The sequence below is a fragment of the Bradyrhizobium sp. McL0616 genome (genome assembly GCF_049993385.1).
Lineage (GTDB): Bacteria > Pseudomonadota > Alphaproteobacteria > Rhizobiales > Xanthobacteraceae > Bradyrhizobium.
Genome location: NZ_CP188255.1, coordinates 8,127,058 through 8,184,198 on the forward strand (window position 1 = coordinate 8,127,058; position 57,141 = coordinate 8,184,198).

General features: G+C 62.8%; 52 protein-coding genes, 1 tRNA gene and 2 pseudogenes (1 of these 55 only partly in view). 25 read left to right on the top strand and 30 right to left on the bottom strand.

Annotated elements, in window-relative coordinates:
- Positions 1-27: 27 nt before the first annotated feature.
- Together ACPPVR_RS39250 and ACPPVR_RS39255 are read right to left on the bottom strand one after the other, a co-directional pair.
- Complete coding sequence (locus ACPPVR_RS39250) at positions 28-1,248, bottom strand: OpgC domain-containing protein (protein ID WP_426611830.1); 1,221 nt, start codon at positions 1,246-1,248, stop codon at positions 28-30.
- A 284-nt stretch (positions 1,249-1,532) separates the two neighbouring features.
- Positions 1,533-4,589 carry an ATP-binding protein gene (locus ACPPVR_RS39255; protein ID WP_426611831.1) on the bottom strand — a complete coding sequence of 1,019 codons (3,057 nt, stop codon included), beginning with the start codon at positions 4,587-4,589 and terminating at the stop codon, positions 1,533-1,535.
- Between the two features lie 284 nt (positions 4,590-4,873).
- Between ACPPVR_RS39255 and ACPPVR_RS39260 the strand changes: the two genes are divergently transcribed.
- Positions 4,874-5,374 carry a hypothetical protein gene (locus ACPPVR_RS39260; RefSeq protein ID WP_426611832.1) on the top strand — a complete coding sequence of 167 codons (501 nt, stop codon included), beginning with the start codon at positions 4,874-4,876 and terminating at the stop codon, positions 5,372-5,374.
- Between the two features lie 351 nt (positions 5,375-5,725).
- Here the strand turns inward: ACPPVR_RS39260 and ACPPVR_RS39265 are convergent.
- From ACPPVR_RS39265 to ACPPVR_RS39285, 5 genes and pseudogenes are all read right to left on the bottom strand, one after another.
- Positions 5,726-6,025 (bottom strand): annotated as a pseudogene (locus ACPPVR_RS39265) (SDR family oxidoreductase); the annotation flags it as partial.
- Between the two features lie 51 nt (positions 6,026-6,076).
- Positions 6,077-6,451, bottom strand: a complete 375-nt coding sequence (locus ACPPVR_RS39270) for a hypothetical protein (protein ID WP_426611833.1) — start codon at positions 6,449-6,451, stop codon at positions 6,077-6,079.
- A gap of 697 nt (positions 6,452-7,148) precedes the next feature.
- On the bottom strand, positions 7,149-7,856 hold the full coding sequence (locus ACPPVR_RS39275; RefSeq protein ID WP_426611834.1) for a hypothetical protein: 708 nt from the start codon (positions 7,854-7,856) through the stop codon (positions 7,149-7,151).
- Positions 7,857-7,964: 108 nt separating this feature from the next.
- The gene (locus ACPPVR_RS39280) at positions 7,965-9,056 is read right to left on the bottom strand and encodes a DUF429 domain-containing protein (RefSeq protein WP_426611835.1); all 1,092 of its coding nucleotides are present in this window, start codon (positions 9,054-9,056) and stop codon (positions 7,965-7,967) included.
- Between the two features lie 23 nt (positions 9,057-9,079).
- Positions 9,080-9,322, bottom strand: coding sequence for a hypothetical protein (locus ACPPVR_RS39285; protein WP_426611836.1), 243 nt, complete (start codon positions 9,320-9,322; stop codon positions 9,080-9,082).
- A gap of 150 nt (positions 9,323-9,472) precedes the next feature.
- Here ACPPVR_RS39285 and ACPPVR_RS39290 point away from each other — a divergent pair, with 150 nt between their 5' ends.
- Entirely contained in the window at positions 9,473-10,456 is a 984-nt protein-coding gene (locus tag ACPPVR_RS39290) for a hypothetical protein (RefSeq protein WP_426611837.1), read from the top strand.
- Between the two features lie 889 nt (positions 10,457-11,345).
- On the opposite strand, the gene ACPPVR_RS39295 is transcribed toward ACPPVR_RS39290, so the two are convergent.
- A tRNA-Met gene (locus ACPPVR_RS39295) sits at positions 11,346-11,422 on the bottom strand.
- A gap of 322 nt (positions 11,423-11,744) precedes the next feature.
- Here ACPPVR_RS39295 and ACPPVR_RS39300 point away from each other — a divergent pair.
- The 5 genes from ACPPVR_RS39300 to ACPPVR_RS39320 all read left to right on the top strand — a co-directional run bounded on the left by ACPPVR_RS39300 (position 11,745) and on the right by ACPPVR_RS39320 (position 17,637).
- Complete coding sequence (locus ACPPVR_RS39300; RefSeq protein ID WP_426611838.1) at positions 11,745-13,178, top strand: coniferyl aldehyde dehydrogenase; 1,434 nt, start codon at positions 11,745-11,747, stop codon at positions 13,176-13,178.
- A gap of 119 nt (positions 13,179-13,297) precedes the next feature.
- Positions 13,298-14,890, top strand: coding sequence for a GMC family oxidoreductase (locus tag ACPPVR_RS39305; protein WP_426611839.1), 1,593 nt, complete (start codon positions 13,298-13,300; stop codon positions 14,888-14,890).
- Positions 14,891-15,229: 339 nt separating this feature from the next.
- Positions 15,230-15,742 carry a CvpA family protein gene (locus tag ACPPVR_RS39310; protein ID WP_426611840.1) on the top strand — a complete coding sequence of 171 codons (513 nt, stop codon included), beginning with the start codon at positions 15,230-15,232 and terminating at the stop codon, positions 15,740-15,742.
- Between the two features lie 126 nt (positions 15,743-15,868).
- Positions 15,869-16,651: an SDR family oxidoreductase gene (locus ACPPVR_RS39315; RefSeq protein WP_426611841.1), complete on the top strand. Its 783-nt coding sequence runs from the start codon at positions 15,869-15,871 to the stop codon at positions 16,649-16,651.
- Positions 16,648-17,637: an NADPH:quinone reductase gene (locus ACPPVR_RS39320; RefSeq protein WP_426611842.1), complete on the top strand. Its 990-nt coding sequence runs from the start codon at positions 16,648-16,650 to the stop codon at positions 17,635-17,637. Before ACPPVR_RS39315 ends, ACPPVR_RS39320 begins: the two co-directional genes overlap by 4 nt.
- Before the next feature lie 4 nt (positions 17,638-17,641).
- Here ACPPVR_RS39320 and ACPPVR_RS39325 read toward each other — a convergent pair whose 3' ends face one another.
- The gene (locus ACPPVR_RS39325; protein ID WP_426611843.1) at positions 17,642-18,073 is read right to left on the bottom strand and encodes a DUF3775 domain-containing protein; all 432 of its coding nucleotides are present in this window, start codon (positions 18,071-18,073) and stop codon (positions 17,642-17,644) included.
- 122 nt (positions 18,074-18,195) lie between these two features.
- Here ACPPVR_RS39325 and ACPPVR_RS39330 point away from each other — a divergent pair, with 122 nt between their 5' ends.
- The 6 genes from ACPPVR_RS39330 to ACPPVR_RS39355 all read left to right on the top strand — a co-directional run bounded on the left by ACPPVR_RS39330 (position 18,196) and on the right by ACPPVR_RS39355 (position 23,516).
- Entirely contained in the window at positions 18,196-19,047 is an 852-nt protein-coding gene (locus ACPPVR_RS39330) for an MBL fold metallo-hydrolase (RefSeq protein WP_426611844.1), read from the top strand.
- Positions 19,048-19,230: 183 nt separating this feature from the next.
- On the top strand, positions 19,231-20,073 hold the full coding sequence (locus ACPPVR_RS39335; protein WP_426611845.1) for a fumarylacetoacetate hydrolase family protein: 843 nt from the start codon (positions 19,231-19,233) through the stop codon (positions 20,071-20,073).
- A 147-nt stretch (positions 20,074-20,220) separates the two neighbouring features.
- Positions 20,221-20,832, top strand: coding sequence for a glutathione S-transferase family protein (locus ACPPVR_RS39340; RefSeq protein WP_426611846.1), 612 nt, complete (start codon positions 20,221-20,223; stop codon positions 20,830-20,832).
- 63 nt (positions 20,833-20,895) lie between these two features.
- Positions 20,896-21,765, top strand: a complete 870-nt coding sequence (locus ACPPVR_RS39345) for an MBL fold metallo-hydrolase (protein WP_426611847.1) — start codon at positions 20,896-20,898, stop codon at positions 21,763-21,765.
- Positions 21,766-21,881: 116 nt separating this feature from the next.
- The gene (locus ACPPVR_RS39350; protein ID WP_426611848.1) at positions 21,882-23,039 is read left to right on the top strand and encodes an alpha/beta hydrolase; all 1,158 of its coding nucleotides are present in this window, start codon (positions 21,882-21,884) and stop codon (positions 23,037-23,039) included.
- 111 nt (positions 23,040-23,150) lie between these two features.
- Complete coding sequence (locus tag ACPPVR_RS39355; protein WP_426611849.1) at positions 23,151-23,516, top strand: hypothetical protein; 366 nt, start codon at positions 23,151-23,153, stop codon at positions 23,514-23,516.
- Positions 23,517-23,695: 179 nt separating this feature from the next.
- Here ACPPVR_RS39355 and ACPPVR_RS39360 read toward each other — a convergent pair whose 3' ends face one another.
- Positions 23,696-24,418 (bottom strand): hypothetical protein, encoded by a 723-nt coding sequence (locus ACPPVR_RS39360; RefSeq protein ID WP_426616278.1) that lies wholly within the window; start codon positions 24,416-24,418, stop codon positions 23,696-23,698.
- 184 nt (positions 24,419-24,602) lie between these two features.
- On the opposite strand from ACPPVR_RS39360, the gene mbfA reads away from it, so the two are divergent.
- From mbfA to ACPPVR_RS39385, 5 genes are all read left to right on the top strand, one after another.
- Positions 24,603-25,574 carry an iron exporter MbfA gene (mbfA, locus tag ACPPVR_RS39365; protein ID WP_426611850.1) on the top strand — a complete coding sequence of 324 codons (972 nt, stop codon included), beginning with the start codon at positions 24,603-24,605 and terminating at the stop codon, positions 25,572-25,574.
- Positions 25,575-25,583: 9 nt separating this feature from the next.
- Positions 25,584-26,450, top strand: a complete 867-nt coding sequence (locus tag ACPPVR_RS39370; RefSeq protein WP_426611851.1) for a hypothetical protein — start codon at positions 25,584-25,586, stop codon at positions 26,448-26,450.
- Positions 26,451-26,480: 30 nt separating this feature from the next.
- Positions 26,481-27,011: a cytochrome b gene (locus ACPPVR_RS39375; protein WP_426611852.1), complete on the top strand. Its 531-nt coding sequence runs from the start codon at positions 26,481-26,483 to the stop codon at positions 27,009-27,011.
- Between the two features lie 87 nt (positions 27,012-27,098).
- Positions 27,099-28,571 (top strand): amidase, encoded by a 1,473-nt coding sequence (locus ACPPVR_RS39380; protein ID WP_426611853.1) that lies wholly within the window; start codon positions 27,099-27,101, stop codon positions 28,569-28,571.
- A 125-nt stretch (positions 28,572-28,696) separates the two neighbouring features.
- Positions 28,697-29,050 carry a nuclear transport factor 2 family protein gene (locus tag ACPPVR_RS39385; protein ID WP_426611854.1) on the top strand — a complete coding sequence of 118 codons (354 nt, stop codon included), beginning with the start codon at positions 28,697-28,699 and terminating at the stop codon, positions 29,048-29,050.
- Positions 29,051-29,116: 66 nt separating this feature from the next.
- On the opposite strand, the pseudogene ACPPVR_RS39390 reads toward ACPPVR_RS39385, so the two are convergent.
- Positions 29,117-30,205 (bottom strand): annotated as a pseudogene (locus tag ACPPVR_RS39390) (Zn-dependent alcohol dehydrogenase).
- 44 nt (positions 30,206-30,249) lie between these two features.
- Positions 30,250-32,034: an acyl-CoA dehydrogenase family protein gene (locus ACPPVR_RS39395; protein ID WP_426611855.1), complete on the bottom strand. Its 1,785-nt coding sequence runs from the start codon at positions 32,032-32,034 to the stop codon at positions 30,250-30,252.
- A gap of 231 nt (positions 32,035-32,265) precedes the next feature.
- Between ACPPVR_RS39395 and ACPPVR_RS39400 the strand changes: the two genes are divergently transcribed.
- The 3 genes from ACPPVR_RS39400 to ACPPVR_RS39410 all read left to right on the top strand — a co-directional run bounded on the left by ACPPVR_RS39400 (position 32,266) and on the right by ACPPVR_RS39410 (position 34,587).
- A complete protein-coding gene (locus ACPPVR_RS39400) occupies positions 32,266-32,967 on the top strand; it encodes an SDR family oxidoreductase (RefSeq protein WP_426611856.1) in 702 nt (233 codons plus the stop codon).
- Between the two features lie 123 nt (positions 32,968-33,090).
- Positions 33,091-33,921, top strand: coding sequence for an enoyl-CoA hydratase (locus ACPPVR_RS39405; protein ID WP_426611857.1), 831 nt, complete (start codon positions 33,091-33,093; stop codon positions 33,919-33,921).
- A gap of 45 nt (positions 33,922-33,966) precedes the next feature.
- Positions 33,967-34,587 carry a cupin domain-containing protein gene (locus ACPPVR_RS39410; RefSeq protein WP_426611858.1) on the top strand — a complete coding sequence of 207 codons (621 nt, stop codon included), beginning with the start codon at positions 33,967-33,969 and terminating at the stop codon, positions 34,585-34,587.
- Between the two features lie 70 nt (positions 34,588-34,657).
- On the opposite strand, the gene ACPPVR_RS39415 is transcribed toward ACPPVR_RS39410, so the two are convergent.
- Together ACPPVR_RS39415 and ACPPVR_RS39420 are read right to left on the bottom strand one after the other, a co-directional pair.
- Positions 34,658-35,281 (bottom strand): N-acetyltransferase family protein, encoded by a 624-nt coding sequence (locus ACPPVR_RS39415; RefSeq protein ID WP_426611859.1) that lies wholly within the window; start codon positions 35,279-35,281, stop codon positions 34,658-34,660.
- 69 nt (positions 35,282-35,350) lie between these two features.
- The gene (locus ACPPVR_RS39420) at positions 35,351-35,554 is read right to left on the bottom strand and encodes a DUF1127 domain-containing protein (protein ID WP_426611860.1); all 204 of its coding nucleotides are present in this window, start codon (positions 35,552-35,554) and stop codon (positions 35,351-35,353) included.
- A 110-nt stretch (positions 35,555-35,664) separates the two neighbouring features.
- Between ACPPVR_RS39420 and ACPPVR_RS39425 the strand changes: the two genes are divergently transcribed.
- Complete coding sequence (locus ACPPVR_RS39425) at positions 35,665-36,564, top strand: transcriptional regulator GcvA (RefSeq protein WP_426611861.1); 900 nt, start codon at positions 35,665-35,667, stop codon at positions 36,562-36,564.
- Positions 36,565-36,707: 143 nt separating this feature from the next.
- On the top strand, positions 36,708-38,039 hold the full coding sequence (locus ACPPVR_RS39430) for an MFS transporter (RefSeq protein WP_426611862.1): 1,332 nt from the start codon (positions 36,708-36,710) through the stop codon (positions 38,037-38,039).
- A 129-nt stretch (positions 38,040-38,168) separates the two neighbouring features.
- Here ACPPVR_RS39430 and ACPPVR_RS39435 read toward each other — a convergent pair whose 3' ends face one another.
- Genes ACPPVR_RS39435 through ACPPVR_RS39445 form a run of 3 tightly spaced genes read right to left on the bottom strand, consistent with a single transcriptional unit; the run spans position 38,169 to position 40,773 of the window.
- Positions 38,169-38,582 (bottom strand): Rieske (2Fe-2S) protein, encoded by a 414-nt coding sequence (locus tag ACPPVR_RS39435; RefSeq protein ID WP_426611863.1) that lies wholly within the window; start codon positions 38,580-38,582, stop codon positions 38,169-38,171.
- Entirely contained in the window at positions 38,582-39,691 is a 1,110-nt protein-coding gene (locus tag ACPPVR_RS39440) for an amidohydrolase family protein (RefSeq protein ID WP_426611864.1), read from the bottom strand. Before ACPPVR_RS39440 ends, ACPPVR_RS39435 begins: the two co-directional genes overlap by 1 nt.
- 23 nt (positions 39,692-39,714) lie before the next feature.
- Entirely contained in the window at positions 39,715-40,773 is a 1,059-nt protein-coding gene (locus ACPPVR_RS39445) for an amidohydrolase family protein (protein ID WP_426611865.1), read from the bottom strand.
- 165 nt (positions 40,774-40,938) lie between these two features.
- Between ACPPVR_RS39445 and ACPPVR_RS39450 the strand changes: the two genes are divergently transcribed.
- On the top strand, positions 40,939-41,421 hold the full coding sequence (locus ACPPVR_RS39450) for a CinA family protein (RefSeq protein WP_426611866.1): 483 nt from the start codon (positions 40,939-40,941) through the stop codon (positions 41,419-41,421).
- 158 nt (positions 41,422-41,579) lie between these two features.
- Here ACPPVR_RS39450 and ACPPVR_RS39455 read toward each other — a convergent pair whose 3' ends face one another.
- From ACPPVR_RS39455 to ACPPVR_RS39515, 13 genes are all read right to left on the bottom strand, one after another.
- On the bottom strand, positions 41,580-41,855 hold the full coding sequence (locus tag ACPPVR_RS39455) for a DUF1488 family protein (protein WP_426611867.1): 276 nt from the start codon (positions 41,853-41,855) through the stop codon (positions 41,580-41,582).
- Between the two features lie 86 nt (positions 41,856-41,941).
- A complete protein-coding gene (locus tag ACPPVR_RS39460) occupies positions 41,942-42,562 on the bottom strand; it encodes a tetratricopeptide repeat protein (protein WP_426611868.1) in 621 nt (206 codons plus the stop codon).
- A 134-nt stretch (positions 42,563-42,696) separates the two neighbouring features.
- On the bottom strand, positions 42,697-44,175 hold the full coding sequence (locus tag ACPPVR_RS39465; protein WP_426611869.1) for an AMP nucleosidase: 1,479 nt from the start codon (positions 44,173-44,175) through the stop codon (positions 42,697-42,699).
- Between the two features lie 181 nt (positions 44,176-44,356).
- Positions 44,357-45,691 (bottom strand): HlyD family type I secretion periplasmic adaptor subunit, encoded by a 1,335-nt coding sequence (locus ACPPVR_RS39470; RefSeq protein WP_426611870.1) that lies wholly within the window; start codon positions 45,689-45,691, stop codon positions 44,357-44,359.
- Positions 45,688-47,436, bottom strand: a complete 1,749-nt coding sequence (locus tag ACPPVR_RS39475; protein WP_426611871.1) for a type I secretion system permease/ATPase — start codon at positions 47,434-47,436, stop codon at positions 45,688-45,690. Before ACPPVR_RS39475 ends, ACPPVR_RS39470 begins: the two co-directional genes overlap by 4 nt.
- Before the next feature lie 265 nt (positions 47,437-47,701).
- Positions 47,702-47,971 carry a GlsB/YeaQ/YmgE family stress response membrane protein gene (locus tag ACPPVR_RS39480; protein ID WP_426611872.1) on the bottom strand — a complete coding sequence of 90 codons (270 nt, stop codon included), beginning with the start codon at positions 47,969-47,971 and terminating at the stop codon, positions 47,702-47,704.
- Positions 47,972-48,184: 213 nt separating this feature from the next.
- Positions 48,185-49,159, bottom strand: a complete 975-nt coding sequence (locus ACPPVR_RS39485; RefSeq protein ID WP_426611873.1) for an ABC transporter ATP-binding protein — start codon at positions 49,157-49,159, stop codon at positions 48,185-48,187.
- Positions 49,156-50,571: an amidase gene (locus ACPPVR_RS39490; RefSeq protein ID WP_426611874.1), complete on the bottom strand. Its 1,416-nt coding sequence runs from the start codon at positions 50,569-50,571 to the stop codon at positions 49,156-49,158. The genes ACPPVR_RS39485 and ACPPVR_RS39490 overlap by 4 nt, the downstream gene beginning before the upstream one ends.
- Positions 50,568-50,765 (bottom strand): hypothetical protein, encoded by a 198-nt coding sequence (locus ACPPVR_RS39495; RefSeq protein ID WP_426611875.1) that lies wholly within the window; start codon positions 50,763-50,765, stop codon positions 50,568-50,570. The genes ACPPVR_RS39490 and ACPPVR_RS39495 overlap by 4 nt, the downstream gene beginning before the upstream one ends.
- Positions 50,762-51,823, bottom strand: a complete 1,062-nt coding sequence (locus tag ACPPVR_RS39500; protein WP_426611876.1) for an ABC transporter ATP-binding protein — start codon at positions 51,821-51,823, stop codon at positions 50,762-50,764. Before ACPPVR_RS39500 ends, ACPPVR_RS39495 begins: the two co-directional genes overlap by 4 nt.
- 2 nt (positions 51,824-51,825) lie before the next feature.
- Positions 51,826-52,728 (bottom strand): ABC transporter permease, encoded by a 903-nt coding sequence (locus tag ACPPVR_RS39505; RefSeq protein WP_426611877.1) that lies wholly within the window; start codon positions 52,726-52,728, stop codon positions 51,826-51,828.
- 3 nt (positions 52,729-52,731) lie between these two features.
- The gene (locus ACPPVR_RS39510; protein ID WP_426611878.1) at positions 52,732-53,685 is read right to left on the bottom strand and encodes an ABC transporter permease; all 954 of its coding nucleotides are present in this window, start codon (positions 53,683-53,685) and stop codon (positions 52,732-52,734) included.
- A gap of 198 nt (positions 53,686-53,883) precedes the next feature.
- Entirely contained in the window at positions 53,884-55,542 is a 1,659-nt protein-coding gene (locus tag ACPPVR_RS39515) for an ABC transporter substrate-binding protein (RefSeq protein WP_426611879.1), read from the bottom strand.
- A gap of 213 nt (positions 55,543-55,755) precedes the next feature.
- Between ACPPVR_RS39515 and ACPPVR_RS39520 the strand changes: the two genes are divergently transcribed.
- Positions 55,756-57,141: the 5' portion of an ABC transporter substrate-binding protein gene (locus ACPPVR_RS39520; protein ID WP_426611880.1), read on the top strand. 210 nt of this gene lie beyond the right edge of the window; the window shows 1,386 of its 1,596 coding nt (coding positions 1-1,386); the start codon lies at positions 55,756-55,758; the stop codon falls past the right edge of the window.

Sequence of the window (57,141 nt, forward strand, 5' to 3'; positions counted from 1 at the left end):
AAATCGTCCACGTGACGCGATGGGTTCTCAGTGGCTCGCGGGAGCCGCGGCGATGATCTTTACCGGGGCGCCTTCGGCGCCGGGTTCCGGCTCGTCGTCGACGTCGGTCACCTTGACGAAGAGGCTGGGCACCCGCTCGGCGCGGTCGAGCAGCCACGCCGCCCCGAACATGATGACGAAGCCGGCGAACGACACCGCGAGTTGCTCCCAGACGCCCCTGGTGTATTGCATCAGGATCCAATGCGCCGAGAACGACAGGAACACGCTGAGGCAAAAGATCGGCAGCGAGTGCTGGCCGCACAGGATCACCGGATGCAGCCATTTGGAATGCAGCGCCTTCCAGTGGCGCGGGACGAAATAGGTCATCCAGAGCGCCAGCGCCAGGAAGTGCGTGAAGCGCAGCATGTCGAGGTCAGTCTTGTCGATCGGGTAGATCGCCTTGATCATCCATTTCGGGATCAAGGCCTCGAGCGCGTGAACGTGCCATGTCATCACGATCAGGAAGGCGAACGCAATCCATGCCGCCGCGATTGTCATCACCGGCGCCGACCAGACCCATTTGGCGATCTTGTCGATCTGGCCGATGCCGCACCAGGCGGCGAACACGAACATCAGCTGCCAGCAGAACGGATTGAAATACCAGGTCGTGCCCGGCGGATAGGACGCGATGTTCCAGTCGAACCAGCGCGACAGGACATAGAGCACCACAGAGCACAGCAGCGTGAGGTTCGGCCGTCGCACCAGGCCCCATATGATGAAGGGCGCAGCGAGCACCAGCGTGATGTAGAGCGGCAGCACGTCGAGGTTGACCGGCTTGTAGCGCAGCGTGAGCGCCTGCCCGATCAGAATATCCGGATGGTCAAGAAAATTGTGAACGTTGAACTCGTCCGCATACATCGGGTTGTCGAATCTCCTGATGGTGCGGGCGATCTGCGCCGTGAACAGCAGGAACAGCATGATGTGGGCGACATACATTTCCCCCGCGCGCCGCCACAGCCGCTTCAGCGCGGCGAGGAACCAGCCGCCGGCGACGATCGGCCCGTAGATCCAGCCGACCAGATAGCCGGAGATGAAGACGAAGAACTCGGCGGCATCGCTGAAGCCGTAATTGCGCAGCGTCAGCCAGGCCACGACATCGTGCGGGATGTGATCGAGGAAGATCATCCACAGCCCGATGCCGCGGAACAGATCGAGGCGCAAATCGCGCTCGACCGGAGCCAGGAGAGCTTGCTGGTCCCGTGTGGTCATGGCCCCGCCTCGTACGGTGGTCGTCGCGCCGTCGCGGCGCCGGCAAAATCGGATACTAAAAAATCTGGATCGAAACGTCACCTGCCCCAACAGCTGGCCTATCGACGGTCGCCGACCTCGACACCGGCGCAAGGGACCTGGGTCATCGGCAAAAACAGCGAAAACAACCCCATGCACAGTAGACGCATGCCGCCAAGACATTGCGTTGACAGCGAAATCCAGACGACCCGTCGGGCAAAAAACGCCCCGAACAAACGGTAAAATAATACGGATGACGCCAAGCCTCAGGTGAACTCATCGCCTTGCGCGAGCATATCGCTCAGCATCGCCTCGGCCTTCCGCCTGAGTGGCAGCGCGCCGCTCTCGGAGACGATCGCGATCGTGCCGCGCAGGGCGGCGAGGATGGCCGCCTTGTTCGCCTCGCTCGAGGCCGGAGTCACGACGGCCTCGCCGAACATGGCCTCGGCCTCGAGGCCGGAAAATCCTTGCTGGCGCGCGGTGTTGCGCGCTTCGCGCAGCATGTTCCGCGCGGCCTGGACGTCGCCGAGGCGATAGGTGGCCAGCGCAAGGTAGATCGAAGAGCGTAGCACCGCCGAGGTATAGCCGACCGCCTTCGCCTCCTCGCGCGCCTCGGCCAGCATGCCGCGTGCCCGGTCGAACAGCCCCTGCTCCAGATAGGCGATGCCGAGATGGCAGGCGAGCACCGGCACGAACAGCCGGATGCCGTGCTTCTGCGCCAGCACAAAACCGCCTTCGAGAATGGATGCGGCCGCTGCCGGCTCGTTGCCGCCGAGCTTCAGCCAGCCGCCGCTATAGGCGGCGGCAACGCGATCGTACGGACGGCCGGTCTCCTCCGCGATCGCCGCGGCTTCGCGCTGGAGCTGCTCGGCGGCGTCGAGCTCGCCCATGACGGTATGGGTGAAGCTTTTCATCATGCAGCAAAGGAGGAGTGTGTATTTCGGCGGCGTGCCGAACGGCGCACTCGCTTCTTGTCCCATGAGATGTGCACGGGCCCGTGCGAATGTCTGCTCAGCCTCGCGATAGCGCCCCGCAAGAAAATATGCCTGTCCGAGATTGTATTGCGCAAGGTTGCGCCACCCCGAATTGCCCGACTCCTCGGCAAGACCGACGACTTCCTCGCCAAGAATGACGGCCTCGGTCGGCGTCCCATAGAAGTTCTGCCCACCCGCCATGACCGTCATGGCAGCGACCTTTCTGCCGACATCATCGATCTGGCTGGCCCGTTGGTCGGCCTCCTTTCCGAGATCGATCCACTCGGCGACGCGACCGGACCAGATGAATGCCATGCGCGCCTCCATCCGGAGATCGATGGCGTTGGTCTCCCGCGGGCGCGTCAACGGCGTCTTGTCGAGCGAATTCATCGCGATCCGGAAGTAGTCGACCGCCTCGGCATAGGCCGAGCGCACGAGGCATTTCTGTGCGGCGCTTCTCCCGTAGTTGAATGCCTTCGCCCAGTCCTTGGCGCGCATGGCATGGTAACAGAGGGTGTCGGGATCATCTCGCGATGTTTCGTCGCTCTCGAAAGCCGCGAGCACGCGCGCATGAACGCTCTCGCGCACCTTTTCGACCATCGACTCATAGGTCACCTGGCGGACCATCTCGTGCCTGAACTCGAGCGAGTTCTCGAGGTCGCTATCGATCCTGACGAGCAGCTCGGCCCGGTCGAGCGACGCAAGACAGTCCTGAAGGATGTCTTCAGGCAACTGCGAGACTCTCCGCACGACGGCTTCGCTCGATCGCGGCCCCAATGCGGCCGCGACTTGCAACACCAGGCGCTGCTGCCTCGACACGCGATCGAGGCGCGCCGCAATCACGCCCTGGATGCTCGAGGGGATGCCGAGTTCCTCGATCGGACGCACCAGAGCGAGGTCACCCCATTCGCCGCGCAACGAGCCGCTGTCCTTCAACCCGCGGCAGACCTCCTCGATGAACAGCGGCACATTGGCCGTATGGGAGATGATCCGGCTCTTCAGATCGGCATTGGTCTCGGAGGATCCGAGCATGTCTGACAGCATTTCCAGCCCCGAATCGTCGTCGAGCGGCCGCATCGCGACGACTTCGGCGTGGCAGCGCGCGATCCAGACCGGCATGCCGTTCGGGCGGGAGGTGAGCAGCACGAGGAGACCGGGCACCGCGAGCGAGGCAATCGCGGCGACGACGGCGTCGCTGGCCCGGTCGATCCAGTGCAAATCCTCCAAAAGGAGGACCGTCGGCTGCCGGCTGGCCAGGTTCTGGATGACGGCGCAGCTTGCGTCGGAGATCACGCGTCCGCGGGCATGCGGCTCGAGCTCGTCCCATTGCGGGTTCGAGATCGGCACATCGAGCACCGCTTCGAGGGCGCTCTGCTGGATCGTGGACAGGTCCGCCCGGGGATCGCCGGGATTGCCGGGGTCCCTTGCGGATGCGTCGATGGCCGACAGCAGGATCCGCTTGAGCGTGCTGAAGGGCGCGCCCTGGAGATTCGGGCTGCACTCGGCGTCGATCAACTGCCAGCCCTCGGCCTTGAGCTTCTGGGCGAACTCATGCGCCAACCGCGATTTGCCGATGCCGGCATCGCCCAGCAGCAGGACCGTCTGCCGGCTGGCCCTGGCCTGCCCGGCCGCGCGGTCCAGCAGGGCTCGCTCGGTCGTGCGATCGACGAATCGGGAGACGCTGCGAGCCCGCCGCACGCGCCAGCTCGACAGGTCGCTCGCACCCACGATCCGGTAGACCGGCACGGGCTGGCTGAAGCCGCGGAGGGATTTGCCGCCGAGGTGCTCGAACCTGACATGCCCGTCGGCGAGCTTTTGACAGGCTTCCGAGACGTAGATCTGATTCGCCTCGGCCACCTGCTCCAGCCGGGCGGCCAGATGCTGGGCGGCGCCGCCGATCTCGTAGACCTTGGAGAACTCGCTGGCGACCATGTAGGCGACGACATGGCCGGAGTGGAGGCCGACTCGAACCTGAAGCCCGGGATCGCCAAGGCTGCTAACACGCCGGACCAGTTCGATGGCTGCGTGGCAGGCCAGGGGGGCATGGTTGTCGTCCGCGATCGGGGCGCCGAACACCGCGGAGAGCCCGTCGCCCAGTTCCTTGCTGACGATGCCGCCGAATTGTCGTACCGCGCCGCGCATGGCGGCCAGGGCCGGCTCCAGGCGCGAGACCGCCTCTTCCGGGTCCAGCTCAGCCACGAGGCCCGTGGACTCGATCACATCGGCGCGGAGGATTGTGACGAATCGCCGTTCGCTGTCGGGGTCGACCCGTTGACGCACCGCGGCCCCGCATTTGGAGCACCAGCTATCGTCCGGATTGATCGCCGACTGACACGCGAAGCAATGCATTCCTGCGCCTCAAAGGTCGCGACCTGTCTGTCGATCAGAATCCGCGAACGACTTTTGATGAGAATACCGATCGAGAACCACTTAGCAATCGGGCCCGCTCCGCGCAGTAAGCTGGGCACAGCGTGGGTGGCGATCTGGACGAAATACAGTCCTGAGTGGTAACGTCAACAGATCCCGGCAAAGGGGGCATATATATTTCGGCAGCGCAAGGTTGGCCAAACCGACCGGCGTCGCGGAGCTGTATGTATTTTCGCAAAGCCAAAGACATATTGAGGGAAAAGGCGATGGGCTCGAGACCTTACACCAGGGCTTCATTCAAGAACTTGATGAACAGCAATTACTACCCTGTGGCGAACATGAAAAAGAGCGTGGCCAAGCTCAAGGCATCGGACGACATCGATGTGCCGACCCTGGAATACGGCCAGTACCACCTGATTCTGACGCCGGCCTCGAAGTGGCCGGAGGGCAGCGCCCAGCACTGGCACAAGGAGAAGGGCCGGGTGCGAGTCGACCTCAGCACCCAACCGAACACGGTCCCCCTGTCCAGGGACGAGCCTGGGGTCATTCCCTTGACGCGGTGCGACCTGCTCGATGCCTGCGTCCGGAAGTGCTTCAACTCCGAGCCGCCGATCCCGATGAAGACCAGCATCATCACCCACGCGCCGAGCGACGCCTATGCCCACCGGCACGAGATCCGGCTGGAGTGGGTGTACAAGAAGGGCTCGGACAAGCCGACGCTGCTCAATTTGACGATGGTATGTCCGCACAGGCCTGAGAAGGCGTGAGTTTGGGCTGGCGTTTTCGCGATTACGGTGACCTCGTATATCGGGAGACCCGGAATCGAAGCGCTGGCCGCGATAGACGCGCTCCGGCGAAACTTATCTTCATATCGCTAGCCGCTGCAGGTTGCTCGCGCGTGATGGAAAGATTTCGGGTGATACCAAGTCAGCGTTGCGACAATCCGTCGGTCTGACCGTCATGGCCAGACTTCCCGGCCCAAAAACAAAAATGGCCCGCGCAATGCGGGCCATTTTCTCATCGGGACCGGTAAAGTCCAAACTGCGGGCATACACCACCGCCGACCATACTGAGACGACGGCCTTCAGCGACGTCGGGCCGCCGGAGCACGCGACTCGTCAGCGAAGGCCGCCGGTGACGTGAAGTGTCTCGCCCGTGATGTAGGACGCGTCGTCCGAGGCGAAGAAGGCCACAGCGGCAGCAATCTCCTCAACCTTGCCGATGCGGCCAAGCGGGGTGACGGATTCGATCCAATTGCGCATGTCACCTTCGTGCAGGCCGGCCGAGACGACGCCTTCGGTGGCGATCATGCCCGGATTGACGGCGTTGACGCGAATCTTGCGCGGCGCCAGCTCCTTCGCCAGCACGGCGGAGATCGCATCCACTGACGCTTTGGTCGCGGTGTAGACGGCGGTGTTCACGCTAACGAAATACGTCGAACAGCCTAACCGGTTAAATTTGTGGGCAATCTAGGAGCTCCGACCGCTATAGCCAACTCCGCCAGCAATCCAGTATCGCACTTCCAACCGTTTTCTTTCAGCCACTCGATTGCCTCGGAGATGGTTTCTTTTGCGAATTTGAAATGACTCGCCAAATTCGGAGGTCAGAGCGCCGCCGCATATATAGCCATCCTCGATCCTAACTACGTCCTCGGGATCGATGTCGGGGGGTAGTATCTGGTTGCCTTCTTCGTCGGATTGCATTTCACCAAGTACTTCATACTGGCAAATTTCGAGCACAGCGCCGTTGTCGGCTTCCTTGTCCAGCCGCAAGTATTCGGTCCAAGTACTGGCCATGGTCGAGCTTTCTTGGGATGCCAGAATTTTCGGATACTCGGTTTCCATCAGGCTGCTCCCAAGCGATGCCAATTTTAAGAGATGGCGCCTAGGTCATAATCTGTCGCTGCACCACTTTGAAAAAGGGCCTTGGCAGACTCCGCTTTTTGAACTGCCTTTCGAACTGATTCTAGAGCGTTCTAGTCAAGGCGCAACGGAAAGTTCGCACGTCGATTATCGGTAAGGTTTCTACCAAAAGCTTGTCAGTCAGAAGGCCGCCAGGGGCCCGAACCTACGCCGCGCGGCAGGTAATTCTCGCCGCGCCGCGCGGTGCATCAGCAGTTATCGTCGATGTCCCGGTCCTGTCCCCATGTGCAACGTTTTCTGACGGAGGCCTCCGACTGAGCGCTTGGCAAGCTTTGCAATTTTGACCACAGGCGTTCGCGCTTTGAATGATCCTTCGCTCCTATTGATGGATGGCTCCCGGTCGTCGTCACGAAAGCGCGCAACGCCAAGTACCCAGAATTCGCGAGGAACAGCGCGAGATACTTGCGAATATCGTTGAAAGAGTTTTGTTGTCCAAACGGATACCGCTTCCAGCTGAGGGGATCATCAGGGGTACCAAAGCCGCTCAATCCGGAGCCCCCGCGGAGCAGCATAAGCGGACCCCTGTGCTGTGATGAGCAGGTTGGCCAAACGGTGCTCGAACCGACAGCTCGGCGGTCTCGGCGACAGGTTGGGCCGAAGAGATAATCCCTCCGGCACTCTAGCCAATGGCTTTTTTAATCTCCAAGGAGACAACCCTTAAGGCATTTGCCTGTCGCCTGTTTGGTTTCGCCCCGCACCGCCTGATCGCTTCAATGAGATGCTTACAGAGGAGCTCAAATTCGGAATCCGCCGAGATGACTTCGCCGACACCGCGCGTGCCGGAGCCACGTACTGTGACAACGCCTCGCCTCGCTTTAGCAATGGCCACAATCGCTGTGTACGATGGCTTCTGGGTTAGCCCTTGGCTCATCCTTTCATCGAGCGTTAATGTGTCTTTGCCAAATTCCTTGGCGACGGCTGGACCGGAGATAACGAGTGTCCCCTTTTTCTCGTCCAGCTTCACTTCCGCCTTCATCTCGATGAGACCGGCTGCACACTGGGCGCACTTCTTTAGTATGTGCGCGAAATTGGTCCGCTTGGTTCCGTTGCTAAAGAACTGCGCTGCCGGCTCTGTGGGTTCAACCATCCGCCTGCGACCTACTATCGTCTCCCGAAAAACGCCAAGCGCGACGCGTAGCTGATCGTTCAAGGCCTTTTTTCCTGTCTTGCTTTCGTCAAATGCCTTCTCTAGATCAATGCTCCCGTCGATCTTCGTCGCTTCGATGATAGCCTGCGTCATGCGGCCGAGAACTTCATATTTCTTGGCATCCACGTCGATCATCTTGAGAATCGCTAATCCTTCTCGGGCTGAGAGTGCGGCCTTCACTTCGTGAATCCTTTCGATCTATCTATCATTGGATCGCAGCCTCTTTCGGCTCCCCGGAAACTTCAAGCTGTTCCTCATCCTCGATCCGAACAACACCCTCTGCATCGCCTACTCCGCAGACGGCTTCCGTCCTGCCTTGATGATCGGCCACGCCTCGAAGTAGGGCATGATCTGGCTATGAAGGCGCTTCCAGTGCGCATCAATGCCGCCCCAGGTTCCACCTCGAAATACGTAACCGCATTCCGGACAAGCTTTCGAGGCCGTTTGGCGCTGCGCACTCGCAACAACTGGGCGAGTTTTCGAGTGAGTGACGCCGTGGAGCGGCGCCCAGCATTCGGCAGGAACTTGCCGAATCGGTTGACGCGATTGCTGTCCAGTTAAATAGGCACCATCAATCGGTACGTTGTGTTTGGCCGCTGCCGTGCAAAGTCGCGCTCGGACCTCCGCTGACGCAGGGGCAATCATGTAACCGAATTCAGCGTTTCCGACCATTATTTGATCGGATCTATCCATCGAACGCCAGAGCATTCCGACCAACGCGCAAATCGTCGCGTCTAACTTGTCTTGATCGCTCTTTCTTGGCTTCGAGATCGAACTGGCGTCGCTTGCCCAAATCGCGAGTGAACCTAGTCCCAGCGTGGTAGCATGACGATGCACCATCGTCGTTACGCCAATCCAGTCGGACAAGCGAAATCGTCCTATATTGGCCGGGTTGTAACGGGGGGCAGCGAGCGAACCAAAATAGGCGGGTTCTAGGGAGGGTAGCGCGAGCGCAGGAAACACCTCAATCAAGAAGAGGCCTTGCTCGGCTGACCGCGCGGCCTCTGCGTTGTCATTCGCTCTTAAGCGTTGCTTAAAACGCCATATCGGGGCGTCGTTGTCAAACATTCCCTTCTTGGAGCGATTGGCGGGTTGGACGCCACCACCAAGCCAGGAGATCAGCGAGGCGACAACTTTCTCAACCGGACGCATACCCCCAAGATTAGGCACTATCGTAGGCTGATCGAGCGCAACAACACAGACGCCGCACTCAGCTCTTTCGGCCATGATAAAATCAAGAGCTTGGTCGAAGTTCACCAATTGGGGATCGCTTGATGACAAATGCCCGCTCTGGTCGCGACGGATCGCGCAAACCGCGCCCGGTGCCTTTGCGTTGTCCGTCCATGCCGAGTCGAAACCGACAACAGTCCAATCAACCATAGATGACCTTCATGTTGATCTTGTTACGAGGAGTTCTCGATCCACGAATTCTCTGCCCGGAATTCCGCGCCGCTATCGAGCCAAAAATAGATGTCGCCAAGCGTGTCATTGAAAACCCAATGATCCAACACTTCCCCTTCTTCTTCATGAACAAAGCCCTGGCCTTCAAGGGTTACCTTTTGACCGGACTTGATCGCCGCGTAGGTGACATCACTAATCTCGATTGAGTGGATGTCGTAGCCGTAGTCGATTGTGACCCTGACCATGGGATTTCGCTCATCCAATCTGATAGTATTGATTCATCGATCCAGAGGACCCGCACGTGCTGGGACTCCAAGCACTTAGAAGCCTCAGACGCTTGGCGAGCTGGCCGTGCGTACCTGGCTCTCCGGTCATAAGGCGTCATGGGGAGAAAATTGAACCAGACTCTTTTCCCAATAGACAGCATCGAGACCTATGTGCGCTCGTTTTCCCCGTCGGTGGAGCGCATTGATTTCACATTGCGCTGGCCATCAGGCGACGGTGTTAACCAGCTTTCAGTTGCCCCAGTTCAAGTTAGAACTTTCGATGGATTGCTGGTTAGCGAAATTGTGACGCTCGACCACATGTCCCCACTTCTGCAAGCAATGCCTCGTGACTCGATTGCCAATCTGAATACGTGGGCAATTAGTTCCCTTGTACCGACCGACAGCCACGGGCCGACGCGATTCACCTCCAAAGTTTGCATTTTCAGTACTGATCAGGCGGCCGCCGAGAGGCTGTATGCAACTTGCTCGGAAGCTGTAATCATTGGATGGCACGCCGCACACATTGTGCGGAACGAATTTCGAGGAAATCCAGCGGATTCTCCGCTCAACTTAACCAGCGAAGAAGCGCCTTTTGACAACGCGGATTTTGAGGCAATCCTGACGACCACAGATCGCAGCGGCTACCTCGGTTCGCTCGGCGACCGGCATTTTACGGTGGAGCTGCCGTGGGAGGCTGGTGCTAGGACGAATCTTTTCCTGCACGATGACATCCGGGAGAGCGCGCGTGTATCGCTTGGTCTTTCCGATGAACAGCTTGATCGTATGGCTGGCAAAACCAGTCTTCTTCAAATCCGGAATGCTCAACATCCGCTATATGGCAAGGGAAACTGCAGTACGCTAGAGCTACCGTTTCCGTCCGAGGCCCCCGTTACAGCAAAGGTCGCGAATGAACTAAATGCGCGGGAGCTTTCTGGGGCGGATCTTCCGCCCCATTTCGGCTCGTGGTGTGTTGGAAACCGAGCGCTCAGTTACGTAAGCTTCATGCCGACACAATTCTGTGTTCCCGGGCTGCTGGTCAATCTTACTGTCTGGATGGTTGCGCGGCACGTTCGAGTTAAGCAATGGCTGATGGCTTCACCATCCCGCCACTAAATCTTTTGTTGCACGCATGATGACGACCGAGCGCCGCCGGGGGCGGTCACGGACACCTTTGGCAGAATACGAGCTATGGCACTACGCCGGGCGTAGCAGCGCACATTACATGAGTTAAGCCAACCAGACTGGCGACTGCGAAACAGAATGGTGAAAAGGTATCGAGTCTGATTCAGTGAATGCGGCTCAGTGCCTCGCGTAAGGCGGGCGAGTCCAAAATGAAGCCGGGGAGCGGACCATCCGTGATTTGAAGAGTTTGCCACCGTACCGGCCTGTTGGAGTTGGAATACTCGCGCGCGAAGGCGCAAGCATCTGCTAAAGCATCGAGCGTGGCGTGGCTCTCCTCGATGAGATTTGAGTGCATTAAGTACCGCGGAGGTAAGCCGGTCAAACTCCTCCGCATCACTATTAATGATCGGCCTGATTGCAGCGTCTCTCGACTCTCTTTCGTTGATAGCTCCCCGCTATTTCCCACAGTCATGAGGGTTGGAGACCAGCTTAGTCTAACAAGCTCATGTCAAAAATTGTTCGGGCCACGGTCGAGACCGACCAGGGTTCAAACACCTACTCGTTTAATCGGTAATGGCTGTGAGGGAGCCGGGCGTCCGAGGGGACGCCCGGCTTTTTACTGCACCGGCCAAGCTCATGCATGCCAGCGCTGTTACTGGCGACATCCCGATAGCGCTGGCGCTGCATAAAATTGCAGTGCCCGATACCGATATCGGAATTCAGGAGACTTAAGCGATGAGGTCCTGGGGTGCGCGAAGAGAGATGGCGACACCTCGCAAGCCGGTTATCGCGGTGGCGATACGGTGGTGACACGGCACAAAATAAGAAAGCCGCCCCAAAGGGCGGCTCTCAAAAACCTATTACAAATCAGTATCTTATTTGGTTGCGGGGATAGGATTTGAACCTATGACCTTCAGGTTATGAGCCTGACGAGCTACCGGGCTGCTCCACCCCGCGTTAAACCGTTGCGCGCCTTCGCGAAAATGCCGGGGACGGTGGATGGAGGGCCGGCGCTGTTCGCGTGGCTTGCTCTCGTGTCCCAAAGGCTTCCTTGGAAGGCAACCCCGGGGCAAAGCCCATTGGGTGCGGGGGGTATGTACCAACCCGGGCTGCCTTTGGAAAGGGCTACGGGGACGTTTTTTTCGACTTTATGACAGGCAGATGGACCGGATTCAGGCCGATTTGCCGTGCACTTGCCAGAAGTTCCACAAAGGGCCAGCTTGCGGCAACAAAACAGAGGCGAAACGCCAGTTGAGGGAGGAACGCCTTGAATCTTGCCATGGACCCATCCCTGACGAGCGCACCGCTCGCCGCCCTCGTGGGCGCCTTCCATGCCATGGTCGCGCGGTCGCGGGCGGAAGCTGCGCCTGATCTCGCCGAGCGGCTCGACCGGCTGGCGCGCCTGCGCGCTGTCGTCGCCGACAATGAAGAGCGTTTTCGGCAGGCGATCTCGGCCGATTTCGGCCACCGCTCGGCGGTCGAGACCAATATCGCCGAGACCATGCTGGTATTCTCCGAGATCCGCCATGCCAGCAAACATGTGAAGACCTGGATGGCGCCGCAGCGGGTCGCCACCGCGCTGCAATTCCTGCCCGCGCGCAACCGGCTGATGCCGCAGCCGCTCGGCGTCGTCGGCATCATCGCGCCCTGGAATTATCCGCTCCAGCTCACGCTTGCCCCCGCGATCGGCGCGATCGCCGCCGGCAACCGTGTCATCATCAAGCCGAGCGAGCTCGTGCCGCACTTCTCGGCGCTACTGAAGGAAACGGTCGCGCAAAAATTCGACGCAACCGAGCTGCTCGTCACCGGCATCGAGGACGAGATCGCAAAGGCGTTTGCGACGCTGCCGTTCGACCATCTCGTCTTCACCGGCTCAACCCGGGTCGGGCGGCTGGTCGCGGAAGCCGCGGGGCGCAATCTCACGCCGGTGACGCTCGAGCTCGGCGGCAAGTCGCCTGTTATCATCGATGCCTCGGCCGATCTCGAGGAGGCGGCTGAGCGCATCGCCTATGGAAAACTGCTCAATGCCGGGCAGACCTGCATCGCGCCGGATTATGTGCTGGTGCCGGAGGGCTCGTTGCAGGCCTTCGCCGAAAAGGTGCGCGCGCAGATGCGGCGCATGTTCGGCACCGATCCCGCCAACAAGGACTACACCTCCGTCATTTCCGACCGGCATTATGCGCGGCTGGAAGGGCTGGTCGCGGATGCGGCGCAGCGTGGCGCAAAGATCCTGCAACCGGCGAAGGCCGACGATCCGAACTGGAAGGCGCACCGCAAATTCCCGCCGACGCTCATTGTCGGCGCGACTGAAGACATGGCGGTGATGCAGGAGGAGATCTTTGGTCCGGTGCTGCCGGTGCTGGGCACGCGCGAGCCGGCCGACGCGATCGCCTTCGTCAACGCCCGCGACCGGCCGCTGGCGCTGTACTGGTTCGGCAAGGACCGCGCGGCCCGCGACGAGGTGCTGGCGCGCACAATCTCCGGCGGCGTCACGATCAACGACTGCCTGTTTCATTTCACGCAAATCAACCAGCCGATGGGCGGCGTCGGCGCATCCGGCACCGGCGCCTATCACGGCGAATGGGGTTTTCGCACCTTCAGCAAGCTGAAGCCGGTGTTCTACCGCTCGAAATTCAACCGCCTCGCCGACCTCTATCCGCCCTATGGCGGCAAGATCGCGCGGCTGGAGAAGATGATGCGGTTATTGTCGTAATCACCCGTCATTGCGAGCGCAGCAAAGCAATCCAGAATCCCTCCGCGGAGAAAGCCTGGATTGCTTCGCTTCGCTCGCAATGACGAAGACAACAAAAAGACTCGCAGGGGGAAACATCAGTGACTGACACATTCGATTTCGTCGTCGTGGGCGCGGGCTCCGGCGGCTGTACGGTGGCGGGGCGGCTGTCGGAGGACGCGGCGACATCCGTGGCGCTGCTCGATGCCGGCGGTGCGAACGACAATTGGCGGATTACCACGCCATTCGGGCTCGCTTTGCCATACAGCGCGGCCAACTGGGCCTTCGACACTGTGCCGCAGAAGGGATTGAACGGCCGTATCGGCTATCAACCGCGCGGCAAGGGCCTCGGCGGTTCCTCGGCGATCAACGCCATGGTCTATATCCGCGGTCACAAATCGGACTACGATCACTGGGCCTCGCTCGGCAATGCCGGCTGGTCGTATGCCGACGTGCTGCCCTATTTCAAGCGCTCGGAGAACAACTCCGATTTCGACGGCGAGTATCACGGCAAGGGCGGCCCGCTGCATGTCAACAGGCTGCGCTCGGACAATCCGATCCATGACGTCTTCCATCAGGCCGCACGCGAGGCGCAGTTCCGCATCCGCGAGGACTTCAATGCCGAGGACCACGAAGGGCTCGGCAGCTACCAGGTGACGCAGAAGAATGGCGAGCGCTGGAGCGCGGCGCGCGCCTATCTGCAGCCCCACATGAACAAGCGCGCGAATCTGCGCGTCGAGACGGGGGCGCATGCCACCAAGATCCTGTTCGAAAGTGGGCGCGCGGTCGGCATCGAATATGTGCAGGGCAAGCAGACAAAGCAGCTGCGCGCCCGCCGCGAGGTAATCCTCGCCTCCGGCGCCTTCCAGTCACCGCAATTGCTGATGCTGTCGGGCGTCGGTGATGGCCATGCGCTTCGTACGCACGGCATCGGCGTCGTGCATCATTTGCCGGGCGTCGGGCGCAATCTGCAGGACCATCCGGATTTCGTGTTCGTCTACGCCTCCGACTATCCGCACTTCGTTCACTCATCACCCGGCCGGCTGCCATCCCTGCTCCGCGCCATCCTGCAATACCGCCGCGAGCGACGCGGCCTGATGACCACCAATTTCGCCGAGTGTGGCGGCTTCCTGAAGACGCAGGCCGACCTCGACGTCCCCGACATTCAGCTCCACTTCATCATCGCGATGCTCGACGACCACGGCCGCAAGAAGCACAAGGAGGCAGGTTTCTCATGCCATTTTTGCCTGTTGCGACCGAAGAGCCGCGGCAGCGTCTGGCTGAAGAGCGCCGATCCGCTCGCTGCACCGATGATCGATCCGAACTTTCTGGGCGAGGCGGAGGATCTCGAGACAATGGTCGCGGGCTTCAAGACCACGCGGCGCCTGATGGAGACGCCCGCGATGCGCGCGTTGCAGAAGAAGGACATGTTCACGTCCGATGTGCGAACGGACGATGACATCCGTGCCATCCTGCGCAATCGCGTCGACACCGTCTATCACCCCGTCGGCACCTGCAAGATGGGCACGGATGCCATGGCCGTGGTCGATCCGGCATTGAAGGTGCACGGCGTCGAAGGCTTGCGCGTCGTCGACGCCTCGATCATGCCGACGCTGATCGGCGGCAATACCAATGCGCCGACGATCATGATCGGGGAGAAGGCGGCGGACATGATCAGGGCGGAGGTGCGGTAGCTCTTCTCCCTCTCCCCGTTTTTACGGGGAGAGGGTCGGGGTGAGGGGCCTCTATCCGCAAGCACGATGAGAGTTGGATGCGTGGAGAGTCCCCCTCACCCGGAATCCGCGCTACGCGCGCATTCCGACCTCTCCCCGCAAGCGGGGAGAGGCGAAGAAAGGTCCGAGCAGATTGCCGCCTCGTTCCGGCCACGAGGATGGTTTCTTTACTGACGGCGAATAGACCCGACATTCGCGCGGTCCCTGAGCCTTTGGAGCGAAAAAATACAGACGATTTTAGCGATCTGAAACCGGACCGACCGGTTCGGCGTTCATTCGTTCCATGGCAGGCTCTCGCTCATGAACAGTTTCGATCTCGCGGTCTATGCGGCTCTCGCGATTGCGATCGGCTTTGGTTTCAGGACCGGGCTGCTGCGCAGCGCCATGACCATCCTCGCCTATCTCCTCGCCGCACCCATCGCGGTTTCGCTGATGCCGATGATCGCGCCGCAAATCACCGGCAATCCGAATGCACCGCTGCTGCAGGACTGGATCTGGTTCTTCGGCATCTTCGTGGTGGTGGGCATGTTGCTCGGGTATATCGGCCGCTTCGTGCTGGATGACACGGTCCGCGAGGCCGGGATCGGCGACCGGCTTGGCGGCGCCGCGCTCGGCGCGATCAGGGTCGGCCTCGTCGCCACCACGCTGGTGCTGGTGTTCGACCAGATCGTGCCGGCCGACCACCAGCCGCCCTTCCTCGCCGGCTCGCGCCTGCGGCCGCTGTTCTCGGCGGCCGGCCAGATGGGCTTCAAATCGCTGCCGCCGGAAGCCACCTCCGCGATCGACCTCCTCAAGCAGGAACGGCGCATCTGACAAGGCGCATTTGCATCGCCGCGCGGGCCTGCATGCATTTTGATGCGAGCCGGTCCCTTATCAGCGGCACCACTCTTGGCTAGAGTGCCGCCTCTAAAACCTGCCTGACATTACGGGAGTGAAACAGTGGATCTTGGGATCAAAGGTCGCCGCGCCATCATCTGCGCATCCAGCAAGGGCCTCGGGCGCGCCTGCGCCATCTCGCTGGCGGAGGCCGGCGTTCACGTCACGCTGACCGCGCGCGGCGCCGAAGCGCTGAAGAAGACCGCCGACGAGATCCGGAAAGCCTATCCGACCGTGACGGTCACCGAGATCGTCGGCGACATCACGACGCCGGCGGGCCGTGAGGCCGTGCTGAAGGCCTGCCCCGAGCCGGATATCCTGATCAACAATGCCGGCGGCCCGCCGCCCGGCGATTTCCGCAACTGGACCCGCGACGACTGGATCAAGGCGATCGACGCCAACATGCTGACCCCGATCGAGCTGATCAAGTCGACCGTCGACGGCATGATGGCGCGCAAGTTCGGCCGCATCGTCAACATCACCTCGGCCGCAGTGAAGGCGCCGATCGACATCCTCGGCCTCTCCAACGGCGCGCGCGCCGGCCTCACCGGCTTCATCGCCGGCCTGTCGCGCAAGACCGTGATCAACAACGTCACCATCAATGGCCTGTTGCCGGGCCCGTTCGAGACGGACCGCCTGCGCAGCACCGCGAAGGGCGAAGCCGACAAGCGTGGCGTCACACCGGACCAGATCCTGTCCGAGCGCGCCAAACTCAATCCCGCCGGCCGCTTCGGCGATCCCGACGAATTCGGTTATGCCTGCGCCTTCCTGTGCGGCTCCAGGGCGGGCTTCATCACCGGCCAGAACATTTTGCTCGACGGTGGCGCCTTCCCCGGCACGCTGTGAGGGCGGTCTGGTACGAACAGACGGGACCGGCGGCGGACGTCCTCACCTATGGTGAGATGGCGACGCCGGTCGCTTCTCCCGGCGAAGTGCGCATTCGCCTGGAAGCCTCCGGCGTCAATCCGGCCGATGTCGGCCGGCGCGGCGGCAGCTACCGGGCGATGGACTACGAGCGCGTCATTCCGAACAGCGACGGCGCGGGCTTCGTCGACCAGATCGGCGACGGCGTCACGCGATTCAAGATCGGCGACCGCGTCTGGCTGTTCAATGGCCAGCGCAACGGCCGCGCCTTTGGCACTGCGGCCGAATATATCGCGCTCGCCGAGGCGCTCGTGACGCGGCTGCCGGACAATCTCTCCTTTGCGGACGGCGCCACGCTCGGCATTCCCGCCATGACGGCGTGGTGCTCGCTGTTTGCGGACGGCCCGATCGTCGGCAAGACCGTGCTGGTCACCGGCGGTGCCGGCGCGGTCGGCCATTATGCCGTGCAGCTTGCGAAATGGGGCGGCGCACAGGTGATCGCGACCGTCAGCTCGGCGCTGAAGGGCGAGCAGGCGCGCCGCGCGGGAGCCGATCTCGTGGTCAATTACCGGGATGACGACGTCGTTGCGAAGGCTCTCGCCTTCACCGGCGGACGCGGTGTCGACCGCGTGGTCGATGTCGATTTCGGCGGCAACATCGCGACCACGCTGAAGCTGATGGCAATGAATTCCACGATCGCGGTCTATGCCACCAACGGCGACCGCACGCCTGTTGTGCCGATGCGTGAGCTGATGGAGAAATGCATCGCGTTGCGCGCGCTGGTACTGTTCGCGCTGCCGCCGGCGCTGCTCGCAGCAGCGCAGGCCGACATTTCGAAATGGCTGGCGGCCGGACCGCGGCTTCATAATGTCGCGGCGCAGTTTGCGCTGTCGGACACGGCACAGGCGCATCTCGCCGTCGAGAAGGGCGACAAGCTCGGCACCGTGATCGTCGACTGCGCGCGCTAGCTACTTACACAACAGGCGTGGTCCGCTCGTCGGTCCAGTCGATGCCGAGTTCGTCCATTCCGTCAGCCAGCAAATCGCCCAGCATCGGCTCACCGAGCAGATATCGCGCCGCTTCGTGCCGGGGCGCCTTGTATTCGGCACGTGCCTCCATGGCGCGGGCACGCAGATCGTCCCACTCCTCCACTGTGCCGTCGCCGCGACCAAGCCACATCAGCGTGACGAGGTCGAGCTGCTCGTCCTCGTTCATCGCCAGGATGAAGCCGGAAAGCTCGCCTTCGACCGGGTCGGACGCGGTGTCCTCCAGCACGTCGGTCTCGCCATCGTCGGCGGGATTGGAGCCCGAATCCGCATCGGACGCGGCTTCCTTGACGTCGAATTCGCGGGCCTTCTCGATGATGAATGTCACCTTCTCGGCAGAAATTGAAAGCTCTGGCATAGGCTCCCCCTTAGGCTGTTCCTGGGTTCCTCCGATAACGCAACATCGGAGCATATGATCCATTGTGTTCGAGGGTGGAAACCCGCATCTTTCGCGAAAGCAGGAAAATGAGGTTGCGCCGCATGCAGTGGAAGGTAGGCCGGGTCAAAATCACCAAGGTGGTGGAATTGGAGACGGTCGGCTCGACCCGCTTCATCCTGCCGCTGGCGAGCAACGACGAGATCCAGAAACTGCCCTGGCTGATCCCGCATTTCGCCACCGAAGAGGGCCGGCTGAAGATGTCGATCCATTCGCTGGTGGTGGAAACGCCCAGCCGCCGCATCGTGGTCGACACTGGCCTTGGCAACGACAAGCAGGGCCGCAACGTCCCGACCTGGAATAACCGCACCTCGCCGTTTTTGGAGACGATGCGAGCGGCGGGGTTTGCGCCTGACAGCATCGACACCGTCCTGTGCACGCATCTTCATGTCGACCATGTCGGCTGGAATACGAAGCTCGCCGATGGCAAGTGGGTGCCGACCTTTCCCAAGGCGCGTTACGTCTTCGGCCGCACCGAATACGAGCACTGGCGCGATCATTCGACCGAGCCGGACAAGCAGGCGGTGTTTGGCGATTCCGTGAAACCGATCGTCGATGCCGACCGCGCCGAGCTGATCCCGAGCGATCATCGGCTGTCCGATGAGATCAGCATGATCCCGACACCGGGCCATAGCCCCGGCCATATGAGCATCCTGATCCGTTCGGATGGCGAACAGGGCCTGCTGACCGGCGACGTCGCCCATCACCCCTGCCAGATGGCGCATCTCGGCTGGTCCTCAACCGCGGATTCGAACCAGGCACAATCGGCCGCAACGAGGGCAGAGCTGTTCGGCCGGTTTGCCGATACGCCGACGCTGGTGATCGGCGGGCATTTTTCGGCCGGGCATATCAAGCGGGACGGGGACGCGTTCAGGTTTGAGGCGTTGCAATCCTAGGGTGGGCAAAGCGAAGCGTGCCCACCATGCCGGATCGAAAAGAATTGGCGGGCACGGCGCGCCGCGCCTTTGCCCACCCTACCAGGAAGGGCTGCAATGCGCTCCGTTTTGAGCGGTTGAATTTCCCGCCGCGCTGTTCCATGAAGCTATTCAACGATCGGTCCATCTAAGGGAGAAACGAGAATGAAGCTTGTTCGTTATGGCGAAAAGGGTGCGGAAAAGCCCGGCCTGATCGACAAATCCGGCCAATTGCGCGACCTGTCGGCGCATCTGAAGGACCTGACCGGCGAGGCCTATTCGCCGGAGTCCCTGAAGAAGCTCGCCGCCATCGACCCGGCATCGCTGCCCGCCGTTTCCGGCAAGCCGCGGTTCGGCTCGCCTGTCACCGGCATCTCGAAATTCGTCGCGATCGGCCTCAATTACAGCGACCACGCCAAGGAAACCGGCGCTGCGATCCCGACCGAGCCGATCATCTTCATGAAGGCCAACACGTCGCTGTCCGGCCCGAACGATGTGGTCGAGAAGCCGCGCGGCTCGACCAAGCTCGACTGGGAAGTCGAGATCGCCGCGATCATCGGCACCCGCGCCAAATACATCTCGGAAGCCGATGCGCTGAACTACGTCGCGGGCTACTGCGTCTGCAACGACGTCTCCGAACGCAACTTCCAGACCGAGCGCCTCGGCCAGTGGACCAAGGGCAAGTCGCACGACACGTTCGGCCCGGTCGGCCCGTGGCTCGCCACCAAGGACGAGATCAAGGACGTGCAGAACCTGTCGATGTGGCTCGACGTCAACGGCCAGCGCCGCCAGACCGGCTCGACCAAGACCATGATCTTCACGATGGCGAAGTGCATCTCCTATGTCTCGCAGTTCATGACGCTGCTGCCCGGTGACATCATCACCACGGGCACGCCGCCGGGCGTCGGCCTCGGCATGAAGCCGCCGACCTTCCTCAATGTCGGCGACGTCATCACGCTCGGCATCGAAGGCCTCGGCGAGCAGCGCCAGGAGATCGTGGCGGCGTAAGCCGCAGCCTCCGCCGCCAACCCCCTGTCATTGCGAGGAGCGAAGTGACGAAACAATCCAGACTATTTCCACGGAGACAGCCTGGATTGCTTCGCTTCGCTCGCAATGACGGAAACCAACTGCCGGCCACCGCGTAGGACATTTCTCATGAAACTCTCCTTCACCCAATCCTCGCCGTTCGCGCGCAAGGTACGCATCGCCGCAATTGAACTCGGGCTGATCGACAAGATCGAACTCACACCGGCGACCGTCGCGCCGGGCACGGCCAACGAGGACTATTCGCGCATCACGCCGCTGAAGAAGCTGCCGGTGCTGATCACCAATGACGGTGACGTCATTTTGGATTCCTACGTCATCGTCGAATATCTCAACGAGATGGCCGGCGGCAGCCTGATCCCGGATTACGGTCCGCGGCGCTGGACGACCAAGACCAATCACTCCCTGATCAACGGCATGCTCGATTCCATGCTGCTGTGCCGCTACGAGAAGATGGTGCGGCCGCAGGGCCTGCAATGGCAGGCGTGGTCGGACGACCATTGGAACCGGGCATGGACCGGCATGGCGCGCTTCGAGAACATGCCTGATGTCCTGAACGGCCCGTTCGACATCTCGCAGATCGGCCTCGTCTGCGTGCTCGGCTATGCCGACTTCCGCTTCGCCGATTGCGGCTGGCGCAAGGCTTATCCGAAGCTCGACGCCTTCCATCAAAAGATGCTGGAGCGGCCCTCGGTGAAGATCTCGGTGCCACCGGCGAGCTGAATGATCTTTTCGGAAAACCGCTGCACATTTTTCCGGATCATGCTGTAAATCGCGGGAGTTCTCATGAGCCTGAAATTCACTGTCGGCGATCTCACCATCCATCGAATCATCGAGCAGGAAACGACATTTCTCCCGGCGCTGGAACTCATCCCCGGTCTCACGCCGGAGGTCTTGGCCGAGAACCGCGCATGGATGCGCGAGGCGAAGGCGATGGACGAACAGGATATTTTGATCCTGTGTTTCCAGTCCTACGTGATCAAGACGCCGCACCACACCATTCTGGTCGACAGCTGCATCGGCAACGACAAGCCGCGGCCGCAGCGGCCGAAATGGAACATGAAGACCGACGACACCTATCTGCGCGGACTTGCGAGCGCCGGCTTTTCCGTAGACGACATCAACTTCGTGATGTGCACGCATCTCCACGTCGATCATGTCGGCTGGAACACGCGGATGGAGAACGGCCGCTGGGTGCCGACCTTCCCGAAGGCCCGCTACGTCTTCGCTCAGCAGGAGTTCGACTACTGGTCCGAGCAGAATGCGAAAGCGGAGATTCCGCCCTTCATCGACAGCGTGCTGCCGGTGGTTGAGGCCAAGCGCCACGAGGTGGTCGGCAACGAGCACCAGATCGGCGATCACGTCCGCATCCTGCCGACGCCGGGCCACACGCCCGGCCATGTCGCGTTCACTTTCGGCCGCGGCAAGGATGACGCGGTGTTCGCCGGCGACCTCATGCACTCCCCGATCCAGACGCTCTATCCGGAGATGTCGATGAAGTTCGACGTCGATCCGGCCGCAGCGGCAACGACCCGCCGCAGCTTCCTGGAGCGCTATTGCGACACCGACACGCTGTGCTGTACCGCGCATTTTCCGTCGCCGTCGGTGGGCAAGATCAGGCGCAAGGGCAGCGGGTTCGTCTGCGCGGCGGTGTAGCGGTCGCCTTCGTTTCCGTCATGCCCGGGCTTGTCCCGGGCATCCACGTTCTTACAATCAACTGCAACGAAGAACGTGGATGGCCGGGACAAGCCCGGCCATGACGAGGAAACATCATGGCTGATCTCCCCGAAATTCCTCTCCCAGCCGGAATCCGCTCGCGCTATGTCGACGGCATCAACGGCTTGCGCATGCACGTGCTCGAGGCCGGCTTCGAGACCACGGGCCGCCCGTGCATTTTGCTGCTGCACGGTTTTCCCGAGCTCGCCTTCTCCTGGCGTAAGGTCATGCCGGCGCTCGCTTCTGCAGGCTACCACGTCATCGCGCCGGACCAGCGCGGCTATGGCCGCACCACGGGATGGACTACGGACTATGACGGCGATCTCACGCCCTTCTCTCTCCTCAATCTGGTGCGCGACGCGCTCGGGCTGGTGGCGGCGTTTGGTTACAAGCAAGTGGATCTGGTCGGGCATGATTTCGGCAGCCCGGTCGCATCCTGGTGCGCGCTGATCCGGCCCGACGTATTTCGTTCAGTGACGATGATGAGCGCGCCGTTCGGCGGGGCGCCGCCGCTCCCGTTCAACACGGTCAATACGCCGGCGAAGCCGCCGGCCGAAGACCCCGTGCATCGCGAACTCGCCGCACTGTCGCGCCCGCGCATCCATTATCAATGGTACTATGCGACACGCGCGGCAAATGCCGACATTCACCGCGCGCCGCAGGGCATTCATAATTTCTTGCGCGCCTACTACCATCACAAGAGCGCCGACTGGACCGACAACAAGCCTTATCCGCTCAAATCGTGGTCGGCGGACGAGCTCGCCAAGCTGCCGACCTACTATGTGATGGATCTCAACGAGACCATGGCGGAGACGGTCGCGAAGGAGATGCCGTCTCAGGCCGCGATCGCCGCCAATCAATGGCTGCCGGACAGCGATCTCGCCTATTACAGCGCCGAATATGACCGCACCGGATTCCAGGGCGGGTTGCAATGGTATCGCTACGGCACGTCAGGCATGCTCAACAATGAGATGCAGCTGTTCGCCGGCCGGAGCATCGACGTGCCCTCCTGCTTCATCTCGGGCAGGCAGGATTGGGGCACCTATCAGCGCCCCGGCGTATTCGAAGCGATGCAAACGAGTGCATGCACCAACATGCTCGGCTGCCATCTCGTCGATGGCGCCGGCCATTGGGTGCAGCAGGAGCAGCCCACCGAGGTCAGCCGATTGCTGCTGCAATTTCTCCACCGCGCCACCACAACCTCTGCAAACTGAAGCGACGCCACCCTCCCGCCACAAGGCATTAATCGGCGGTTCAGGGAACATTCGGCAATGTCTGACGTTGCGAGACACCGGAGCTGGGTCCGGCGACCACGGAGAACGACATTGGACAAGAAGATCGCCGGACTATTGGGAGCGGTAGCCGCGCTCGGAGCGCTCGGTACCGCTCAAGCCGCGCCCGCACCGACGGACATCCTACAGGCTAACTCATACGCCGACTTGCTGGAGCCGATTGCAAACGCCGGCGCCCTGCTGCAAGCCATCGATGAAGCGGCCCCACAAAAAGCCGGTGAAAATGTTCAGGTGGCTCAATTTTATCATCATCACCACCACCACCATCACCACCACAGCTTCTATCGTCGCAATTACGACGACGCGCCGGTCGTGGTAGTGCCGCGATATCGGCGGTATTATCGCCACCATCATCACCATCACCACCACCATCACAGCTTCTATCGCCGCGACTACTGAGGTCGCGACGCCCGGAATGAGATGAACAGGACCTACGGGTCCTGTTTTGCTTTCGGTGGCCAGAAATCGGGAAATTCTGGCAAAACCGTCCATCGCGATCACCGCATGCGACAGACCCCGGAGGTCAGGCCCAAGCAAAGGAACGGGTGGGACCGCAAGGCCAGGAATGGTCATCCGCCCTATTCGTTACGAGCCTTATCCTTTGCCGCGCGGTGCAGGTGCCGGTAAGTGCCGTCGAACACCGTATCTGATGAAGACGTCCACTCGGTGCCGGCCGCCAGTTTGGACCGATTATTGTAGATCCGGCGGGCCTGCAGCTCGCGCTCCGCAGCTTCCTCCTCGCCCATGGGTTCGAGATCGAAGTTTGCTTCCTCAGGAATGACGATGATTTGCGCGAAGGGCTCGTTGGGTCGGAAGATATGGGTTCGGCCCTCGGCCGGCGCCTTGAAGACGCAAAAGAACATCATGGGCCACCAGTTGCGGATCAACGCCGGGACGGCAATCGGCACGGTGTCAGTCGGATCGGTATAGAATCTCGGATGCGGCTCGGTGCGAATCGCCAGGCCTTTTTCGACCTTGAGATCGAGCAGTATCTGATAGGTGTAGAAGGCGTCACCAAACTTGCGAAACGGCGGCCATTCCGCGCCCCCTTCCGGTGGCTCACCCCAATCGGCCTCGAGGATCAAGTGACCCTCCCTGGTCGTGACGTGAAGCTCGAAATCATAGGGATAGAACAGCTCGATGCCGTATTGCGCGCCCTCGGAAAACGGCACGCAATGCCAGACCTGCTCACGCGAACCGTTCGCGCGAGGTTCGCGCTTGCCGGCCCATCCGGGGATTTCGAGCTTGGTGCGGCGCGGCGCCAGCCGCGGATCGTTCAGACGAAACTTGACCTTGTCCATCATTCACCCGTCTACCCACATTTAAAAAGCTCGAACCTGCACGTCGGGCCCCGTTCCATGCACTCAACCAACGTTGTGACGGCCCTTCGGATGCAAGCGTTTGCGCGGCTCGCGTGAATTGACCCTGAACGAATTGCAGCCTATATCAGTTTAGAATCATTCTAAACTATAACAGGCGCCATCAGTGAAGAATTTTGCCGACTTGACCGAACGCGAGGTGCTCGCGGTTGCGATTTCCTCCGAGGAGGAGGACAGCCGCATCTACATGTCCTTCGCCGAGGATCTGAAGGAACGCTACCCGGACACAGCCAAGATTTTCGAGGAGATGGCCGAGGAGGAACGTGGCCACCGGCATCGCCTGCTCAAGCTCTACGAAGAGCGTTTTGGCCTGCATCTGCCGCCAATCCGCCGCGAGGACGTCAAAGGCTTTTTGCGGCGCCGTCCGATCTGGCTGACCAAGAACCTGCCGCTCGACACGATCCGCAAGGAAGTCGAGACCATGGAGCTCGAGGCCGAGCGCTTTTACGCGAAGGCCGCCGAGCAAGCCGAGGATGTCGGCGTGCGCCGCCTGCTCGGCGATCTCGCCGAGGAAGAGAAGCACCACGAGAATCGTGCCGCTTCGCTCACCGACGAGATCCTGAAGCCCGACGTGCGAGCCGAGGAAGACCGCACGCGGCGGCGGATGTTCGTGCTGCAATATGTGCAGCCGGGTCTCGCCGGGTTGATGGACGGATCAGTCTCGACCCTGGCGCCGCTGTTCGCCGCCGCCTTTGCCACCCATCAGAACTGGCAAACGTTTCTGGTGGGCCTCGCCGCCTCGATCGGCGCCGGCATCAGCATGGGCTTTGCGGAAGCGCTCTCCGATGACGGTTCACTGACCGGACGCGGCTCGCCCTGGCTGCGCGGCATCACCTGCGGCGCGATGACCACGCTCGGCGGGCTCGGCCACACCGTGCCCTTTCTCGTGCCCGACAGCTGGACCAACGCGTTCTGGATCGCGACCGCGATCGCCGGCGTGGTCGTGTTCTTCGAATTGTGGGCGATCGCCTTCATCCGCTCACGCTACATGGACACGCCGTTCCTGCAGGCCGTGTTCCAGATCGTGCTCGGCGGCGCGATCGTGCTGGCGGTGGGGATATTGATCGGGGCGGCGTGAGCGACCGCCATGACGAGACTTCGTTCACACGCTGTCGCGGTCGCGAGCCTGGCCTGTGCATTGATCCTGCTGGCATCAGGCGAAGCCGCGCACGCCACTGATGAGATCCAGGTCTACAACGCCGGCATCGCCGATGTCGGCCAGTTCACGATCCAGCAGCACCTCAACTATGTCGCGCTTGGACAGAAGGACCCACCCTTCCCCGGCGGCATCCCGTCCCACAACAGCCTCAACGGCACGCCGGAATTCGCATATGGCATGACCGACTGGTGGGAGCTCGGGCTCTATCTGCCGTTCTCGGTGCAGGACCGGCAATTCCTCTCCGATGCCTTCAAGCTGCGCACGCTGTTCGTGTCGCCGCATGCGGCCGACCGCAACTTCTTCTATGGCGTGAATTTCGAGCTGAGCTACGAGATGCCCAAATTTGCGCAGACGCGATGGGGACTGGAGATCCGCCCCATCATCGGCGTGCGCAACTCGCAATATGAACTCATCGTCAATCCGATCGTGGACATCGGGTTCGGCCGCAAAGGCGAGGCCGATTTCGCGCCCGCCGCCCGGCTGGCGCGCAACTTCGGCAACGACGTGTTCGCGGGCTTTGAATATTACTCCGATTTCGGCGAAATCGGGAATTTCAGCAAGCTTTCTGATCAGCAGCACACGCTCTTTTCCGTCACCGACTTCAAGGCCGGCGTGTTCGACGTAGACTTCGGCGTCGGTTACGGGTTGACGCCGGCGTCTGACCGCTTCGTGGTCAAGACCATCATCGGCTATGCCTTTCCCGTGCCGGGCCAGAAACCGGACGCCAGCACGCGCATGAGCAGCGGGCCCGTCAATCCATTCATCCATGCCGCAGCCCGCGGCTTCCAGCCCTGACCGGATACGACGTTTAACGCCAGGATCCTCATGACCATCCGCCTTCAGTACGGCACGACTGCCAAGATCTTCCACTGGGCCATCGTCGCACTGCTTGCCGTGCAATATCCTATCGGCTGGTTCATGCCGGACATTCACCGCGGCATGACGCCGGGTGCCGGGATGACGTTTCACGTGTCGATCGGAATCACGGTTCTGGCTTTGACCACGCTCCGCCTTATCTGGCGACTCACCCACCCCGTTGCGCCGGAAAGCTCCCTGCCCGCCTGGCAGCGCTTGTCTTCAGAGGCCGTACACTGGCTACTCTATGCGTTGGTGCTGGCGACGACGATCTCGGGCTGGCTGTTCGCGTCGTTTCGCGGGTGGTCGGTTTCGTTCTTCTACCTTCTGCATCTGCCGATGCTGGCGTCCGACAACGAAGCCGCCGGCCGCACCGTCGACGGCCTGCACCAGGCGATGGAGTTGGCTCTCCTCGTGACCATCGGCATCCACATCGCAGCCGGGCTCTTGCACATCTTCGTCTATCGCGACCGTGTCATGCAGCGGATGCTGCCCGGATAGTTTTGCGCAGGTCAACGGCTATCAAACGACGGTTGCCACAACAGCCCAAACTGCGCATCATCCCGCAATGAAGCACAGGAGCATGTCGTGGCTAATTCGGAATGGAGTTTCAAGAGCGCGGTCGAGCTATCGGCCGCGTTGACCGCGAAGAAGGTTTCGTCGGTCGAGCTCACGCAGGATGCGATCGATCGCATCGAACGTCATGATGGCAAGGTCAACGCGATCTGCGTCCGCGATTTTGACCGCGCGCTTGGCGCCGCGCGCAATGCGGATGCTGCATTGGCGCGCGGCGAGCGGAAGCCGCTGCTCGGCCTGCCGATGACGGTAAAGGAATCCTACAACATCGCCGGCCTGCCGACGACCTGGGGCATTCCCGCGCAGAAGGATTTCATCGCCAGGGAAGATTCGCTGCCGGTCACGCGGGTGAAGGACGCCGGCACCGTCGTGCTGGGCAAGACCAACGTTCCGCTCGGCCTCGGCGACTGGCAGAGCTACAACGACATCTACGGCACGACCAACAACCCCTACAATCTCGGCCGCACGCCCGGCGGATCCTCCGGCGGCTCTTCGGCGGCGCTCGCCGCGGGCTATGGTCCGCTGTCGATCGGCTCGGACATCGGCGGCTCGCTGCGCGTGCCGGCGTTCCATTGCGGCGTCTATGCGCACAAGCCGACCTTCAACCTGGTCGCCATGCGCGGCCACACGCCGCCGCCGCTGCCGCCCTTGCCGTTCGAGCGCGACCTCTCGGTGATCGGCCCGATGGCGCGCAGCGCCGCCGATCTATCCCTTGTGCTCGACGTCATGGCCGGCCCCGATCCGATCGACGCAGGCGTGGCCTACCGGCTCGAGCTACCGGCCGCGCGCCACACCGCGCTGAAGGACTTCCGCGTGCTGGTGATCGACACCGACCCGGTGCTGCCGACTGATACCGCGGTGCGCGGCACCATCAACAAGCTCGCCGAAGGCCTTGCGAAGGCTGGCGTGAAGATCGAGCGCCGCACTCCGCTGCTGCCGGACTTCGCGGCCTCTTCGCGGCTCTATATGCGCATGCTGATGTCGTTCCTCGCCGCAAGTTTCGCGCCCGACATTTATGCTGGCGCCAAGGCGGCCGCGGCGGCGCTGCCGGAGGGCGACAACAGCCTCGCCGCGGAGCGGCTGCGCGGCATCGCGCTCAGCCATCGCGACTGGCAGATGGCAAACGGCGGACGGACGCGGCTGCGCGCGCAATGGCGCGAGCTGTTCAAGACCTTCGACGCCGTGATCTGCCCGGTGATGCCGACGGCGGCCTATCCGCACGATCATTCGCCGGACCAGGAAACCCGCCGCATCACAATCGACGGCAAGGCGCATGTCTATCCCGATCAGCTCGCCTGGCCCGGCATCGCCACGCTGCCCGGCCTGCCCGCAACCGCGATCCCGACCGGCTTTGCACCTGACGGCCTGCCGGTCGGCGTCCAGATCGTCGGCCCGTGGCTGGAGGACCGCACGCCGCTCAAGCTCGCCGAGCTGATCGAGCGCGAGTTCGGCGGCTTCGTGCCGCCGAAGATGTTTGATGATTAGTCTTTCCGTCATTGCGAGCGAAGCGAAGCAATCCAGGAATGTATCCGCAGAGAAAGTCTGGATTGCTTCGTCGCAAGAGCTCCTCGCAATGACGGAGTCAAATAACAAGAAGGGAGAGGAACGTCATGAGCCAGGACCTGGAACAACTCACCGTACTCAATCGCGACTACGTCGCCTCCGTCCAGAACTGCGACGTCAGGCGCTTCGATGAAATTCTTGCGCCCGAGTTCTACTGCTCCAATCCCGACAAGACCCTGGTCGACCGCGCGGCCTTCCTGGAGCAGACGGCGCGGCCGATCGCGATCCGAAACCTGATCGAGCGTGACGTCATCATCCGCATCATGGGCGATTTCGCCATCATCCACGGCGCGACCAGCTACACCACCGCCGACGGCCAGCAGGCGTCGGGCCGCTACACTGATTGCTGGGCCAAGAACAACGGGAAGTGGCTTGCCGTGTCTGCTCACGTATCGCGGTGAGACTGCAGCACGATCTCCATCCGGGTTACGGACTCTCCCCGCAAACAGCGGGGAGAGGCCAAAGCGCTAGCTATCAAACATGATCACGCTGCGCAGCGTCTTGCCGGCCTTCATGTTGGCAAAGCCTTCGTTGATCTCCGACAGCTTGAGCTTGGCCGAGATCCAGTCCTCCAGATGCAGCCGTCCGCGCAGGTAGAAATCCACCAGGCGCGGCATGTCGACGCGAAAGTGGTTCGACCCCATCGACGAGCCCTGGATCCTGCGCTCGCGCAGGAAGTCGAAGCCGTGCAGCTCGATCTTCTGGCCGAACGGAATCATGCCGACGATGGTGGCGGTGCCGCCGGAGGCGAGCATGCCAAAGGCCTGCTCCGCGGTCTCCTTGCGACCGAGCACCTCGAAGGAATGGTGCACGCCGCCATTGGTGAGGTCGCGCACCTGCTTCACCACGTCGCCGTCGGCCGGATTGATGATGTCGGTGGCCCCCAACTTGGTCGCAAGCTGGAGCTTGGCCGGATTGGTATCGATGGCGATGATGCGGCCGGCGCCGGCGATCTGCGCGCCGTTGATCGCGGCCATGCCGACACCGCCGCAGCCGATCACAGCCACGGTCTCACCGGCCGTCACCTTCGCTGTATTTACCACAGCGCCATAACCGGTGATGACACCGCAGCCGATCAGCGCGGCAAGATCGAGCGGCATCTCCTTGCGGATTTTGACGATGGCGTTCTCGTGTACCAGCATCTGCTCGGCAAAGGACGACAGGTTGAGGAACTGGTGCAGCTTCTACGGCTTCGACCATTGCATCCGGTTGGAGGCGCCCGGCAGCAGCTTCACCGTGGTATCGGTGCAGAGCACGGTGCGCCCGGTGGTGCAATTGTCGCAGGTGCCGCAGAACACGGACAGGCAGGTGACGACGTGGTCGCCCGGTTTCACATAGGTGACATCGGAGCCGACCTGCTCGACCACGCCGGCCGATTCATGGCCGAGGACCGCGGGCAGCGGATGCGGATAGAGGCCTTCCATGAAATGCAGGTCGGAATGGCAGAGGCCTGCGACCGAGGTCCGGATCAGGACTTCGCGCGGGCCCGGCTTCGGCAGGCTGATATCCTCGATGACCAGCGGCTTGTTGACTTCATAAAGGACGGCGGCCTTCATCGAGCACTCCCTATCGTTTTTTTTGCTTTGAACGTGAGCGCAGCCTACGCTGCCAGAACCAGTTCGCCAACTTCGTTCATGCCGGCATCGCGATCCCCGAGCAGCAGTGCGGCGATCTTCGCTTGCGCGGCATTTTCCGTGAGCCGGAACGGATCGCTCGGCGACACACGATGATCGATCACGAGGCGCGAGAGCAGCAGCCGGCGCGCATCACCGCGCATGTCGTGGATGCGATGCGCTTCCCAGGCGAGCGCGACCGCGCTTGCGACATGATAGAGCAGGCTTGTGGCGCGGCGCGCATCGGCCTCGTTCTCGGACTTCGCCGCAACCTCGCGCGCAAAACCGACCGCGCGATCGGTGAGACCACGCAGACGGTCGCGCCAGGCCTGAGGCACGGAGGCGCTGTCATCCAGGCGCGCATGCAGATCGGCCGCGAGCGCGGCTTCCGCGCCATGGCGGCCGACGGCGCGCCTCAGCGCATCGATCGCGACGATGTTGCCGGTGCCCTCCCAGACCGAGCCGAGATGCGCATCGCGCAACAGCCGTGCGGTGGCGAATTCCTCGATATAGCCGATGCCGCCGCGCATCTCGAGTGCATCGCCGCAGACTTTTCGCGCATCGCGAGTGGCACGGAATTTCAAGGTCGGCGTCAGGATGCGCAGCAGCGCCGCCGCATCCTGGCTGCCGGCCTCGGCGCGATCAAGCGCATCGGCGGTAAGAAAGCTCATCGACAGCGCCTGTTCGACCGGCAGCATGATCTTCAGCATCTGGCGGCGACCGAGTGGCAGGTCGATGATGCGGCTGCCGAACACCACGCGGTTCTTCGCAACCGTCATCGCGTCGTGATAGGCGCGGCGCATCAGCGCGGTCGATTTCACGCCGTTGGAGAGCCGCGACGAGTTCACCATCTCGGCCATCTGCACGAAACCGCGATCAAGCTTGCCGACCGCGTAGGCGATCGCGCCTTCGAGCTTGATCTCGCCCGAGGCCATCGAGCGGGTGCCGAGCTTTTCCTTCAGCCGCACGATCCGGTAGTGGTTCTGCGAGCCGTCGTCGAGGAAGCGCGGCATCAGGAACAGGCCGACACCGCGCGTCCCGGGGCCGGCGCCTTCGGGACGCGCCAGCAGCATCACGACTTTGGCGTCAGCGTTCGAGCAGAACCATTTTTCGCCGGTGAGGCGCCAATGGTCGCCCTCCTGCACGGCCGTCGTTGTGAGTGTGCCGACGTCGGAGCCGCCTTCCTTTTCGGTCATGAACTGGCCGCCCTGGGTCAGCTTGCTCATGTCGGTCTGGGTCAGGCCGTCGAGATATTTCGCCTTCAGCGCGTCGCTGCCGAAATTCGAGAGTAGTTTTGCGCAGCCGTCGGTGACGTTGATCGGGCAGCCCATGCCGAATTCGGTCTGGTTGAACAGGAACGTGAAGGCGTGCTTGGCCACCACCGGATATTTGTCCGGCCAGCCCATGATTCCCTTGCGGATCGAGAGCGCATGGATGCCGAACTCGCCGAACGCAGCCTTCTCCAGCTCGCGATAGGCGGGATGATATTCGATCCACTGCATGTCGCGGCCGAACTTGTCGCGCTGGTGCAGCACCGGCGTATGGCGGTCGGCAAGCCGCGCATATTCGTCGAGTGGGCCGCCGGCCAATTCACCCAGGCGATCGAGATGCGGCTCGATGTGGCGGAACAGCGTCTCCGGCAGATGGATGCGCAACAGATCCGTCAGCGCCGGATCGGCGCGGTAGAAATTCATGCCTGCCGTATCGGGCGCCAGCAGGCCGGATGGTGCGGCCGCGACATCTTTTGGCTGCGCTGTGGCCGGCTTTGGCATGATCGTCCTCTTCGTTTCCGCCCAGCGGTCATTTTGCGCTGCTTTAGCGCTTGCCGCTTTGGATGATGTCGATCATGCTCCAGCCGACAGATTGGATAAAGCCGCAAATTGTCAGGGAGGCATGATCGCCGCGAGGGAGCAATTCGCTCTGCGGAATTGTGATCACTCCCGCTGGTTGTCAGCGCGGACGATGCATAGATCAACGGCTCCTTACCTCCCAGGGATCACGTCATGGAACACCCAAAGTACAAGATCGCGCTCATCGTCGGCGCCGGCGAAGGCCTGAGCGCCTCGCTGGCGCGGCTGCTGTCCGCGCAGGGCATTCGCGTCGCGCTTGCCGCACGAAAGATCGAAAAGCTTGGCGCGCTCTGCACCGAGACCGGGGCAAAGGCCTATGCCTGCAACGCCACCGACCCCGAGGAGGTCGAGCGCCTGTTTGGCCTGGTCGAGCGCGAGATCGGCACGCCCGATCTCGTGGTCTACAATGCCAGCGGGCGCGCGCGCGGGCCGTTTGTCGATCTCGTCCCGGCCGAGGTCGCGCAGGCGATCGCGGTCAGCGGCTATGGCGGCTTCCTGGTGGCGCAGCAGGCGGCAAAGCGCATGCTGCCGAACAAGCACGGCGCGATTCTTTTCACGGGCGCTTCGGCCAGCGTCAAGGGCTATGCGCAGTCCGCGCCGTTCGCGATGGGCAAGTTTGCGCTGCGCGGCCTCGCACAGAGCATGGCGCGCGAATTGTCGCCGCAGGGCATCCATGTCGCGCATTTTGTGATCGACGGCGGCATCCGCAGTACTGTGCGCACCGAGCCAGCCGACAAGCCGGATTCGATGCTCGATCCCGATGCGATCGCGGAGAGCTATTGGAACGTGTTGCAGCAGCCGCGCAGTGCCTGGAGCTGGGAGCTGGAGTTGCGGCCCTGGGTGGAGAAGTTTTGAGGCAATAACGTAACAACAGACGTCATTGCGAGCGAAGCGAAGCAATCCAGAGATATCCCCGCGGATACAGACTGGATTGCTTCGTCGCTTCGCTCCTCGCAATGACGAAAGAGAGGGAGCGACATGACCACGGAAACCACCATCGACACCGGGACCAATGAACTGCTCTGCGTCATCCGCGACCGCGTCGCAGTGATCACGCTGAACCGGCCGGAGGCGCGCAATTCGCTGTCGGACACGCTGACGCCGGCGCTGCGCACGATGATCCGGACCTGCGGCGAGAATCCCGATGTCGGCGCGCTCTTGATCACCGGCGCGGGCGAAGCCTTCTGCGCCGGCGGCAACGTCAAGGGCATGGGCGCGCATCGCGACCCGAAGAAGCTGGAGATGTCGCTGGAAGACCGCGTCGCCGACCTCCAGGAGCGGCAGCGGCTGCTCACCGGCGCGCTGGTGTCGGTGCGCAAGCCGACCATCGCGGCTCTGCCCGGCCCAGCGGTCGGCGCGGGGCTTGCCATCGCCATGGCTTGCGACATCCGCATTGCCGCGCAATCGGCCTTTGTCGCCACCGGCTATGCGCGCATCGCGCTGAGCGGCGACTATGGCATCGCCTGGCTGCTCACCCGACTCGTCGGCACTGCGCGGGCGCGCGAATTGATGTTCACCGGCGATCGCGTCGATGCCGCGCGTGCTGAAGCGATTGGCCTCGTCAACCGCGTCGTGCCCGACGACAAATTGCAGGCCGAAGCCTTCGCGCTTGCCAAATCGCTCGCCGAAGGCCCGCGCCTCGCGCTGCGCTACATGAAGGACAATCTCGACGAAGCCCTGCAATTCGACTTCGAGACCGCGCGCGATCACGAGGCCGAACGGCTGATGCGGCTGACCACGACCGCCGATCACAAGGAGGCCGTGCAGGCCTTCATCGAGAAGCGCAAGGCGGTGTTCACGGGGAAGTAATATCTACGCAGTTGCTTAGTTGACGCGCAATCGAGGAGTGACACCATGAACTCTCGAAGATTGGGCACTTGCCATCTCGTCGCTTCGATGGTGTCGCTGTTTGCGATGGCGATGTTGCCGCCGGTAGCGGCCGAGCCGGGAAAATTCGTCGTCACGCAAGTCGCGCAGAAAAAGCTCAATGGCCTGCCGCCAGGCGAGCTCTACTGGCGGATCGAGAATTTCTCGACGCTCGATCTCGCGCAAGCCGCTGCGAGTACAGGTCCGACGTCATTGGCTGCTGAGGTCTCGGGCAAGGTCTGGCTGTTCACGCTTGGCCCGAAGGGCGGCATGACTCCTGGCGGCAGCAAAGTCGCCGAAATTGGCCCGGTACCAATCTTCCCTGCGCCCGAATATCTGCTGCAAATCAATCATGCCGGTGGCCCGCCCGGCTCCAGGACGCCGGCGCATTCACATCCCGGCTCTGAATCGTTCTATGTACTCGCGGGTCGGGTTGGCCAACGAACGCCGCACGGCATCAACCGCACCGAAGCTGGTCAGGCGATGGTCGGCCACGGCCCTGACATGGCCATGGAGGTCTTCAGCGACGGCACGACGGATTTGGATCAGCTGGTGATGTTTCTACTGGACGCGACCCGGCCTGCTTCGGTGCCGGCCAAGTTCGAATGAGGAACACGTCGCTCGCGGACCACAAAAAAATGCCCGGCTCTGAATCATCAGGGCCGGGCTTGGAGTGGTGTCAGACGGAGGCTGAGGGGCTTACGGCCTGACGGGAAAGAGCGGCGAGGCGCCAGCTGGCGCAGGGAATGTCTTTCGGCGCGACGTTGATCTCCTTGTCGAAGCGCACCAGCTTCCAGTCGTCCGGATGGTTGACGAAGGCGAAGCCGGATTTGCGCGCGAGCGAGATCATGGTCTGGTTGGAGCGCAGCGTGTCGCCGAAGATATGCTCGGCACCGAGCGCGGCGGCGCGGCATTCAAGGTTCTTCAGCAGCGCAGTGGCGATGCCATGTCCCTGCCAACGATCGTCGACCGACAGGCCGAATTCCAGCGTCGAGGTCTCGACATGGAAGGCATAGCGCGCTTCGGCAACGATGGTCTCGAAGCCGTCGACCATCATGGTGGCGACCACGGTAAAACGTTCGCGCTCGCCGACCTGGAGAAATTCGTGCAGCAGCCCCTTCGGCAATTCGCTGATGGCACCGAAGAAGCGGTTGTAGCGGGAGCGGGTCGTAAGCGAGCGGAAATAGTGCTGAAGCTCATCGGTATCGCGCGGCTCGACGAAGCGCACGTTGAGCGGCTCGCCCTGCCGGGTGCGCAGCGAATCCGAATATTGCTTCAAATCTTCCAGGCGAAGGATGCTCATGACACGAGCCTCAAGGGAAAAGGGACCGCCGGCGCCCCTGTGATCAGGCGGCGCCGGCCTGGCGGCCAATCAGGCCCGCCAGAAGGGTTTGTCGGCCTCGTAGGCAACGTCGGTCCAGGACAGGCCGACGTCATGCAGATCGCGGGCGGTCCAATGGGTCAGCTCGCGACGGGTCCGGTAGCGCTCGTGCCAGATATGGAGGGTGTCGCCGAGCTGGTAGAGCAGTCCAGGCGCATGATGATTTGTCATCGAATTGTCGGTGCAAGTAGACATTTTCAGCTCCTTGAGCTAACTTGGAGCGGAATATCTGCCCGCGCGCGCGTTTCGACAAACGACAATTTGTACCCCTTCGCATGAAATAAGCTCATGCATCCTGCTGCCAAATGACTGCCAGATTACCCTCCCTGAATGGCTTGCGGGCGTTCGAGGCCGCCGCGCGCCATCTCAGCTTCACGCTGGCGGCGGCAGAGCTGAACGTGACGCAGACCGCGATCAGCCATCAGATCCGCAGGCTCGAGGAGGAGCTCGGCATTCGCCTGTTCATCCGGCAGAACCGCGCGCTGGCGCTGACGGCCGAGGCGCGCGACTATTTGCCGGGCGTCCGCGCCGCCTTCAACGACCTCCGGCTCGCGACCGACCGGCTGCTGCGCAAGGACGACGACAAGGTGCTGACCATCTCGACGCTGGCTTCCCTAGCCGCGAAATGGCTGCTGCCGCGACTGACCGATTTCCAGGACGCCCATCCCGGCATCGACGTCCGCATCACCACATCGACCAGCCTCGTCGACTTCCAGCGCGACGATGTCGACGCCGCGATCCGCTATGGCCGCGGTCAATGGCCGGGCCTGCGCGCCGATTGGCTGATGGCGGACGAGCTGTTTCCGGTGTGCAGCCCCTCTCTGCTATGCGGCGACAAGCCGTTACACCAGCCGGAGGACCTCCGCGGCTATCCGCTGCTGCACACATCCAACGCCAACAGCGACGACTGGCGGCTGTGGTTGACGGCGGCGGGCCTGCCGACCGATATCGCCAAGCAGCCCGGCATCACCTTCGACATGATCTTCATGACCATCCAGGCCGCGATCGACGGCATCGGCGTGGCCATGGGGCGGACCTCTTACGTCAGCGACGACATCGCCAAGGGCCGGCTCGTGGTTCCCTTCAAGATCGCGCTGCCGGCCGATGCGGGCTTCTACCTGGTCTCGCCGGAGAGTCGCCGCGAGGCGCCGAAGCTCGCCGCCTTCCGCCAATGGATGATCGCTGCAACGCAGAATAAAGCCTGAAAAATCATCGGCTTCCGCAGCAAAATGAGTTGACTCGCATCGCCTCGCGCGAGAGGGGTAGTCAGATTGTCACAGCAACAATCTGTCGCCTTGCCGTGAAGATGAGTTCCGGTCCGGCCGCGTTTAAAATGGGGAGAAACGTCATGGCTGGACCAACAGAATCAACCAATCCGCCCGAGATCAAGTCGCGCATCGGCGCGATCCTGCGCGCCACCAGCGGCAATTTCCTCGAGCAGTTCGACTTCTTCCTGTTCGGATTTTATGCCGCTGCGATCGGCAAGGCGTTCTTCCCCTCGACCAACGAGACGGCCTCGCTGCTCAACACATTCGGCGTGTTCTGGCTCGGCGCGTTGATGCGGCCCGTCGGCGCGATCGTGTTAGGGGCCTATATCGACCGCATCGGCCGACGCAAGGGCCTGATCGTCACGCTCGCCATCATGGCCGCCGGCACTGTGGTGATCGCATTCTGCCCGACCTATGCGAGCATCGGCATCGCAGCGCCGATCATCGTGCTGCTCGGCCGCCTGCTGCAAGGTTTCTCCGCCGGCGTCGAGCTCGGCGGCGTGTCGGTCTATCTCGCGGAAATCTCCACGCCGGGCAATCGCGGCTTCTACACCTCGTTCCAGTCGTCGAGCCAGCAGGTCGCGATCTTCGTGGCATCGATCCTCGGCTTCATCCTGTCCGAGGTGATGCCGGCGGACGTCGTGACCGCCTGGGGCTGGCGCATTCCCTTCTTCGTCGGTTGCCTCATCATCCCCCTGATCTTCATGCTGCGGCGGACGCTCGAGGAAACGCCGGCCTTCCTCGCCATGAAGAAGCATCCAACGGCAAACGAGGTGTTCGCCTCCGCGCTCGCCAACTGGCGCATCGTCATTCTCGGCATGATGATCGCGGTCCTGACCACGACGACGTTCTACTTCGTTACCGTCTACACGCCGACCTTCGGCAAGACCGTGCTGAAGCTGTCGACGCAGGACGCGCTCCTCGTCACGTTGCTCGTGGCCGTGACCAACTTCATCTGGAATCCGGTCGGCGGCGCGCTGTCCGATCGCGTCGGCCGCAAGCCGGTGCTGCTCGCCATCGCCAGCCTGGCGCTCGTCACCGCTTACCCGGCGCTGTCCTGGCTGGTCGCCGCGCCGACTTTCGGCAAGCTGCTCGCGGTCCAGATGATGTTCTCGTTCTATTTCGGCATGTACAGCGGCACCATGCTCGGTGCTCTGGTCGAGATCGTACCGGCGCATGTCCGCACCACCTGCTTCTCGCTGGCCTTCGCGCTCGCCGCTGCGCTGTTCGGCACCTTCACGCCGTTCGCCTCGACCTTGCTGATCGACTACACCGGCAACAGAGCCTCACCCGGCTTCTGGCTGATGTTCGCCGCTGCGCTTGGCATCATTGCCACATCGATCGTCTACCGCGGTGGCCGCCAGGCGGTGACGACGTACGATGCCCTCGGTGAACCGGCGGCGAGCCACTGATGGTCATTCCGGGGCGCCTCGAAGAGGCGAACCCGGAATCCATTTCTCCCAGCATTCTTCCGGCACGATGGATTCTCTGATGCGCAATTGCGCATCAGAACTCGATGCTTCGCGTCGCCCCGGAATGACCTAAAGCTCCACCACCACGTAGTCGCTCTCGACCTTCACCGGGATCGTCTCGGCGACATACGGCCCCTTCACCACACTCGCGCCCGGCTCGACATGGGCTGGATACGCCTTCACACGAAAGCGGCGGGGGTCGCAATAGGATTGGCCGGTGCGGATGTCGAACTCCCAGCCGTGCCAGGGGCAGCGGATGATCTCCCCTAGCTTTGTATATTCGATCTCACCGGGGTCGCTGGATTGGGCGAGACCGATCAGCGGGCCCTCGCACAGCGCCGCGCCCTGATGCGGGCAACGGTTCATCAGGCCGAAATACTCGCCCTTGATGTTGAAGACCGCGATCGGCCGTCCGTCGATCTCCAAAAATTTTCGCGAACCGGGCGGCAACTCATCGACCGCGGCAATCACATGCCGCGCCATCAACTCATCCCGTACAGCTTCTTGGCATTGCCCAGATAAAACGCCTCGCGGTTGTCGTCGCTGACGCCCGCCGGCAGCACGCGCGAGGGCTCGTCATAGTCCCAATGCGGATAGTCGGTCGCGAACAGCAGCCGGTCCCAGCCGATCCATTTGATGACGTCGAACAGATCCTCGCGCCGCTCGGGATCCTCCATCGGCTGCGTCGTCCACCACACCTGCTCACGGATATATTCCGACGGCGGCCGCTTCACATGCGGCACCTCGCTCCTGAGCCGCTGCCAGACCTTGTCGAGCCGCCAGGCGAGCGACGGCGCCCAGCCGAAGCCGGCCTCGATCATCACCATCTTCAGTTTCGGGAAACGCTCGAACACGCCTTCCAAAACAAGGCTCGCCAGTGCCGATTGCTGGCACTGCGAATGCCCCACCATCTCCTCGATGTAATAGCTCGGCCAGCCCGACGGCGTGATCGGATTGCCACCGAAGCCGAAGGCGTGGACGCCGACGGGAAGGCCAGCCTCTTCCGCGGCCTGATAGATCGGCCAGTAGCGGCGCTGCCCGAGCGGCTCGACATTGCGGCTGAGCAGCAGCACCTGGACGAAATTCTTGTCGCCGGCGCGCTCGCGGATCTCCGCGGCGGCCGATAGCCCGTCTTCATTGCCGACGACGATCGACGCCTTCAGCCGCTTGTCCTTGCTGGTCCATTTGTCGATCTGCCAATCGTTGATCGCCGAGCACAAGGCGCCCGAGAGCTCGTGATTGCGGATGCCCTGCCCGGTATTGAGCGGATTGAGTACCCCGAGCTGCACGTTGTTGGGATCGAGCAGCTGCTTCTGCATGAAGGAGAGCGAAGAGCCCTGCGGGCCGCCTTCCGGCGGATAGGCGTCGCGGCGCGAGGCATTGGGCTGGGCCTTCGGATAGGGCGGGCCTCCCATCATGCCCTGATAGGCATGGACGCCGTAGACCTCGAGATGATGCTGCCAGCGTTTGGCGAGATACGGATAGAGCTCGGTGCGACTGGCGCGCGCCGGATGGATGTCGCAGTCCGCGATCGCGGTCTTGGTTGTCAGGGGAGAAGCGGCTTCGGTGCTTTCGCGGAATTGGATATTCATCGCCTTGCCTCCTTTGGCAGCGGCTAAGTCAGGCGGGGATAGGTGGCGTGTGGATTATCGATCATGATCTTGCGCACGAGATCGGGGGTGAGACCTGCGGGCAGCGCGTCCTGGCCGTCGAACTGCCAGTGCGGGTAGTCCGTGGAGAATAGGACCAATTCGTCCGACTGCATATGATCAAACAGGCGAATTAATGTCGCCTCGTCCGGCGGCGCGTCAAATGGCTGTAACGAGAAGCGGATGTTGCTGCGCACAATTTCCAGCGGCGCGCGATCGACCCAGGGCGTCTCCATCCGTACCCCGCGCCAGAACTTGTGCAGCCGCCAGAGATAGGGGGAAATCCAGGAGATGCCGGATTCCAGCATCACCATCTTCAGCCGCGGGTGGCGCATGAACACGCCCTCGACGATCAGGCTGGTGAGCTGGGTCTGGAACGCCTGGGCCTGACCGACATAGTCCTCGATGTGGTAGGAACCCCAGCCCACCGCGGTCGGCGGATTGTGGTAGGCGGAACCGGCATGGATGCCGATGGGGAGTTCCAGCCGTTCCGCCGCCTCGTAGATCGGCCATAGCGCGCGCTTGCCGAGCGGCGTGTCGCCCATCACCAGCATCAGCACCTGCACGAAGCGCTTATCCTGCGCGCAGCGCTCGATCTCCGCGACGGCCTTCTCGATGCTTTGCGTCGGGATCACGATCGAGCCGCGCAGCCGCGGATCGCGATCGAGCCATTCTTTCGCCAGCCACTCGTTCAGCGCGCGGCAGAACGCGGCTTGCAGGTCCTCGGAGAACACCATCTGCACGCCGTAGAGCGGGTTGCAGATGGCGAGCTTGAGCTGGAAGGGATCGAGCACATGGCGCTGCATGTCCTCGATGGCGTAGCCCGGCTTGCCGCTCTCGGGCCGCCAATCGGGGCGCGCCGTGATCGGCGAGTTCTGCGGATAAGATTGCGAGATGAGATCGACCATGCCGCGCGTCGTCACCTGGTCGCGCCAGTAGTCGTTCAGGTAGGGCAGCAGGCTGGTCAGATGCGGCACGGCCGGATGCACGTCGCAATCCACCCCGCCGGCGATCAGGGACGCCATGACGTCTCCCTTCTCACGTTTCCTCGATTTTCTGGCGCAGCGCCTGGCCGCGCCGTCTTGCGTCCCGCCATTCAAGCAGGCCTGCCCGCCGCCCGCAACTCGGCCAAGGCCGCTGCCATATGCTAGGAAGGAACAGCTCGGTTGCGATGGAGTGAGGTTAAAGAAATGAAAGAGCTCGTTGGCATTGCGGAACAGGTCGCGGCGAAACTGATCGCGCGCAAACAGACCATTGCGGTCGCAGAATCCTCGACCGGCGGCCTGATCTCGGCCAGCCTGCTCGCGGTGCCCGGCGCATCCGCCTATTTCCTCGGCGGCGCGGTGGTCTACACCCGTGATGCCAGGCGCGTGCTGATGGATATTTCGGATGACGGTATGAAAGGCTTTCGTTCCTCCTCGGAGCCCTATGCCAAGCTTTTGGCCGAGCAGATGCGCGGCCGTTTCAATAGCGACTGGGGTCTGTCCGAGACCGGCGCGACCGGCCCCTCCGGCAACCGCTATGGCGATGCCGCCGGCCATAGCTGCATGGCGGTCGCAGGACCCGCGGCGGAGGTGATCACGCTGGAGACGGGAAGCAACGACCGTTTTGCCAACATGCAGGTGTTCGCGGCGACGGCACTGAAGTTGTTGTTGAGGAAGCTGGAGGGGTGAGCTGCTGCGCTGTCAGTCAGGGCAGTATCGCCACAACACCGTTGCCACGCGAAGGCGGGGCATCCAGTACGCCGCAGCCTATCGATTCAATCACGACTGTCTCGGAGTACTGGATCGCCCGGTCAAGCCGGGCGATGACGGCGGAGAACGGAGCGACACTACCGTCCCAAATGCCGCATGAAAATCCGCACCACGTAGCCCTTGAACCGCGGTGCTTCGTCGTAGAGATCCGACGCGATCCGCTCGATCGTCTCACGCAGCGACAGGAACTGCGCCTGGCGTGCGCTGCTTTCGGTACCCTCCATGCCCGCAAGCTCGTCCATGGCGGCGTCGCTGATCTGGCACTGCACGACCTCGTCGTCGTTCAGCATGGTGAAGCGGAACGCCAGACGTTCGAGGTCGTGACCGATGATCTTGTCGCGCGCCAGCGGCATCCAATTGTCCCGTTCGCGCCCCCGAACGGGACAATGCAAAAAATCTGGCGGCTTGTCACCATGGCCGCAAGAAGAGCCGCGGTCCCCTAATAGACGAGCGCAGTCCCGGTCGGCTTCTCCAGCGCCGCGGCCAATGATTTGTACTCCTCGCAATCCGTCCCGCAAATGGCGGCAATCCGGCTGAGATGATAGCGCGCCTGCTCGCGATTACCCTGCTCGAGCTGCCACAGTCCATAATACTGCCAGGTCAGCACGTGGTTCGGATCGACTTTCAGCGCGCGCTCGTACCAGACCTGCGATTGCTTGTAGTCGCCGAGCTTGCGATAGGAATAGCCGATGAGGTTGGCGACGTTCGGATGGTCGTCATGACCGAGAGCCCTCAATTGCTCGATCGCGGTCGCATAGTCGTTGCGCTGGTAGATCGAGTCGTAAGCCACGCGGTAGCCGGCTGCAAACGCGGGGTCATCGATGCTTGACTGGTTGTTTGCCTTCTTGCCTTTCTGGGTTGCCTTGGTGCCGGAGCGATGGGGATAAGTCGGCGCCGGCTGCGCTTTCTGGTCCGAATAGGCACCGGCATAGGGATCGGTGGAGCTGACGCTACCGCCCCCACCGCCGCCGCCTCCACCGCCCGCGGCAAACGCCGGCGTGTCCAACATTACCACCGCAAACGCACCCAGCGTGACGAGCCTGATCATCCTCGCGATCATGTCTGTCTCCTGTCTGATCCAAGCGGCCCCGGACGAATTGATAACCCTGCCTCTGCGGGGATATTCCGGGACGCTGTCCTCACGGAGACGTCAACGCTCGTACGACAGTTCTTCTGTCGTTCTTGTCGCGGGCATTATTGAAACGCCACTTCGGCAAAGCTCCGGAGCTTGCGTGAATGCAGCCGCTCCGATTCCTGCTGCTTGAGCCGCTCCAGCGCCTTCAGGCCGATCTCGAGATGCTGGCCGACGCGGCGGCGGTAGAATTCGCTGGCCATGCCCGCGAGCTTGATCTCACCGTGCAGCGGCTTGTCGGAGACGCAGAGCAGCGTGCCGTAGGGGACGCGGAAGCGATAGCCGTTGGCGGCGATCGCTGCCGATTCCATGTCGAGCGCCACGGCGCGCGATTGCGACATACGGCGAATGACCTCAGGCCCCGAGATCTCCCAATTGCGATTGTCCACGCTCGCGACCGTTCCCGTGCGCATCAGACGCTTCAGCTCGAAACCTTCCAGCCCCGTGACATCTTCGACCGCCTGTTCGAGCGCGACCTGCATCTCCGCCAGCGCCGGGATCGGCACCCAGAGCGGGAGCTCGCGATCGAGCACGTGGTCCTCGCGCACGTAACCATGGGCGAGCACGTAGTCGCCGAGGCGCTGCGTGTTGCGCAGGCCCGCGCAATGCCCGAGCATCAGCCAGGCATGCGGCCTCAGCACCGCGACATGGTCGGTGACGTTGCGCGCATTGGAGGGACCGGTGCCGATATTGATCAGGGTGATGCCGCGATAGCCGGGCGCGACCAGATGAAAGGCCGGCATCTGCGGCGCGCGCGCGGGCACCGTGCCCGTCGTTGTGCCGTCATTGCGCATGATGACATTGCCCGGCGCGACAAAGGCGTCGAGACCGGCCTCGCCGGATTGGAGGCGCTGCTGGCAGAGTTGCGCGAAGGCATCGACATAGAACTGGTAGTTGGTGAAAATGACAAAATTCTGGAAATGCTCGGGGTCGGTGCCGGTGTAGTGGTAGAGCCGGCGCAGCGAGTAATCGACGCGGGCGGCCCGGAACAGCGACAGAGGCTCGGGCGCGCCCGGCCGAAGCTCGAACGTGCCATCGGCGATCGCATCATCCATGGTGGCAAGATCAGGCACGTCGAAGGCATCGCGCAGCGATCGTGTGACGGGTGAATTCTCGCTGGTGGTGATGGCGGCTTCAATGTTGATGTCGCGGCGATAGGCGAAGTGAACGGGGATCGGCTCGACGGATTCGCCAATTTCGACCGGCACGCCATGGTTCTGGATCAACAATCCGATCTGCTCGGTGAGATAGGTCCGAAACAAATCCGGCCTGGTCACGCTGGTTTCGTGCACGCCGGGCCGGGCGACGAAGCCATAGGCCAGACGCGAGTCGAGCCGCGCATGGGTCGCGGTGGTGACGCGAACGAACGGATAATAGGCCCGCACCCGCGTCGTGATCGCCTCGCCGTTGACATAGGCCTCGAACCGATGGCGCAGGAATTTGGTGTTGCGCTCGTAGATCTCTTCGAGACGGGCGACGGCAAGGCCGGCGTCGGAGAAGAATTCGGTGCCGATGGGCGGTGGGGACTGGATCGATTGCATTGTTCGACGCCGGGTTGCTGGGCTCGAGTCGAACTATAGCAAGAACGAAGCCTCGCCGTCATTGCAAGCGTAGCGAAGCAATCCAGAAATCTCGCCGCGGAGACAGGCTGGATTGCTTCGCTACGCTTGCAATGACGAGTGGAGACAGCGAGACCACGCCGGGATGCCGCGCTTTCGCGCGTCACTTCTCCCGGAAGGCCCGCATGAACTGGTCGTGCAGCGGCTTCATCAGGTAGGAGAACATCGTGCGGTCGCCGGTCTGGACGAAGGCTTCCGCCGGCATGCCGGGGATCAACTTGGAATCGCCGAGCTTGGCGACTTCTTCGGCGGACATCGATACGCGGATGGTGTAGTAGCTCTGCCCGGTGCGCTGGTCGGTGGTGACGTCGGGCGAGACGCGGGTGACGACGCCGTTGAGCTCGGGCGTGGTGCGCTGGTTGAAGGCGGAGAGGCGCAGCAGCGTCTTCTGGCCGATCTGGAGCTTGTCGATATCGACCGGATTGACCTTGGCCTCGACCTGAAGGTCGTCGGCCTGCGGCACGATCAGCATCAGGGCATCGCCGGCGGTGACGACGCCACCGACCGTATGCACGATCGATTGCAGCACCATGCCGTCCTGCGGCGCGCGGATGTCGACGCGGCGGAGCTGGTCCTCGGCCGCAACCTTGCGCTCGATCGACTCGCCGATCTTGTCATTGGTCTCGCGCAAATCCTTGGAGACCTCGCTCACCATGTCCTTGTCGACCTGGATGATCTGGAGTTCGGTCTCGGTGATCTTGCCCTTGGCCTGCGCCCGCGAGGCGATGTACTGCGCGCGCTCGCCGTTGAGACGGGCGCTGTCGCGCTCGAGTGTGGTCAGGCGCGAGATTTGCACCAGGTGCTTGTCATAGAGATCGCGGACACCGATGAGCTCCTGCTGCACCAGCGCGATCTCCTTGTCCTTGGCTTTTTCCTGCGCCGAGAGACCCTCGATCTCCTCGTTGAGCTGCTGGATGCGCTCGCGGAGCTGCGCCTTCTGGCCCGCGCGGCCGTTGACGCGGACGTCGAACAGCTTGGTTTCGGCGGAGAGCAGCACCTTGACGTCGGGATCGTTGCCGCGATCGAGCAGTGATTGCGGGAACTCGATCTTGTCGAGCCCGCGCTGCTCGGCCGTAAGGCGCGCCCCGCGTGCCTGTCCGGCGTCGAGATTCTTGGTGACGATGGCGAGATTGGCCTTGGTGACGGTGTCATCGAGCCGCACGACGATATCGCCTGCCTTGACCACGTCGCCGTCGTGGGCACGCACCTCGCCGACCACGCCGCCGGTCGGATGCTGCACCTTCTTGACGTTGGACTCGACCACGATCTGGCCGGGCGCGATCAGCGCGCCGGAGATCTGCACCATCGACGCCCAGCCGCCGAGGCCGACGGCCAGAACCAGCACGATCGAGATCCCGAGGATCAAATGAAACCGGATCGACTCCCGCACGGTCCGCTTCGCGGCGGGCTTTGGCCCGCCCATCGTCATCGTGCTCATGGTTTGGCCACTCCGCCTTCGCTGACGATCTTGATCGGCGCCGGCGGCGCGACGCGGGTCTGGAGCACCTGGGCGAGCACCTGCTCCTTCGGCCCGAAGGCCTGCATGCGGCCGTCGCGCAGCACCAGGATCTGGTCGACCGCCTCGACGCCGATCGGCCGGTGCGCCACCACGATGACGATGGCGCCGCGCTCGCGCGCGGCACGGATGGCGCGGGTCAGCGCCTCGTCGCCCTCGGTATCGAGATTGGAATTGGGCTCGTCCAGCACGATCAGGAACGGATTGCCGTAGAGCGCACGCGCGAGCGCCACGCGCTGTGCTTGCCCCGCGGAGAGCGAAGTGCCCTGCTCGCCCACCTGGGTGTTGTAGCCCTCGCGCATCTTGATGATCATCTCGTGCACGCCGGCTTCCTTCGCCGCGCCGATGATGCCGTCGGACGTCGCCTCGGGATCGAAGCGGCTGATGTTTTGCGCAATGGTGCCGCCGAACAATTCGACGTCCTGCGGCAGATAGCCGATGTAGCGGCCGAGCACGTCGGATGCCCATTGGTCGAGCGCCGCGCCGTCGAGCCGCACCTTGCCCCGCACCGGCTGCCAGACGCCGACCAGCGCGCGGATCAGCGACGATTTGCCGGAGCCGCTCGGCCCGATCACGCCGAGGCCGTTGCCGGCCTCGAGCGCAAAGTTGACGTCCTGTACAATGAGGCGCTGGTCGCCCGGCGCAACCATCGCAACGCCTTCGACCGAGAGGCGGCTGGTGGGCGCCTGCAACTGGGTCGGCATCGTCTGCGCCGGCATCTGTTCCAGGAGACGGCTGAGGCGCTGCCAGCTCTGGCGCGCCGTGACGAAGGATTTCCAGTGCGCGATCGCGAGATCGACCGGCGCCAGCGCGCGGGCGGAGAGGATCGAGCCCGCGATGATGATGCCGGCGGTCGCCTCCTGGTGGATGACGAGATAGGCGCCAACGGCGAGCACGGCCGACTGCAGCATCATGCGCAGCACTTTTGCGACCGCGCCGAGGCCGCCGGCGACATCGCTCGCACGCTGATTGCCGGCGAGATATTTTTCGTTGGCCTCGCTCCAGCGCTGGTTCAGCCGGCCGGCCATGCCCATCGACACCAGCACTTCGGCGTTGCGGCGGCTGGACTGGGCGAGATCGTTGCGCTGGGCGGCAAGGCCCATCGCCTCCTTCGCCGGCTGGCGGGACAGGAACTCGGTGACCAACGTCAGCCCGACCAGGATGATTGCGCCGACCAATGCGGTGAGCCCGATCATGACATGGAACGCGAAGCAGATGGCGAGATAGAGCGGCAGCCAGGGCAGGTCGAAGAACGCGCTCGGTCCCATGCCGCCGAGGAAAGAGCGGACATTGTCGAGGTCGCGCAGCGGCTGAAGTCCCTCGTTGCGGCTGCCAACCAGGAGCGGCAGGCGCACGATGGTGTCGAACACGCGCTTGTTGAGGGCTTCGTCCAGCGCGGTGCCGATCCGTCCCAGGATGCGGTTGCGGATCATGTCGAGCACGCCCTGCGCCACATAGAGGAAGCTGGCGAGGACGATCAGGCCGACAAGGGTCGGAATGCTCCGGCTCGGCAGCACCCGGTCGTAGACCTCGAGCATGAAGATCGACCCGGTCAGATAGAGCAGGTTGATCATGCAGCTCATCAAGCCAAGGCCGATCAACGCCGTGCGGCAGGCACGCAGCGCGTCACCGAGCTCTGAACGGCGGAGGCCGGGAACGGCTGCCATCAGTCTGATCTCTTTCGGGTGCGGGGCAAAACCCCTGATTTCAAAGGCAAATTGAGGGGTACTCGCCCCGGATTAATATCGCGTTCTCCCCAGCGTGCAACGCACTCGAAATTGATCCAAGCCCTACCGGGCCACATCTACCCCGGACGGCCCGATGCGCAAGTCCGGTATTTCACAGTCTTTGCGGCTTTTTATAGCAGACAACAACGCCTCTCCCCAGGGCTGGGGAGAGGCGCAAAGTTCCGATCGACCAAGCCCGCGGGCGCTAGAACCGGCCGCCGCCGCGCACCAGCCGCACCACCAGCAGCAGGATGACCGCGCCGATGGCGGAATAGATGACCTCCGAGATCAGCCCGGTGCCGATATGGATGCCGAGTTTGGGAAACAGGAAGCTCGCCACCAACGCGCCGGCGATGCCGACCACGATGTCGCCGATGATCCCGAACCCGGTTCCGCGCACCACCTTGCCGGCAAGCCAGCCGGCCACCAGGCCGACAAACAGGATGACGAGCAGGCCTTCATTGGAAATGTACATAAGTTATCCCTCTCCGTTAACGGCCGCATGGAACGGGAACCCGGATGAATGGGGTCTGAATGCTGTTCCCCGCTCCTGCGGAGGCCTCCGTGGGGACAAAAATGTCGAAAACAACCCCATGCACGGTAGAACGGCTCTTCGCCGAGTGCGCCCGGTGAAGGGTGACAACTCCGTGCTGGCGTAGGGGATTTTCGAGATCAGGAGCGCACCGGCCTACGACGCGAGCACCGGCTCCGCCAGCACGCACCTCGCCGCCCTGCCCGGCCCGACCTCCACATTCGGCGGTAGCTGCTCCAGGCAGCGGGGCTGCGCCACCGCACAGCGCGGGGCGAAGGAGCAGTTGCGCGGCCTCTCCGCCAGCGACGGCGGGGTGCCGGGGATGGTCTCTAGCCGCTGCCCCCGCTTGGCGCCATGGATGGTGGAGGCGAGCAGGCCCTTGGCATAGGGGTGCACCGGTGAGCGAACGATGTCGCGCAATGTCCCCTGCTCCACGATCTGGCCGGCATACATCACCGCGACGCGGTCGCAGATCTCGATGGCGACGCCGATGTCGTGGGTAACGAAGATGACGGACATGCCGAACTCGCGTTGCAGCTCGCGCAGCAGCAGCAGGATCTGGATCTGCACGGTGGCATCGAGCGCCGTGGTCGGCTCGTCCGCGAGCAGGATTTTGGGCCGGCAGGCGAGCGCCAGCGCGATCATCGCGCGCTGACGCATACCGCCGGACATCTCGTGCGGAAAGGCATCCAGCCTTCGTTTTGCCGACGGGATACGCACGACGTCGAGCATCTCCAGCGCCCGCGCGCGGCCCGCCGCATAAGACTTGCCTTCGTGGCGCACCACGCTCTCGGCGATCTGCGCGCCGATGGTGTAGACCGGATCGAGCGCGAGCGCGGGCTCCTGGAAGATCATCGACACCGTCTGGCCACGGAACGACGACAGCTCCTCGTCGTTCATGGCGAGCACGTCGCGCCCCATGACGTTGACCGTGCCGGATATCTGCGTGCGCTTCTTCGGCAATAGCCGCATCAGAGCACGCAAGGTCACGCTCTTGCCCGAACCGGACTCGCCGAGCAGGCCCAGCACCTCGCCGTCGCCGAGCGAGAGGCTGAGATCGTTCACGGCATAGACCGTGCGTTCGCCGGTAAAGCGGATATTGAGGCCTGAGATGTCGACGAGCTTTGTCATGACGGCAGCTTGGGTACCCGGTCGTGATAATCGGTGCCGCGCTGGAACGCGGCGCCGATGGTGAGGAGGGTCGCTTCATCGAAGGAGCGGCCGATCAGCTGCATGCCGATCGGCAGGCCGCTCTTGGTGAAGCCGGAGGGCACGGTCAGCGACGGCAGCCCGAGGAAATTGACCGGACGGGTGAACAACGTCAGCCGCTGCAGCAGCGCCGGCGCGTTCGGTCCGCCGCCGACGTCGCTTTCCTCGATCGTGGGTGCCGGTATCGGCGAGGCCGGGGCAATCACCGCATCGACCCCCGCAGTCGCTGCATTGTGCGCGGCGAGTGCCGGTCCGCGCCAACGCATCGCCTCCAGATAAGTGATCGCGGGAACGGCAAGACCGTTCTGAAGCCGCATCAGGACCTGCGAACCATAATCCTGCGGCCGCTCGATCATCCAGCGCTTGTGGAAGGCGGCCGCTTCCGCCGCGAGCACGAGCTGGCTCGCCGCGGACAATTGCCGCTGTTCCGGCAGCTCGACGGTGACGATGTCGGCGCCTTCGCGCTTGAGCACGGCGATGGTCTCGTCGAGCACGCGCGCGACTTCGCTGTCGAGATCGTCGACATAGAACGAGGCAGGCACACCGATCTTCAGGCCCTTCAGCGAGCCTTTGGTGGCCGCAACGTAATCCGACAGCGGCTCGTGGCTCGCCGTCGAGTCCTCGGGATCGGGCCCCGCTATCAATGCCAACAATAGCGCGCAGTCCTCCGCCGTGCGCGCGAGAGGGCCGACGGTGTCGAGCGATTGCGACAGCGGCATCGCGCCGGCGCGGCTGACGCGGCTCCAGGTAGTCTTCAAGCCGGTGACGCCGCAGAAATGCGCGGGCATGCGGATCGAGCCGCCGGTGTCCGAGCCGAGCGCCGCATAGGTCAAGCGCGCGGCGACCGACGAGCCGGAGCCGGAGGACGAGCCGCCGGTGATGTGCGCGACGTTCCAGGGATTGCGCACCGGGCCGTAGTGATGGTTGTGGCCGGTCGGGCCATAGGCGAATTCGGCGAGGTGCAGCGTGCCGAGCCGGACCTGGCCGGCATCCTTCAGCCGCTGCAAGGCGGTCGAGGTCACGGTCGGCACGAAATCGCGGCGGATCAGCGAGCCACAGGTCGCGACCTTGCCCGCATCGTAATACATGTCCTTGTGGGCGAGCGGCACGCCATGCAGCGGACCGCGCAGCTCGCCCCTGGCGAGCTCGGCGTCGGCGGCATCGGCCGCCTTCAGCGCGGCTTCCGATTCGATCGACATGAAGGCGTTGAGATGCGGCTGCCACTGCGCGATGCGATGCAGCAGCGCGCGCGTCACCTCATGCGAGGAGACCTGCTTCATCGCGATCGCGCGCGCGACCTCGGTGAGCGTCATCAAGGCGGGCTCGGTGCTCATTTCGACACCTTCGTGGTCTGCGCGAGCACGTAAGAAGCGGGCTCGAGGTCGAACGGCAGCGTGCCGGCGATGGCCGCAAAGCCTTCGAACGCCGGTCCGATGGAATTGGAGATGCGCGTTGCGATCTCATCATCGACGGGAACGCCGGCAACTTGCGCCGTCGCCTTGATCTCTTTGGTCGTTGGTCTCGTCATGCGGTTTCCTCTCGGGGCGCGCGGCTATGGCCTGAACCCGGAATCGCCATGTAGCACGCGGCCTCGTGGCCCATTCTATCGACGGCCGTCAGCTTTGGTGCAGCATTTGCGCAGAGCGGCTCCGCAAACGCGCAACGGGTGTGGAAGCGGCAACCCGAGGGCGGATCGATCGGATTGGGCGGATCACCGGTGATCGGCGGCTTTTCGGTGCGCCGATCCGGATCGGAGGAAGGCATCGCGGCCAGCAGCGCACGCGTATAGGGATGCGCAGGGCTGTCCCAGACCTGATCCACGGGGCCGAGTTCGACGACCTCGCCGAGATACATCACCAGCACGCGATCGCTGATGTAGCGGACGACGTTGAGGTCGTGACTGATGAAGAGATAGGTCAGGCCGAACTCGCGCTTGAGATCGGCCAAGAGATTGAGCACCTGCGCCTCGACCGATTTGTCGAGCGCCGAAACCGCCTCGTCGAGGATCACCAGCCGCGGCGACAATGCCAGCGCCCGCGCGATGTTGACGCGCTGGCGCTGGCCGCCGGAAATTTCGTGCGGATAGCGGTTGGCGAAGTTTGCAGGGACGAGGCCGACCTTGCCGAGCAGCTCGCGCGCCAGCGCACGTGCCGCACCATCGGCCATGCCATGCACCTTCGGGCCGAAAGCGATGGATTCCTCGATGGTGAGGCGCGGATTGAGCGAGGCGTAGGAATCCTGGAACACCATCTGCATGCCGCGGCGCAGCTCGCGCAACGACAAGGCCTGCCCGACGCTCATGCCGTCATAGATGATGTCGCCGGTATCGCGCGGCATCAGGTGCATCAGGAGCCGCGCGGTGGTCGACTTGCCGCAGCCGGACTCACCGACGATGCCGACCGTCTCGCCCTTGGCGACGGAGAAGGAGACATTGTCGACGGCGCGTACCGTGCGCTTCGCGGCGAACAGCCCGCCGCGCACGGGGAAATGCTTTGTCAGGCCGTTGACCTGAAGCAGCGGCTGCGCGACGCCGCCAAGGTCTTCGATCGGCTCCAGCATTGCGACCGAATTGTTGGTTTCGCTCATGGCTAGTTCCTGATGTCCATGGCGCTACGCAGGCCGTCCGAGAGAAGATTGAAGCAGATCGAGACTGCGAAGATCATGACGCCGGGCAATGCTGCGACCCAGGGATTGACGTAGATCGCGGTACGCAGCGTGTTCAGCATCAGGCCCCATTCAGGCTCCGGCGGTTTTGTACCGAGGCCGAGGAAGGACAAGCCTGCCGCCAAAATCATCGAGACCGAAATCAGGCTGGTGGCATAGACGAAGATCGAGCCCAGCACATTGCCGAGGATGTGCACGCGCATGATGGTGAAGGGCCCGGCACCGGAGGCGCGCGCGGCTTCGACGAAATCCATGTTGCGCACGCCAGTGGTGACGCTTTCGGCGACCCGGGTGATCTGCGGCACGAACACGACGGTCAGCGACACGATGGAGTTGAGGATGCCGGCGCCGAGCGCGCCGGAGATCGCGATCGCCAGCAGCACGGACGGAAAGGCGTAGAACACGTCGATCGTGCGCATGATCGCGGTGTTGAGCTTGCCGCCGACATAACCGGCAACGAGGCCGAGCGAGGTGCCGATGCAGAACGCGAGGATCACGGGCAGGATGCCGATGACCAGCGACAGCCGGCCGCCATAGATCAGCCGCGCCAGCATGTCGCGGCCGAGCTCGTCGGTGCCGAGCGGATAACCGACCGTACCGATGTGGCGCAGGCGGCGGATCATCGAGCCCTTGTAGGGATCTTCGAGACCAAGCCAGGGCGCGAGGATCGCGGAGAGGAAGATCAGCAGCAGCACCAGCGCGCAGACCATGCTGACCTTGTCGCGGGCGATACGGCGGCCGACAGTCGCCCAATAGCCGCGCGCCTTGGTCGCGGGCGCGGCCTGCAGCGCGGCATCGCTGGTGGCTGACAACGGAAGCTCGCTCATCGGCTAGCCCCGCTTGATGCGCGGGTCGATCGCGGCTTGCGCGATGTCGACCAGCAGATTGAGGAAGACGAAGAACAGCGCCAGCACCAAAATCGTGCCCTGCAACAGCGGCAGATCGCGCTGGAAGATCGCCGAATTGAGCAGGAAGCCTGAGCCCGGCCAGGAGAACACGGTCTCGATCAGGATCGAGCCGCCGAGCATGTAGCCGAGCTGCAAGCCCATCACCGCGAGCGCGGTCGGTGCGGCATTCTTGATGACGTGGCGAAACACGCCGGTCTCGTGCAGACCTTTTGCGCGCAGGGCCTCGACGAAATCCTGCGAAAGAATATCGCCGGTGAGCGCACGCACGGTGCGGGTGACGATGCCCATCGGGATCACCGAGGTCGTGATCGCCGGCAGCACGAGATATCGCAGGTGCTCCCAGTCCCAGGCCCAGGCTGCGGAGCCGCCGGGACCGGCGCCGACCGCGGGCAGCCAGTTCAGCTCGACCGAGAAGATGATGACGAGCACCATGCCGAGCCAGTAATGCGGCACCGAGACGCCGGCGATGGCAAAGGAGGTCGCGAGCTTATCGATCCAGGTCTCGCGGAAATAGCCGGCGATCAGACCGAGCAGGATGCCCATGGTGAAGCCGATGATCGCAGCCGCGATCGCCAGCGTGACGGTGTTGCTGACCGCGCGCATGACTTCGGCGAGCACGGGACGGCCCGTCGCGATGGAATTGCCGAGATCGCCATGCAGCGCGCGCAAGAGCCACAGGCCGAACTGAACCGGCAGAGGACGGTCAAAGCCGTAGGCCGTGCGAAGCTGCGCAGCAAGCTCCTGCGAGGCATCGGCCGGCAGCACCGCAACCAGCGGATCGCCCGGCGTGATGTGCACGAGCAGAAAGCACACCAGCGCGACGCTGATGACGATCGGGATGACATAGACGATGCGTCTGGCGATATAGGCGAGCACGTTTGGTTCTTTCTTCCTTCTCCCCTTGTGGGAGAAGGTGGCGCGCGACGAGCGCGCCGGATGAGGGGTTGTTTCCGCGGACGAAATCGTTTCGATTGAGAGGTCCGCATCCGCGGAGAGAACCCCTCACCCGGCTTCGCTTGCGCGAAGCCACCCTCTCCCACAGGGGGAGAGGGTGCACCGAGTGAGCCGTGAGAGTTACGGCACGATCGAGATCGGCGAGAAGTCGATGAACCAGCTCTTCGGCTGGATCACCCCCGTGACCTTCGGGCTCATCGCGCGCGGGCCGACGTCGTGGGCGACATAGAGGAAGGCTGCGTCGTCGACGGAGGCCGCGTGCAGTTCGGCGAGCGCAGCGTCGCGCGCGGCGGGGTCGAAGGTCTGCCGCGCCTTCTTCACCAGCTCGTCGAACTTGGGATTGTTGATGAAACCCCAATTGTTCGAGACCGGAGGCGCCATGCTCGATTGCAGGAAGCGCACCAGCGCGAAGAACGGATCCATTGCCGCATAGGTGACGTTGGTCGCATTCGAGCCGTTGGCGCTCGGATCCTTGGCGCCGCGGCGCCAGTTGGTGAACAGCGTGTTCCACTCGATGACATCGAGCTGCACGTCGAAATAGCATTCGGCGAGCGCCTGCTGGAGATATTCGTTCATCGGCAACGGCTGCATCTGGCCGGAGCCAGAGGCCGAGGTCTGGATCTTCACCGTCAGCTTCTTGTTCGGACCAAAGCCTGCCTCCTGCATCAGTTTCTGGGCAGCAGGCTTGTCATACTTGATCTCGAAGGTCGGCTTGCCGCGCCAGGGATGGCCGGGCTCGAAGGTGCCGGTCGCCGGCACCATCAGGCCGGCGAGCAAGCCGTCCTTGAGGCCTTCGCGATCGACGCAGAGGTTCGCCGCCTTGCGCACGCGGATGTCGTTCCAGGGCGAGCCCTCGACGCGGGAGAACTGCCACGGCCAGACATGCGGCTGCTCGTTGGCGTAGAGCTTGAAACCGCGTTGCTTGAGCTCGGGCAACGCATCCGGCGCCGGCGCCTCGACCCAATCGACCTGTCCGGACAGCAGCGCCGCGGTGCGCGCGTTGGCTTCCGGCATCGGCAGCAGCACCATTTTGTCGGCCTTGGGCACGCGCGCCTTGTCCCAATAATTCGCGTTCTTGACGAGCTCGAGCCGCTCGCGCGGGGTGAAGCTCGCCATCTTCCACGGACCGGTGCCCGCGGCATCCTTGGCGAACGCAGTCCAGGCGGCCTGCGACTTCGCCTTGGCGTCCGCGCCTTCCGCCTTGTCGTAGAAATGCTGCCACTTCGCCGGGCTCGCCATGAAGAGGTTGGTGAGGTTGATCGGCAGGAAGCTGTCGGGCTCCTTGGTGGTGAGCTCGACCGTCATGTCGTCGATCTTCTTGGCGGAGGCCAGCGTCGGCATGCGCGAGGCGGTGACGCCGACCTGGCTCGGATCGAATTGCGGCGCGTCCTGCTTCAAGACCTTCTCGACATTCCACACCACCGCATCGGCATTGAACGGCGAGCCGTCATGGAAGGTGACGCCGGGGCGCAGCTTGAAGATCCATTTGGTCTTGTCGGAATCGTCGACCTTCCACTCGGTGGCGAGGCCGGGGATGACCACGCTGGCCTTGTCGGCGGAGGAGAGATCCCAGCCGGTGAGCCCGTCATACATGGTGACGCCGGTGAAGCGGTTGCCTTCAAAACCCTGATCGGGCTGGCCCAGCGTGCGCGGAATATCGGCAGCCGTCATGCCAATGCGCAGCACGATTTCTGCGCTGGCCGCGCGCGGCCACGCGGCCGCAGTCGTCAGGGCCAGCGCCGCAATCAGCGCGGCGCGGGTGGTTGTCTTGATAAGCATTGCCTCAGTCCTTTTCCGGCTTTCGATGACTAATTTTGATGCAAACGTATGCAATGCGTATGCCAATGGGGAAACTTATTCTGCAAATTGCCCCTGCGACGACAAGTCCTTGTGATCAAGCGTGTGGATAGGCACCACGCTGCCTATTCTGGCATCAAGATTGCAAGTTCGGCCTCGAATTCTCCCTTGAATTTTCTCCTGGAGCTCTGGGCCATGCGTATCCGACTATCGACCTGTCTCGCCGTGCTTGCGCTGGCGGTTTCCGCAATCTCGGCGCGCGCCGAAACGGTGGTGCGCTACGGCATCTCGATGGCGGATATTCCGCTGACGACCGGCCAGCCCGATCGCGGCGCCGGTGCCTATCAGTTCACGGCCTACACCATCTACGATCCGCTGGTGGCCTGGGAGATGGACGTCGCCGACCGACCGGGCAAGCTGGTGCCCGGTCTCGCCACCGAATGGAAGGTCGACGACACCGACAAGACCAAATGGCGCTTCACCCTTCGTAAGGGCGTGAAGTTCCACGACGGCAGCGAGTTCAACGCCGATGCGGTGATCTGGAATCTCGACAAGGTGCTCAACGACAAGGCACCGCAATTCGACAAGCGGCAGAGCGCGCAGGTGAAGACGCGGCTTCCGTCTGTCGCCAGCTACGCCAAGATCGACGATTCCACGATCGAAATCACCACCAAAGCGGTCGATTCCTTCTTCCCCTATCAAATGCTGTGGTTCCTGGTCTCGAGCCCGGCGCAATACGACAAGCTCGGCAAGGATTGGGACAAGTTCGCTAGCCAGCCCTCCGGCACCGGCCCGTTCAAGCTGACCAAGCTGGTGCCGCGCGAGCTTGCTGAGCTGACCAAGAATCCGGACTATTGGAACACCAAACGGATTCCAAAAGTCGACAAGATCGTGCTGGTGCCGATGCCGGAAGCGCTGACACGCACCAACGCGCTGCTCGCGGGGCAAGTCGATTTGATCGAGACGCCGGCGCCGGACGCCGTGCCGCAGCTGAAAGCCGCCGGCATGAAGATCGTCGACAATGTCACGCCGCATGTCTGGAACTATCATCTGAGCGTGCTGCCGGGCTCGCCCTGGACCGACATCCGTCTGCGCAAGGCGCTCAACCTTGCGATCGACCGGGAGGCGGTGGTCGGGCTGATGAACGGGCTGGCAAAGCCTGCGAAGGGCCAGGTCGACCCATCGAGCCCATGGTTCGGCAAGCCGAGCTTTGAGCTGAAATACGATCTCGCCGCGGCCAAGAAGCTGGTCGAGGAGGCCGGCTACTCCAAGGCCAAGCCGCTGAAGGCAACTTTCATCATCGCGCAGGGCGGGACCGGCCAGATGCTGTCGCTGCCGATGAACGAATTCCTCCAGCAGAGCTTCAAGGAGATCGGCATCGACATCGATTTCAAGGTGGTCGAGCTCGAGACGCTCTATACGCATTGGCGCAAGGGCGCGGCCGATGAGATGAATGCCGGCATCACCGCCAACAACATCGCCTATGTCACCTCGGACCCGCTCTACGCCATCGTCCGCTTCTTCGCCTCCGACCAGATCGCGCCGGTCGGCGTCAACTGGGGCGGTTACAAGAACCCGAAG

Bases quoted from the DNA above. Each gene is read 5' to 3' on its own strand.
- ACPPVR_RS39330 (WP_426611844.1), top strand. From the start codon at position 18,196: ATGCAGTGGAAGGTAGGCCGGGTCAAAATCACCAAGGTGGTGGAATTG.
- ACPPVR_RS39495 (WP_426611875.1), bottom strand. From the start codon at position 50,765: ATGACGAGACCAACGACCAAAGAGATCAAGGCGACGGCGCAAGTTGCC.
- ACPPVR_RS39490 (WP_426611874.1), bottom strand. From the start codon at position 50,571: ATGAGCACCGAGCCCGCCTTGATGACGCTCACCGAGGTCGCGCGCGCG.
- ACPPVR_RS39395 (WP_426611855.1), bottom strand. From the start codon at position 32,034: ATGCCAAAGCCGGCCACAGCGCAGCCAAAAGATGTCGCGGCCGCACCA.
- ACPPVR_RS39255 (WP_426611831.1), bottom strand. From the start codon at position 4,589: ATGCATTGCTTCGCGTGTCAGTCGGCGATCAATCCGGACGATAGCTGG.
- ACPPVR_RS39335 (WP_426611845.1), top strand. From the start codon at position 19,231: ATGAAGCTTGTTCGTTATGGCGAAAAGGGTGCGGAAAAGCCCGGCCTG.
- ACPPVR_RS39370 (WP_426611851.1), top strand. From the start codon at position 25,584: ATGACGAGACTTCGTTCACACGCTGTCGCGGTCGCGAGCCTGGCCTGT.
- ACPPVR_RS39425 (WP_426611861.1), top strand. From the start codon at position 35,665: ATGACTGCCAGATTACCCTCCCTGAATGGCTTGCGGGCGTTCGAGGCC.
- ACPPVR_RS39260 (WP_426611832.1), top strand. From the start codon at position 4,874: ATGGGCTCGAGACCTTACACCAGGGCTTCATTCAAGAACTTGATGAAC.
- ACPPVR_RS39475 (WP_426611871.1), bottom strand. From the start codon at position 47,436: ATGGCAGCCGTTCCCGGCCTCCGCCGTTCAGAGCTCGGTGACGCGCTG.
- ACPPVR_RS39465 (WP_426611869.1), bottom strand. From the start codon at position 44,175: ATGCAATCGATCCAGTCCCCACCGCCCATCGGCACCGAATTCTTCTCC.
- ACPPVR_RS39310 (WP_426611840.1), top strand. From the start codon at position 15,230: ATGAACAGTTTCGATCTCGCGGTCTATGCGGCTCTCGCGATTGCGATC.
- ACPPVR_RS39375 (WP_426611852.1), top strand. From the start codon at position 26,481: ATGACCATCCGCCTTCAGTACGGCACGACTGCCAAGATCTTCCACTGG.
- ACPPVR_RS39300 (WP_426611838.1), top strand. From the start codon at position 11,745: ATGGACCCATCCCTGACGAGCGCACCGCTCGCCGCCCTCGTGGGCGCC.
- ACPPVR_RS39470 (WP_426611870.1), bottom strand. From the start codon at position 45,691: ATGAGCACGATGACGATGGGCGGGCCAAAGCCCGCCGCGAAGCGGACC.
- ACPPVR_RS39280 (WP_426611835.1), bottom strand. From the start codon at position 9,056: ATGGTTGATTGGACTGTTGTCGGTTTCGACTCGGCATGGACGGACAAC.
- ACPPVR_RS39435 (WP_426611863.1), bottom strand. From the start codon at position 38,582: ATGGCGCGGCATGTGATTGCCGCGGTCGATGAGTTGCCGCCCGGTTCG.
- ACPPVR_RS39415 (WP_426611859.1), bottom strand. From the start codon at position 35,281: ATGAGCATCCTTCGCCTGGAAGATTTGAAGCAATATTCGGATTCGCTG.
- ACPPVR_RS39360 (WP_426616278.1), bottom strand. From the start codon at position 24,418: ATGGACAAGGTCAAGTTTCGTCTGAACGATCCGCGGCTGGCGCCGCGC.
- ACPPVR_RS39405 (WP_426611857.1), top strand. From the start codon at position 33,091: ATGACCACGGAAACCACCATCGACACCGGGACCAATGAACTGCTCTGC.
- ACPPVR_RS39270 (WP_426611833.1), bottom strand. From the start codon at position 6,451: ATGGAAACCGAGTATCCGAAAATTCTGGCATCCCAAGAAAGCTCGACC.
- ACPPVR_RS39385 (WP_426611854.1), top strand. From the start codon at position 28,697: ATGAGCCAGGACCTGGAACAACTCACCGTACTCAATCGCGACTACGTC.
- ACPPVR_RS39480 (WP_426611872.1), bottom strand. From the start codon at position 47,971: ATGTACATTTCCAATGAAGGCCTGCTCGTCATCCTGTTTGTCGGCCTG.
- ACPPVR_RS39430 (WP_426611862.1), top strand. From the start codon at position 36,708: ATGGCTGGACCAACAGAATCAACCAATCCGCCCGAGATCAAGTCGCGC.
- ACPPVR_RS39350 (WP_426611848.1), top strand. From the start codon at position 21,882: ATGGCTGATCTCCCCGAAATTCCTCTCCCAGCCGGAATCCGCTCGCGC.
- ACPPVR_RS39420 (WP_426611860.1), bottom strand. From the start codon at position 35,554: ATGTCTACTTGCACCGACAATTCGATGACAAATCATCATGCGCCTGGA.
- ACPPVR_RS39460 (WP_426611868.1), bottom strand. From the start codon at position 42,562: ATGATCGCGAGGATGATCAGGCTCGTCACGCTGGGTGCGTTTGCGGTG.
- ACPPVR_RS39285 (WP_426611836.1), bottom strand. From the start codon at position 9,322: ATGGTCAGGGTCACAATCGACTACGGCTACGACATCCACTCAATCGAG.
- ACPPVR_RS39505 (WP_426611877.1), bottom strand. From the start codon at position 52,728: ATGAGCGAGCTTCCGTTGTCAGCCACCAGCGATGCCGCGCTGCAGGCC.
- ACPPVR_RS39450 (WP_426611866.1), top strand. From the start codon at position 40,939: ATGAAAGAGCTCGTTGGCATTGCGGAACAGGTCGCGGCGAAACTGATC.
- ACPPVR_RS39445 (WP_426611865.1), bottom strand. From the start codon at position 40,773: ATGGCGTCCCTGATCGCCGGCGGGGTGGATTGCGACGTGCATCCGGCC.
- ACPPVR_RS39455 (WP_426611867.1), bottom strand. From the start codon at position 41,855: ATGCCGCTGGCGCGCGACAAGATCATCGGTCACGACCTCGAACGTCTG.
- ACPPVR_RS39250 (WP_426611830.1), bottom strand. From the start codon at position 1,248: ATGACCACACGGGACCAGCAAGCTCTCCTGGCTCCGGTCGAGCGCGAT.
- ACPPVR_RS39345 (WP_426611847.1), top strand. From the start codon at position 20,896: ATGAGCCTGAAATTCACTGTCGGCGATCTCACCATCCATCGAATCATC.
- ACPPVR_RS39515 (WP_426611879.1), bottom strand. From the start codon at position 55,542: ATGCTTATCAAGACAACCACCCGCGCCGCGCTGATTGCGGCGCTGGCC.
- ACPPVR_RS39325 (WP_426611843.1), bottom strand. From the start codon at position 18,073: ATGCCAGAGCTTTCAATTTCTGCCGAGAAGGTGACATTCATCATCGAG.
- ACPPVR_RS39485 (WP_426611873.1), bottom strand. From the start codon at position 49,159: ATGACAAAGCTCGTCGACATCTCAGGCCTCAATATCCGCTTTACCGGC.
- ACPPVR_RS39400 (WP_426611856.1), top strand. From the start codon at position 32,266: ATGGAACACCCAAAGTACAAGATCGCGCTCATCGTCGGCGCCGGCGAA.
- ACPPVR_RS39440 (WP_426611864.1), bottom strand. From the start codon at position 39,691: ATGAATATCCAATTCCGCGAAAGCACCGAAGCCGCTTCTCCCCTGACA.
- ACPPVR_RS39410 (WP_426611858.1), top strand. From the start codon at position 33,967: ATGAACTCTCGAAGATTGGGCACTTGCCATCTCGTCGCTTCGATGGTG.
- ACPPVR_RS39500 (WP_426611876.1), bottom strand. From the start codon at position 51,823: ATGAGCGAAACCAACAATTCGGTCGCAATGCTGGAGCCGATCGAAGAC.
- ACPPVR_RS39340 (WP_426611846.1), top strand. From the start codon at position 20,221: ATGAAACTCTCCTTCACCCAATCCTCGCCGTTCGCGCGCAAGGTACGC.